This window comes from Pseudomonas taetrolens, assembly GCF_900475285.1.
In the GTDB taxonomy this organism is placed as follows: Bacteria; Pseudomonadota; Gammaproteobacteria; order Pseudomonadales; family Pseudomonadaceae; genus Aquipseudomonas; species Aquipseudomonas taetrolens.
In genome coordinates this window covers 3,037,704-3,092,672 of record NZ_LS483370.1, presented here as the reverse complement: position 1 = coordinate 3,092,672, position 54,969 = coordinate 3,037,704, and the positions used below count along the sequence as shown (strand labels likewise).

The window sequence follows — 54,969 nt, the reverse complement described above, 5'->3', positions numbered from 1 at the left end:
GTCACGAATTTCCTGTAACTCGATTTCCATGAAGCCTCGCGGAACGTTCAGTAAAAAACAACTAGCTGCAGCAGCAAGACAATAATTCATGCGGCCATGAAATGTGGGGCGAATTTCGCCGAACGGAGGTATTCATCTTTTTTGCAGTGTGATCAGGTGCGAAGGACGTGTTGTTGCTCCCTCTGATCGACTCGGGCCGGATCGATCAGAAGGCTGTATCAGAACACCCAGTCCGCAGCCTGGACGAGCTGGCAAAATGGCCCTGCGAGTGTTGCGTTGTGGTGGGCGATCACGGCTTCGGCCTTCAATACCGGGGTATCGGAACAGGTGTGTCCGTCGGCGATCAGCACGGCGTCGAAACCCAGGTCGCGCGCAGCTCGGGTCGTGCTGTCAACGCAGTATTGAGTTTTCATGCCGGTAATCACCACGCCCTGACAGCCGCGCTGTTTTAACTGATCTGCCAAGCCGGTGAGGCTAAATGCGTTAGGTCGGGTTTTCTCGAAGACCACTTCGTCACCCTTCAATTCCAGCTCCTGGACGATCTCCGTCAGCGGGCTGCCCGGGTCGATGGGCGAGCCCGCAGGCCCTGTGTGGCGAGCAAGGAAGATCGGGGCTCCCGCCTCACGGGCTTTGGTCATCAAGTGTTGCAAGGTGCCAATGAGCGCTTCGCCGCGCCAAGGTTGGTCGGGGCCGTGCATAAGACCCACCTGCATATCGAGAATCAGCAGTGCATACATGGGACGTTTCCTTACGTTGAGCCAGTAACGCAGGGCCAAAAAAAAAGACCCTGCCATTACTGGCGGGTCTTTGGGTTTGTGGGGTAATTCAGCTCACGAAACCTGTCACGACCCGCCGTTGGCAGTCGTGGTTGTGGTGGTCGGTTCGGTGCGGAAATTAGCCATGAGCCTGAGATTAGGCATGCCTGGCAGGGAATACAAGTCCTGATGCGGAGCAAGCCGGGGCGATCCCGATTTCAGCGGCCGTCGCAGTTAGAGATGGAGTGGAGCCAGCGGTGCGAGGCCCAACACCAGATCGGCACCCTTGTCGCCAATCACTACGCTCGTGGCATTGGTGTTGCCGCAGATCAGATTGGGCATGACCGAGGCATCGATGACCCGCAAGCCTTGTACCCCGCGCACACGCAGATCAGGCGTGCAGACGGCCATTGGGTCATCTGCATGCCCCATGCGGCAAGTCCCTACAGGATGATAGGCGGTGGTCAGTAAAGGCTCCATCCAGGCCAGCCATTGTTCATCGGTCTGTACCTGTGGTCCGGGTCGTATTTCGGCGTCGATCAACCCGACTAGCGCCGGTTGTTTCGCCAGGTCCCGCAACCAGCGCAAGGACCAGATCAGCGCACGACGATCACGCGGGTCGTGAAGATAGTTCATGGTAATTGCGGGATGTTGCTCCATGTCGCGGCTTTTGAGTCGCACATGGCCTCGTGAGAACGGTCGTCCTTGAAAGGGGCCCAGCGTCATGCCCTCGAAACTGTCCGGTTGTGGAGCCTTGTCGCTGCTGCTGTCGTCGGTCTGGCCGGTCATCGGCAGGCCGAAAACCTGAATATCGTTATACGCCAGTTCGGGATCGCTCTTGAGGTAGCAGCCGAACTCTGCAGGCGGGCTGACCATGGGCCCGGCGCGGCTGGTCAGGTAGCGCAGTACCGAGCCCGCGAGTTTCAAGCCCCGGAACGTACTGTTCATCCCGCGCACACCTGTTTTCAACCGCCAGCACAAGGGTGCACTCACGTGATCCTGCAGGTTTTCTCCCACGCCGGGCAGATCCGCAACCAGCGCAATCCCCAGTGCTTGTAGCTGCGAAGCCGGGCCGATCCCCGAGACCATCAGCAACTGGGGTGACTGTATGGCCCCGGCGCATACCAGTACCTCGTGGCTGGCCGTGGCGAGGTGGCGGCTGCCATCGGGCATGCTGTATTCCACGCCCGTTGCGCGGCGCCCTTCAAAGACAATCCGCTGCACCATGGCGCGCATCACCAATTTCAAATTGGGTCGGCGCAGGGCCGGTTCGATTGCATTGCTGGCAATTGAAGAGCGCCGGCCATTACGGAAGTTGACCTGAAACACACCCGCGCCCTTGGCCTGGCCATCATTGAAATCGTCCACCCGATCCAGGCCCGCTTGTGCGGCGGCGTCAATCATTGCGTGCGTCAACGGGTGTACAACCGGCAGGTCACTTGCTGCAAGCGGGCCGCCCCGGCCATGCCAGGCATTACGAATGCGCGCCTGATCTTCGGTCCGCACAAAATGTGGCAACAGTTCCGGCCAGCTCCAGCCCGTGGCACCAGCTGTGACCCAATCGGCGTAATCCTGGGCATGCCCGCGGATATAAATCATGCCGTTGATCGAGGACGACCCGCCGACGAGCTTGCCCCGGGGCATCTTCATGCGCCGGCCGCCGGCATACTTTTCCGGCTCGGTTTTGTGCATCCAGGAAAACTTGGGGCTGTACGTCATCGCTGCCCAGCCCGCGGGCATACTGACCAAGAGATTCTTGTGGCTGCCGCCGGCCTCCAGTACCAGCACCCGGTGGCGACCGCCTTCGCTGAGGCGCGCCGCCAGGGTACCGCCCGCCGAACCGGAACCCACCACGATGTAGTCAAAGATGCCCGCCAACATAGATCTCCTTGTCATACGTTCAAAATAGCCGCTGAACATCGCCGGCCGGCTGCATGAGCCCGGAGCCGGGGCCTTGTGATCCTTTCACGGCCGCCCATCCGGTACTTACCTCGTTCGGACTAACTCAATCATTTTGCAGTGGCGAAACTGAATGTGTGCGCTTGCAAGCTCGTTTTGATCGATGCGGCCAATTGTTTGATGGCGGGTGTTGGGTGTTCACCACTGCTGTGAAGCACGTAGCCAAGGCTGGGGACGGGAGGCAAGCCGGAGATAACCCGCAGATGAGCCGGCAGCCCGATGCGGGTCCGCAGCGTCAGGCCCAAACCGGCTGCGACGGCCGCCCAGATACCACCGACGCTGGGGCTGGTCAGGGCTATACGCCAAGGAATTCGCGCAGTGTCCAGCGCCTGTGTGGCGGCGCTGCGCAGCACGCAAGGCGCGTCGAACAGGATCAATGGCAACGTTGAGCCATCAAGGCGGGCAGGCGACGGTGTGTCACGCGCTCCGATCCAGTGCATGTGCGTTTCGCCCAGCCGTGTGGCATGGGGCGATGTGTGACCCGTATCCCACGTCAGGGCCAGATCCAGGCCAGCGTTTTCTACCAGGGAAAGCAGTTCAGTGTTGCGCGCGATCCTGATCTCAAGCGTCATCATCGGGTAAACCTGGACGAAGCGCCGGAGGATTTCGCTCAGTAAGTGCTCCCCAAAGTCCTCTTGAAGGCCGAGGCGGATGGTCCCGGCCGTTTGGCTTTCATGCAGGGTCTGGAAAATACCGTCATTCAGCTCCAGCAGTCGGCGGGCATGGCTGAGCAGTGATTCACCGACGGGCGTCAACACCAGCCCTCGACCGGACTTGACCAGCACCGGGGTGCCCACCTGCTCTTCGAGTTTTTTCAATTGCGCGCTTACGGCCGAAGTGGATCGGTCGAGACGATCCGCCGCTTTGGCAAAACTGTTGAGCTCCACACCGGTCACGAAAGTACGCAGGACATCAAGATCGAAGGTCGGACGGCGCATTGAATAGTCCATTTATTTGGAATGAATACCTCTATTAAATCTGATATTCGGAACGATCACGACTTGATAGTGTCCTCGCTCGATTAGCGGATCCGAGGGGGAAATGTCATGACGCATCAGGGGCTTGATTCAGAGTGGCAGTCGGGCGCTACGGTGCTGAGCGGGTTACGGGCTGACTTCATCTTTCTCCAGGAGTAACGGACATGCCGTTTTCACGTATTTCACTGCACCGGGGGAAGTCGGCCGAGTATTTACAGGCATTGTCGCAGGGGCTGCACGATGCCCTGGTTGATAGCTTCGAGGTGCCGAAAGCAGATCGCTTTCAGGTCATTCACCAGCATGAAGAAGGCGAGCTGATATTTGATCCCGGTTACCTGGGCGGGCCGCGTAGTCATGACTTCGTGCTGATTGCGATTACGGCTGGCCGTCCCCGCAGCGTCGAGACGAAACAGCGTTTCTATCGCGATCTGGTCGAGAAGCTGAGGCGGGCGACGGGTCTCAATGCGGAGGATGTCATGGTGGTCATCACCACCACGGCCAGCGATGAATGGTCGTTTGGCGGGGGGCGTGGCAACGAGCCTTTTGCGTATGGCCGATCGCAAAGCACGGAATGAATCGGCTGTAAAAGTAGGGTCATGCAGGTGTATCGCCAGCCGGGTGTTTGGTCAGTGCGTGTCAGGCGAAAGTGCCATTCCAGGCTAAGTCCTTGATTTATAAAAGCGCACTTGTATCAATATATTTCCGGTGTTTTTGCGGTCAAAATCGTCGTGTTCGCTACCTATCTCTCGTGAGATCCATCTTTCTCCTGTTTTTTAACCATATTTTGCTGTGTATATGGTGAAAATGACTGGTCAACAGTTCCTATACTGCGGTCGGCGTCCGCAGGCCTGCACAGTTCAACAAATCAGCGTGTTTTGTTGTGCTGTTACGGAGAGAGTCGCTCTACGGAAATGAGAGGCTGCAGGTTGCCTCTCTGCACCGTGCACCTAATAAGTCTAAGAACGAGTAATAGTGCAATGAATAAACAATCCATCCAGATTGCCCTTGCTTACATGTCCGTCGTGATTGGTGGCGGTTTTGCCTCAGGGCAGGAGGTGCTTCAGTTTTTCACCGGCTATGGGCTGATAGGTGTCGTCGGCACTCTGGTGAGCGGCCTGATGTTTGCTTTCCTGGGTATGCAGATCGCCCGCATAAGTTCGAAGATGCAAGCGAGCTCGCACAAGGAAGTTCTTTACATCCTGTTCGGTGCACGCATCGGTCTGGTCGTCGACGTAGTGCTGTCCTTCTTCCTTTACGGTGTTGGCGTGGTGATGCTGGCCGGTAGCGGCTCGATCTTTGCCCAGCAATACGACCTGCCGCCGCTGTTTGGCGGTGTGTTGATGACCGTGCTGGTGATCGCCACCCTGTGCATGAACGTCAAGCGCATCATCGATTTGATCAGTGCGGTGATGCCTTTCCTGCTGGCTATGGTTCTGGTCATCACGACCTACTCGATCTTCAGCTACAACGCCCCGATCGAGACGCTCGACGCGGTGGCCCGCGAGAACAACGAGACGGTCACTGGCAACTGGTTCGTCGGTGCCTTGCTGTACGCATCGTTCAATATCGCCGTTGGCTTCCCGATGCTGGCTGTCATTGGTGGCATGACCAAGCAACCCAAGGCAGCAGCCCTCGGCGGTGTACTCGGTGGACTCGGTCTGGGTGCCCTGATCCTGCTGCTGAACATCGGTCTGTTCGCCAACATCAACCAGCTGCAGGGCATTGAAATGCCGTCGCTGGCACTTGCAGGTCGCATCTCGCCGATTCTCTCGGTAGTGATGTCGCTGGCGCTGGTATGTATGGTCTACAGCACTGCGGTAGGGATGTTCTTTGCTTTCAGCGCGCGCTTTGCCAAGCCTGAAACCAGCCGTTTCAAGCTCATCAGTGCAGTGACCGTGTGCGTAGGTCTGGGTTTGAGCCTGGGCGGCTTCAGCAAATTGGTCGGCACCGTCTACCCGCTGCTGGGCTACGTCGGTTTCGCCCTGATCCTCGCCATCGCCTTCAACTGGGTGCGCACTCGCTCCAGTGCCAAAGCGCTAAAAGCCGAGCTGGACGCAGCCTCCTGATCCAGCTGGCGCCGAGCGTCAGTTCGGCGCCAGCTTGGGAGGGATAAGAATCCTGAATCAGCGCTGTATGGAACCCCGCCTCGAGCGGGGTTTTTATTGCGCGCAGGTATATGAGGGTGAGGAGGGCTGCGGCGAATGTAGTCAGGTGCCTGAGCGATCAGTCCTGGCAGAACCGCAGCCGGTTACCGAAAGGATCGTAGACTTCCAGGACTCGCCCCCAGCCTTGCTGGACAATCTCCGGGCGGCCGTAGCCATAACGTTTGGCAAGCAGTTCGTCGCGCAGTTGTTCGATATTGTGCATGGGGATGAACACCGTCGCCCCGGGGCTCGCATCGCCATGGTGCTCGGACAGGTGCAACTGCAAGCCGTTGCGCTGGATCCCCAGGTACAGCGGCAGGTCAGCCTCGAACCGGTGCTCGAACTCCACGCTGAAGCCCAGGAACGTCAGGTAGAACTCGCGCGCCTTGGCTTCGTCGAACATGCGCAGGATGGGGATGGGTTTGTCGAAGGTGATGGTTGATGGGCCGGGTTCCTGGAGCAGCAGCGCCGAGGCGGTGTTCCAGTCCTTGTAACCCAACTGCTGCGCTACCAGCTCCAGCGCTGTGGAATGGGACACGGGTTGATGACGCGTGTCCAATGAAGCGCGCAGCTTTTTGGCCATGAGCTTGGCTTGTTCGATCGATATCATGATGACTCCCGGGCGTCGATGCTATGGGCGCTCGCGTTGCCAAACCTCGACTCTCAAGAGTATTGAAACAGGGTCTGGAGTACAGATGCTTTCACCTTTCCCTAGGGGAGCGAGCGGCAGGCAGCATCGGCCTGCGCTGATAGTACACAGCCACTTTCGAGCGTGGAAGCGTTCGCGGCATTTTGCGCCAAACCGGTTAACCTGAAGGGAGCAGGCTGCCTGCTTTTTCTCATCCGATCAGAGCCTATCGCCATGATTCAATGCAAACGTGCTTACACTCCCGCGTCCCCGGATGACGGCACCCGGGTGCTGGTTGACCGTCTGTGGCCGCGCAACTGCCGGAAGGAAGATCTGCCACTGACAGCCTGGTTGCCTGACGCCGCTCCTTCGACCGAGTTACGCAAAACGTTCAAACGCGGTGAAAAGAGTTTCCCGCAGTTTGCAGCGGCGTATCGAAAAGAACTGGCCGCCAGCCCGCAGCACTGGTGGGCGCTGCTGCAATATGCCGAAAAGGGGACGTTGACCCTGATTTATTCCGCCCACGACCCTGAGGCGAACAATGCAATCGTATTGGCGCAGTGGCTGGAAGACGAGCTGGAGCGTTGCGCAGACGCCAGCTCTCCCGCGTGCTATCAGTCCCGATTCCCTGATTATTAGGCCAGCATCTATCGAGCGAATTTTTTAGCTGCCACCACGCACAGAATCACCGCGCCGGTGACGGCAAACATGCCGAGGCTGACAGTCTCGTGGAGCAGGCTGGCGGCCAGGGCCAACCCCATAAAAGGCTGCAACAACTGAAGCTGACCCACGGCCGCAATACCTCCCTGGGCAAGCCCGCGGTACCAGAACACAAAACCGATCAACATGCTGAACAGCGACACGTACCCCAGGCTAAGCCAGGCGGGCGGGCTGATCCCGGCGAATGAGGCGGGTGCGCAGAACCAGGCCAGCACGGCCATCACCGGCAGCGAAAGCACCAGCGCCCATGAAATCACCTGCCAGCCGCCCAGTGTCCGGGAGAGCCTGGCGCCCTCTGCGTAACCGAGGCCACAGGCCAGAATGGCAAGGAACATCAGGATGTCGCCTTCAGGGGAGGCCGTCAGTCCCTGAGACACCGCAAACCCCACCACCAGTGCGCTGCCCAGAATCGAGAACAGCCAGAATGCAGGTCGGGGATGTTCGCCTCCGCGCAGCACGCCGAAAGCGGCGGTGGCCAGCGGCAACATGCCGAGGAAGACGATGGAGTGGGCCGAGGTCACATGCTGCAGCGCCAGTGCCGTCAGCAGGGGAAACCCGACCACCACGCCCAGGGCAACAATGAGCAGCGGTAACAGCTGGCGGCGTTCTGGACGTTTGGCCTTGAGCAGCCCGAGCATGGCCACCGCAATCAACCCGGCGATAGCCGCGCGCGCCACGGTCAAGAACACCGGGTCGAACTCCAGCACCGCGACCCGTGTGGCCGGCAGCGAACCACTGAAAATGACCACCCCGATAAATCCGTTAATCCAGCCACTGAGGTTTCTTTCAGGCGTCAGGCCTTGCAGATTACGGGTACGTTCCATCGGAGCCTCACGCTGAATCGGGTTCGGGTGACTGAAATAAAGGGCCCCACGGGTGTGGAGCCTCGGCGGTTGCATGAGTGCATTTTGCGGTTGAAGATGGATGACAATCAAAAAATTGTCATGGATACAGCACCGATGCCTCGCTCTCGCTATAAGTCGCTGGTTGATGCCTTCGCCACGGATATTCGTTCCGGGCGTTTGCCACCGGGTATGCGTTTACCCACTCATCGCCAACTGGCGGCGACACATGGACTGGCGCTGGTGACTGCCAGCCGCGTTTATGCAGAGCTTGAAGCGATGGGGCTGGTCAGCGGGGAAGCCGGGCGGGGTACTTTCGTCAGGGAAACAGCGTTGCCACCGGGGCACGGAATCGATCAGCCCGAAGTCCCTGCGGGCGTGCTGGACCTCAATTACAATTACCCCTCGGTGCCGGGGCAGGCCGATTTATTGCGCCAAGCCTTGCGTCAGCTCGCGTTATCCGGTGACCTCGAGTCGTTGCTGCGCTACCAGCCCCATGGCGGACGCCTGCACGAGCGGGTGTCCGTGGCCCGGCATCTGAGACGGCGCGGGCTCAACGTCCCCGCCGAACAGGTGCTGATCGTCAACGGCGCGCAGCATGGGCTGGCCGTGACCTTGATGGCGCTGTTGCAGCCTGGCGACGTGATTGCTGCCGATGCACTGACCTACCCGGGCTTCAAAGTGCTGGCGAACACCCTGCACCTTGAAGTACTTCCGGTTCCCGTCACAGAGGCCGGCCCGGATCTGGAAGCCCTCGAACAGCTCTGCCGCAGCCGATCAGTGCGCGCGGTCTACACCATGCCTACTCTGCACAACCCATTGGGCTGGGTGATGAGCCTTGAACAGCGTCAGCGCCTGGTAGCGCTCTCCCGCAGGCATGACCTGCACATCATTGAGGATGCGGCCTACGCTTTCCTGGTCGAGGACGCACCGCCGCCTTTGGCAGCGCTGGCGCCAGAAAGAACAGTCTACGTCTCTGGATTATCCAAAAGTGTCGCCACCGGACTGCGCGTCGGCTTTATTGCTGCACCGGCTTCAGGCGTCAGCGCGCTGGAACGCATCATCAGGGTTACGGCCTGGAATACCCCCGGGGTCATGACCGCGATCACCAGCGGCTGGCTGGAAGACGGCACGGTCGACAGCCTTGAAGCGCAAAAGCGCACAGACGCACAAGTCAGACAAAAACTGGCGGGCGAGATACTGGCGGGGCTGCCGTGTATGGGTCACCCGTCTTCCTACTTCATCTGGTTGCCCCTGCCCGAAGACGCCAGAGCCGACCAGGTCGTCATGGCTTTGATGCGAGAGCAGGTCTCAGTCTCGACAGCCCAACCCTTTGCCACATCAGCCCACGTCCCCCACGCCATCCGACTGGCATTGGGTTCGGTAGACATGCCTTCACTGCGTGAGGCGCTGGAGAAGGTCAAGTGGGTGATCGGGGCGTGTCGGTAGTCGTGAGACCTGACCACGGCATGCCCCTCACGCCGTCCTCACCCTCGAGGAGGGCCAGTGCGGGGGCGTTGAAGTGGCATGCGCAGCGATGTGACTGGTTTAAATCCCTGACCGCGTCATCGGACTGAGCGTTCGGCTCCCCAGGCTCAATGCTTGTGCCATCAGCGCCCTGAGTTCTGCCGTGTGTTGATCCTTGATGCAGTGCGACAGCTTGTCGCCGAGGGTGGGGCCGGTGTCTGAGCCTTCAGGGAAGGCGCGCAGGGTCAGCAGGCCGTTACTCGTCAGGACCACTTCATAAAACGCCACGCCGGACATGCCGTCGAAATGGATGTAGCCGACGTCGGCCAGCCATTTAATGGTTGCCATGAACAGGGTTTCTTCTTTTTCCAGGGCCTCGCGATTGCTGGCGCCGAGTGTGGTGTAGTCGATAAAACGCTCGGCAGTGAGGGTGACGGGCAGCGGGAAGTTGCGGTACAGGTGGCCCAGGGTCAAGCCAGCGTAGCAGTCGAACAGTTCGATATTGTTGGACGGCAGGGCGTTGATCGAGTGGACGTTTTTGTCTTTGAGGTGACTGGCTAATCCTTTGAACATGCGAACCTCTGTCAGTGGAGTCTATGTGTCGTGACTGATCAAGCGTACTAATGGGTATAGCACAGCATGGCTCAATGCCACGGCCCGTCGTCAGGTCATTGATCGTCGCGGGAGCTCAGGGGGAGGTGCCAAATGAGGGTGAAAAACAGTAAAAAAATCAGATGGATAACTGGCTATTTAGAATGAGAATGCTATTACTGATGTGCCCGGTAACGGGTGCACAGTGTTTTGGAGTTCACCCCGGCGCCGGTATTTATTTTCAGGAGGATGGATGTCAAAGCCTGCATGGATGCGAAATACCCTGATAGCTGCCGCTTTAATGAGTGTGCTGGTAGCCCCTGCGTCGTCATCGCCGGCGCGTACGTTGCAATTGGCCATTGGTGATGAGCCCACGGAGGGATTTGACCCCATGTTGGGCTGGAGTCACGGCAGTTACCTGCTGCTGCACAGCCCTCTGCTCAAGCAAAATGAAGACTTGTCCTGGCATGGCTTTTTGCTCAGTGATTATCAGGTCAGCGCCGATGGTAAAAGCTGGACCCTGAGCCTCAAGCCCGATCTGAAGTTCTCCGACGGTTCCGCGTTGACGGCCAAGGACGTGGCGTACACCTACAACAACGCCGCGGCCAGTGGCGGCAAGGTCGATATGGGGAACTTCCTCAAGGCCGAGGTGGTTGATCCGCTCACTGTGCGTATTGAGCTTAAGGCTCCGCAAAGCACCTTCGTCAACGTGCTCGGCTCGTTGGGTATCGTCTCGGCCGACCAGTACGACCCCAAGACCTATGCACAAAAACCGATCGGGGCCGGGCCATACCGATTGGTCAGCTATCAACCAGGGCAACAGCTGATTGTTGAGGCTAACCCGTACTACGCAGGCCAGAAAAACGATTTCGACAAGCTGGTGTTTGTCTTTCTCGATGAAGACAGCGCATTTGCCGCTGCGCAAAGCCAGCAATTGGGTATTGTCAGAATTGCTCCGTCACTGGCAGTGACGCCTGCGGCGGGCATGAAGCTGTGGGTTCGCCCCAGCGTTGAAAACCGGGGGGTCGTGCTGCCCACCCTCGCTTCCGGCAAAAAAGATGCCCATGGTTACCCCATAGGTAACGATGTGACAGCCGATGTGGCCATCCGCAGGGCGATAAACTACGCGATCAATCGGCAATTACTGGCGGATCAGATCCTGGAAGGCCACGCGATTCCGGCGTATTCCGGCGTGCAGGGTTTGCCGTGGGCCAACCCCGACGCGGCTTTCAAGGACGGCGATACCGACAGGGCCAAACAGATTCTGGATGAAGCCGGTTGGCTGGAAACCGCCAGCGGCGTCCGCGAAAAAAATGGCCTGCCGGCCAAGATTACCCTGTGGTACGCCAGTGGCGATGCCACGCGCCGCGATCTGGCCCAGGCGGTGCGGTCGATGCTCAAGCCCATTGGTATCGATGTGGATTTGAAGTCGGGCAGTTGGGAGACGGTTGAACGCAACATGCACGCCAACCCGACGCTATTTGGCTGGGGCAGTCTCGATCCGATGGAGCTTTACCATCACTACAGCAGCAAGGCGGCCGGCGTTGAATATTACAACCCGGGTTATTACCAGAATCCACGGGTCGACCAGCATTTGCAGCAAGCGCTGGATGCCCCGACCTGGCAGCAAGCGGTACCGTTCTGGCAGCAAGTGGAGTGGGACGGTGTGACGGGGGCCGGGGTCAAGGGCGATGCTGCGTGGGCCTGGTTGCTGAATGTTCAGCACACCTACCTGGCGGATGAGTGCATCGATTTGGGCAAGGGAGCGCCGGAAATCCATGGTTCCTGGTCATTGCTCAATAGCCTTGAAGGCTGGAAGTGGACCTGCCAGTGATTCGCGGGCTCTGGTTCTTTGTGGTGCGATTGATGTGCCTGCTGCTGGTGACAGCGGCAGGCACGTTTACCTTGCTCAGCTTTTCCCCGGTGGACCCTATACGGGCCTACATCGGCAACGATCTACTGCACGTACCGCCTGAACAATACCCGATGATTGCCGCACGCTGGGGGCTTGATCTGCCGTTGTGGGAGCGCTTCATGCACTGGTTCAGCCAAGTGCTGCAAGGCGACCTGGGCTATTCGATGCTCTATAACGCGCCGGTGTCCGAGGTCATCGGGGAACGTTTCAGTACCTCTTTTGCGCTGCTGCTTTCGGCGTGGCTGTTTTCCGGCATCGTCGGACTGGCCTTGGGATTGACGGCCGGGCGCTACCTCCATCGTTGGCCCGACCGGCTGATCTCAACCTTGTCCTATGTGCTGGCGTCCTTGCCGACGTTTTGGGTCGGTTTATTGCTGTTGTCCCTGTTTGCCGTGACCCTCAACTGGGCACCGATCTGTTGCGCCTGGACGCCTGGCAGCAATGCCGAGACGGCCACTTGGGGCGACAAACTCAGGCATTTGATCTTACCCATGCTGGCGCTGGGCGTTCTGGGGGTAGGCAACATCGCGCTGCATACCCGCTCCCGGGTGGCCGAGGTGATGAACAGTGAATTTATCCGTTATGCCCATGCCCAGGGTGACAAGGGTTGGCCGTTGATCAACTTTCACATCCTGCGTCACGCGGTGACCCCGGCTCTGTGCCTGCAATTTGCCTCTGTCGGTGAGCTGATCGGCGGCTCATTGCTGGCCGAAAAAGTCTTCGCTTATCCCGGGCTGGGGCAGGCCACGATCGATGCCGGGTTGCGCGGGGATATCCCGTTATTGATGGGGATTGTGCTGGTGTGCGCGGTATTGGTGTTCACCGGTAATAGCATTGCCAATGCGCTGTTGCGGCGCCTCAACCGCGGGGCAGCGCGCCAGTCATGACTTACGACCCGAATCGTGCGCTGCTCAGGCTTTGCCTGTCGTTGTTGATGCTGCTGGCGCTGGTTGCCTATGGCTTGTCGATCACCCATGTCGATGTGCCGATGGATTTGCTGGCGCGACGTCAGCCGCCGTCGGCGCAGTACTGGTTTGGCACCGACAGCCTGGGGCGGGATTTATGGCTCAGGTGTTTCCAGGGGATGACCACCAGCCTGCAAATAGGCCTTACCGCGGCCTTGAGCAGCGGCTTCCTGGCGATGTTCACCGCCAGCCTGTGTTCGCTCAATAAAACCCTGGATTACCTGATCCGCGGCTTGATCGACAGCATGCTGGCGTTACCGCACTTGTTATTGCTGGTGTTGATCTGTTTCACCTTGGGCGGAGGCAAGCAGGGTGTGATTCTGGCCGTGGCCCTGACTCACTGGCCGCGCCTGGCATTGATCCTGCGTGCAGAAATCCTGCGTATTCGCGAGACCGACTTTGTGATGCTGTCACATCGCTTGGGTAACAGCAGTTTCTATCGCTGGCGCCATCACCTGCTACCGTTGCTACTACCGCAGTGGATGATCGGCACCTTGCTGATGTTTCCCCACGCGGTATTGCACTCTGCGGCGCTGAGCTTCCTGGGCTTTGGTCTGGCGCCCCATGATCCATCATTGGGTTTATTGCTGGCCGATGCGCTACGGTACTTGAGCAGTGGTGCCTGGTGGCTGGCGTTCTTTCCGGGATTTATTCTGGTGGGACTGGTGCTGGTTTTTGACCAGTTTGCGCGGGCTTTGCAGCAGCTATGGATAAGGATTACCTGATGCTGAAATTCGACCAGTTTGCGATCGATATTGCCCATTTTCACTGGCTGGGCCACAGAACCTGGCACCCGCTGCTGAGTGATATTTCGCTCGAGGTCCAGCCCGGTGAGCTGGTGGCGCTGGTGGGGTCCAGCGGTGAAGGCAAAAGCCTGCTCTTGCAAAGCACCCTGGGCCTGCTGCCCGATACGATGCGTTGCCGTGGTGATATCTGGCTTGACGGACAACTGTTGGGCGAAGCCGGTAAGGTCGATCAGCGCGGTAAATCGGTGTGCTACGTGCCACAAGGCGTCAGTGCCCTGAATCCGCTGATCAAGGTCGGCCCGCAATTGCGACGCGCCGCACAGTTGAGCGGCGTCCGTCTGGACCTGGCCGATGTGGCGGAGCAACTGACGCATTACAACTTGCAGCCGGAGCTGGTCGAGCAGTTTCCGCGCACGCTGTCGGGCGGGATGGCCAAACGGGTACTGGCCAGTTGCGCGGCCCTGACCCATGCGCGCTACATCCTGGCTGACGAGATCACTTCATGGCTGGATGACGAGCATGCCAGCCAGTTGCTGACCCACCTCAAGGGCTTTTGCCAGCAGGGAAGGGGGATCTTGTGGGTTACCCATGATCTGGCGCTGGCGGCGAAGTTTGCCGACCGGATCGCGGTGCTGCACCAAGGTGCGCTGCACGAGACCCTCAGCGCCCGGGAACTGCGCGAAAACGGCGGCAGTCCGTGGCTGCAATCCTTATGGGCTGCACTGCCCGAGCAGCAGTTCTTTGCGCGGCGGGTACCGGAAGGCGAGTCTCAGTCCTATGCTTGAAGTCCACCAGCTCAGCATTGTGCAAAACGGTCATCGGCTTTGGGACTCGGTGTCCTTCCAGGTCAAGGCGGGGGAGCGCCAGGGGATTTCCGCCCCCAGCGGCTTTGGCAAAACCACCCTGGGCCGGGTGTTGGCGCAATGGCAAACGGCGACCTCGGGCAGCGTCAGCGTGGGAGGCCAGCCCCTGCCGAAAAAAGGCTACTGTCCAATCCAGCTGGTACCGCAACATCCTGAGCAGACGTTCAATCCCTATCGCACCACCGGCGAAAGCCTGCGCGATGCCTGGTCACCGGATGCCGCCTGGCTGGAGCGTCTGGCGGTCAGTCCGGCCTGGCTGACGCGTCGCCCGGACGAACTATCGGGTGGCGAGCTGGCGCGCATCGCCTTGCTCAGAGCGCTGGACCCGCGAACCCGATACCTGATTGCCGATGAGGTGACGGCGCAACTGGACGCACACGTTCAGGCGCAGGTATGGCAAGTCTTGCTGGAAGAGGTCAAGCGTCGGGAGTTGGGGCTTATCGTGTTCAGTCACAACCAGGCACTGCTGGAAAAAGTCTGTACCCGCATCTGGTCACCGCAGCGGTAATCCTGTCGGGGGTCGCTGCGCAAAGCCAGGACGCAGCCTCGTTGCACTCGCCAACTGCTACGGTTCGGGGGGTGGTTGTAGCAGCGGTCGAGCGGAGCGAGGCCGCGTCCGGCGGGGTAGCCGTCGCAAGGGTTTACGAGCCCTGCTTCAGGTCATACAGCTCGCAGTATTCGGTCCAGCTCATGCCTGCCATTTGTGCAACTTCGCGGTGCACTTCGAGGCGCTGGGCTTCGTAGGCTTCAGTGCTTTCGCTGATCAGTTGCAGCGTCAGCTCCCAGGCAAACAATCCTTGTCGTTCGGCCTCGGCTTCAAAGGCTTCGTTCAAGCGTTCCTGACGGTATTGCTTTATTGATTGGCCTACCGCCCGGGCTTCCAGCGGGTTCAGCGTGTCGAGCTGTTCAGCCAGTTCGGGGCGTTCACTGAGAAAACGGTCCAGGGCTTTTTGGTGGTGAGTACCAGGTTCGGTCACGCAGCGCTCCAGTATTGAAAGGACATGTGCAGAGCTTAGACCCCGTCAGAAGACCTGTAGCGGGTTTTCGGTGTTGTCTTGAACTCGCCATCGGTGTCTGATCGGGTGACGGGGGAGCCAATCTTCAGGCTGTGACGGCCTGTGATGATGTACAGCACATCAACGCCAAGCAACGCGAGCGCTGCCAGATAGGGCGCGAAGGGCAGGCTGACATCGCGCTCATACATGCTCTGGCTTTGACGGCTCACGCCGCCGATCCGGCCCAGCTGTTTTTGTGTGAGGCACAGGCGCAGGCGCTCTTGCTTCAGGCGTCTACCGTAAGTGCTCATGTTCGTACCCCACTGAATGTGGTGGATGCAGGAAAAGAGTAAATCAGACAGTGAAAGAGGGGAAGTAACACGCGGCAGGAGTTTGATGTGCTTTCACGGCAATATCAATCAGGCAGGATGCCGTGAGGCGATCCTGCCTTGCAGCACTGTTTACAGGGGCCGGGCTTTTTCCGTTTCGGGCAGGAACCAGTTCAGCAGCAGGGCGCAAATGCCGCCTGTGGCGACACCAGATTCCAGCACGTTGCGCAGTGCCGCGGGCATATGCGCCAGGAATTCGGGTACCTGCGAAACGCCAAGGCCCAGAGCCAGCGATACCGCGATAATCAGCAGGGCACGACGATCAAGGGTGATGCTGGCCAGAATATTGATCCCCGAGGCCGCGACGGCGCCGAACATCACCATTGCCGCCCCCCCCAGCACCGGCTCAGGTACGGCCTGGATAGCGCCGGCCACGCTCGGGAACAGTCCCAGCAAGATCAACATGCCGGCAATCCACACGCCGATATGGCGGCTGGCGATGCCAGTGAGCTGAATGACACCGTTGTTCTGGGCAAAGATCGAGCTGGGGAACGTGTTGAATATACCGGCCAGCAGCGAGTTGGCGCCGTTTACCAATACACCGCCCTTGATGCGTTGCATCCACACCGGGCCTTCAACCGGCTGGCGCGATACTTTACTGGTGGCGGTAACGTCACCAATGGCTTCCAGCGAGGTCACCAGGTAAATCACCAGCATCGGAATAAACAGCGACCACGAGAACCCCAGACCGAAATGCAACGGCACCGGAACCTGGAACAGCTCGGCCTGATGCATGCCGGTGAAGTCCAGGCGGCCCAGATAGCCCGCCAGTGCGTAGCCCACGGCCAGGGCAATGACGATGGCACAACTGCGCATCCAGACCAGCGGGATGCGGTTAAGGATGACGATGATCGCCAGTACCACCCCTGACAGCATCAGGTTTTCACCGTTGGCGAAGGTCCCGTTGCCCATGGCGGTAAAGCCGCCGCCCATGCTGATCAGGCCGACTTTAATCAGCGTCAGGCCGATCATCAGCACCACGATGCCGGTCACCAGCGGGGTGATCATGCGTTTCACAAAGGGCAGAACCCGTGAGATGCCCATTTCGACAAACGAGCCGGCAATCACCACCCCGAAAATCGCCGCCATGACGCCTTCCACCGGCGTGCCTTGCTTGACCATCAAGGCGCCCCCGGCAATCAACGGGCCGACAAAGTTGAAACTGGTGCCTTGCACGATCAGCAGCCCGGCGCCGAACGGTCCGAAGCGTTTGCACTGAACAAACGTCGCAATCCCGGAGATGACCAGCGACATGGAAACAATCAGGTTGGTATCACGGCTGGAAACCCCCAATGCCTGACAAATCAACAGGCCCGGCGTGACGATGGGCACGATGATCGCCAGCAAATGTTGCAGGGCTGCAAGAAAACCGATCCACGGCTTGGGGCGGTCTTCAAGACCAAAGACCAGATCACTGGCCTGGGACTCGGCTTCATGGGGTGTTTTAAGAGAGGTCATGGCGAGCGCCCTGGAAAAAAGAGCGCGATTCTACTGGTGTTGAGCCATTACGCCCAGTGTTGGATTGCCACCTGACACGAACTCCCCCGTAGCAACTGCCGAACGCAGCCTCGTTCAGTCGGCAGTTGCTACGGTGAGCTTACCCATGTGGCTAGAGATGCAATGCGTGCCCCAAAGCGCGCAGCGCGGCTTCCTGTACGGCTTCGCCCAAGGTCGGGTGGGCGTGGATGGTACCGGCGATGTCTTCCAGGCAGGCGCCCATTTCCAGCGACTGCCCAAAAGCAGTCGACAATTCCGATACGCCAATGCCCACCGCTTGCCAACCGACAATCAGATGATTGTCACGCCGTGCCACGACGCGGACAAATCCGCTTTTGGATTCCAGGGTCATGGCCCGGCCATTGGCGGAAAAGGGGAAGCTAGCGCTCAAACAGTCCAGGCCTGCGGCCTCGGCATCGGCCGGGGTTTTACCCACCACCACGATTTCAGGGTCGGTAAAGCACACGGCAGCGATCGCCGTGGGGCTGAACTCACGTTGTTTGCCGGCAATCAGCTCAGCCACCATTTCGCCTTGGGCCATGGCCCGGTGTGCAAGCATCGGCTCACCGGTCAGGTCACCAATCGCCCAGACATTGCGCATGCTGGTCAGGCAGCGGTTGTCCACTGCAATGGCCGAGCCGTTCATGGTCAGGCCCAGGGTTTCAAGGTTGAAACCCTGGGTACGCGGACGTCGACCGACCGCGACCAATACCTGATCGGTTTCCAGGGTTTGGCTTTCGCCCATGCGATTGCGCATCGAGAGGGTTTTGGTGCTGGCCTGGAAACCTTCGACGCTGTGCTCCAGATACACAATGATGCCCAGCGCCTTGAGGGATTCAGCCACCGGTTGCGTCAGTTCTTTGTCGTAGGTTGGCAGAATCCGGTCGCGTGCTTCGACCACGGTCACTTCGGCGCCGAGCTTGCGATAAGCGATGCCCAGCTCCAGCCCGATGTAACCGGCACCCACCACCGTCAGACGTTTGGGAATGGCCGTGGGTGCCAGCGCTTCGGTGGACGAAACGATTGGCCCGCCAATCGGCAGGACCGGCAGCTCGACGGTTTGTGAGCCGGTGGCCAGCAACAGGTGTTCGCATTCAATGCGCTGACCGTCAACTTCTACCGCCTTGCCATCGAGGATCTTCGCCCAGCCATGAATGACCTTGACCCCGTGTTTTTTCATCAGCGCGCCGACGCCTGTGGTCAGGCGGTCGACGATACCGTTCTTCCACTGCACGCTTTGGCCGATGTCCAGAGTGGGCGCCTGAACCTTGATCCCTAGCGGCGAGTGCTGGCCGCTGTAGCGCTGTGTGGTATGAAACTGTTCGGCGACATGAATCAATGCCTTGGACGGTATGCAGCCGACGTTCAGGCAGGTGCCGCCCAGCGACTGGCCTTCGATCAAGACCGTTGGGATTCCCAGCTGGCCGGCGCGAATCGCCGCCACGTAACCGCCAGGGCCGCCACCGATAATCAGCAGCGTGGTGTGTTGAGTTGGCTGCATGTTCACTCCAGAAACAGGGTGGCAGGTTGTTCGAGCAAGCCACGCATGGCCTGAATAAATTGTGCCGCGTCCATGCCATCCACCACGCGATGGTCGAAGGAGCTGGAGAGGTTCATCATTTTGCGGATCACGATCTGGCCTTTGACCACCACCGGACGCTCAACGATGCGGTTAACCCCGATAATCGCGACTTCGGGAAGATTGACCACGGGGGTACTGACGATGCCACCGAGCGCGCCGAGGCTGGTCAGGGTGATGGTCGAACCGCTGAGTTCTTCGCGGGTGGCTTTGCCGGTACGCACGGCGTTGGCCAGACGGGCGATCTCATCGGCTGCGCCCCACAGGGTCAGGCTTTCGGCATGACGAACCACCGGCACCATCAGGCCGCCATCGCTCTGTGCGGCAACCCCGATGTGGGCGGCACCAAAACGGGTGATGATTTGTGCTTCGTCGTCGTAACGTACGTTGATCTGCGGGAAATCACGCAAGGCCACGACCATTGCCCGCACCAGGAACGGCAGCAAGGTCAACTTGCCACGGCTGTCGCCCCATTTCTGGTTGAGCTGGGCCCGCAGTTCTTCGAGGGCCGTGACGTCCACTTCTTCAACGTAGCTGAAGTGCGCGGCGCGGCGTTTGGCATCCTGCATGCGCTGTGCGATCTTGCGACGCAGGCCGATGACCGGGATTTGCTGTTCATCGGTGCGCTTGGCAAAACCACTGGCCGGTGCCGGCGCGGTGGTGTCTTGCGCGAGATAGGCTTCCAGGTCGTCATGCAGCACGCGGCCAGCCGGGCCGGTGCCGTGGACGAAGCGCAGCTCGATGCCGGCATCCCAGGCGCGTTTGCGTACCGCTGGCGAGGCCAGCGGCCGTTCGTTGGCTTCACGGGCAACCGGTGCCGGGCGGGTGGTCGGGGCGCAGCTTGGCGCTGTCCTGGCCACCGGCGCCGAAACCGCGGCGACTTCAACGCGGGCTTGTGGTGCGGCTTTCGGCGCGGCAGCGACCGGGGCAACCGGTTGTGCGCTTTCACGCAGGTTGCCGGCCCCTTCGACCTCAATGCGGATCAGCTCGCTGCCCACGGCCATCACTTCGCCGGGCTGTCCACCCAGCGCCAGTACTTTGCCTGCGACCGGGGAGGGGATGTCCACGGTGGCCTTGTCGGTCATCACATCGGCGACGATCTGATCTTCGCTGACCATGTCGCCGACTTTGACAAACCATTCCACCAGTTCAACTTGAGCAATGCCTTCGCCAATGTCCGGCATCTTGATAACGTGCGTACCCATTCAGACCTCCATAACCCGTTGCAAAGCTGCACCCACCCGCGCCGGGCCTGGGAAGTAGGCCCATTCCTGAGCATGCGGATAAGGCGTATCCCAGCCTGTCACGCGCTCGATTGGCGCTTCCAGATAGTGGAAGCAGTGCTCTTGAACCAGTGCAATCAGCTCGGCACCAAACCCGCAGGTACGGGTGGCTTCGTGCACGACGACACAGCGGCGGGTTTTTTTCACGGAGGTAACGATGGCATCCAGGTCCAGTGGCCACAGGCTGCGCAGGTCGATGACTTCGGCATCGATGCCGGTTTCTTCGGCGGCCACCTGAGCGACGTACACGGTGGTGCCGTAAGTCAGGATGGTGACTTCAGTGCCCGGCCGGACGATGGCGGCACAGTCCAGCGGGACGGTGTAATAACCATCCGGCACGGCGCTGGCAGGGTGTTTCGACCACGGAGTGACCGGACGATCGTGGTGCCCGTCGAACGGGCCGTTGTACAGGCGTTTGGGCTCGAGGAAGATCACTGGGTCATCGTTTTCGATGGCTGCGATCAACAAGCCTTTGGCGTCGTACGGGTTGGACGGCATGACGGTCCGCAGACCACAGACCTGGGTAAACATGGCTTCGGGGCTCTGGCTGTGAGTTTGGCCGCCGTAGATCCCGCCGCCGCAGGGCATGCGCAGGGTCATCGGGGCAATGAACTCCCCGGCCGAGCGATAACGCAGGCGGGCTGCCTCGGAGACAATCTGGTCGGAGGCCGGATAGAAATAGTCGGCAAACTGGATTTCAGCCACCGGCCGCAGGCCATAAGCGCCCATGCCCACTGCCGCGCCGACGATCCCGCTTTCGGAGATCGGAGCATCGAACACGCGCGAGCTGCCGTATTTGGCCTGCAGGCCTTCGGTGCAGCGGAACACGCCGCCGAAGTAACCCACGTCCTGGCCAAACACCACGACGTTGTCATCGCGTTCAAGCATCACGTCCATGGCCGAACGCAGGGCCTGGATCATCGTCAGGGTGCTGGTGCTCACGGCGTTCTCCATCTGAATTTTATTGTTGTCGTTCATCTGGTTATAACCCCAATTGCTGACGTTGCCGACGCAGGTGGTCGGGCATGTCCTTGTACACGTCCTCAAAGATCGTCGCGGCGCTCGGTATCTGCCCGCCCGCCAGGGTGCCGAAGCGCTCGGCTTCCTTTTGTGCGCCGATGATTTCGGCTTCAAGTTCGGCGCTGACAGCAGCATGTTCTTCTTCTGACCAGTTGCCGGTAGCAATCAGGTGCTGCTTGAGGCGAACAATCGGATCACCGAGCGGGAAGTGGCTCCAGTCATCGGCCGGGCGGTACTTGGAAGGGTCGTCGGAAGTGGAGTGCGGACCTGCGCGATAGGTCACCCACTCGATCAGCGTCGGGCCCAGATTGCGTCGGGCACGTTCAGCGGCCCAGGCCGAGGCGGCGTACACCGCGATAAAGTCATTGCCGTCGACCCGCAGCGAAGCGATGCCGCAGCCAACGCCACGTCCGGCGAAGGTGGTGGACTCGCCGCCGGCGATTGCCTGGAACGTCGAGATCGCCCACTGGTTGTTCACCACGTTGAGGATGACCGGGGCGCGGTAGACGTGAGCGAAGGTGAGGGCGGTATGGAAGTCGGACTCAGCGGTCGCGCCGTCACCAATCCAGGCCGATGCAATTTTGGTGTCACCCTTGATGGCCGACGCCATGCCCCAGCCCACCGCTTGCATGAACTGGGTCGCAAGGTTGCCGGAAATACTGAAGAAGCCGTAGTCACGCACCGAGTACATGATCGGCAATTGCCGGCCCTTCAAGGGGTCGCGTTCGTTGGACAGCAACTGGCAAATCAGGTCGACCAGAGGCACATCGCGGGCCATCAAAATGCTTTGCTGGCGGTAGGTCGGGAAGCACATGTCGTCGATGTTCAAGGCCAGTGCCTGAGCGCTGCCGATGGCTTCTTCACCAAGGCTTTGCATATAGAACGACATTTTTTTCTGGCGCTGGGCGACCACCATGCGGGTGTCGAATATCCGGGTCTTGAGCATGGCGCGCATGCCAGCGCGCAGGATCTCGGTTGATACGCCTTCAGCCCACGGGCCTAGCGCCTGGCCTTGATCGTCGAGCACGCGAATCAAGCCTTTGGCCAAATCGGCAGTGTCGGCGGGTTCGATGTCGATAGGGGGTTTGCGTACCAGACCGGCATCGGTCAGGCGCAGGTAGCTGAAGTCGGTCCTGCAGCCTGGACGGCCAGAGGGTTCAGGAACGTGCAGGCGCAGCGGTGCATATTCATTCATGGCTTTCTCTACGCTCGATCTTGTCGTGTTTTATTAGGGCGCGGGAGCTAGGTGTTAAAGATCTGGCTGAAGAAACAGCCAAATCTTGTCCTACAACCATCATATTCCTGACAGTGAAGAATATTTCTCTGTAGTTCGTTGTGCTTTGAAGCGTTTAAGGATAAGAATTCTTTATAAACATAAAAAACAGGTGCTTTTGTCTCATGCGCAAGCTAGATCGAACGGATATCGGGATTCTCAACCGCCTTCAGCAGAATGCGCGCATCACCAACGCGGACCTTGCGCGCTCGGTCAACCTGTCGCCCACCCCGTGTTTCAACCGGGTCAAGGCGATGGAAGAACGTGGGCTGATTCGCGAGCAGGTCACCTTGCTCGACGCCGACATGCTGGGGCTGCACGTCAATGTGTTCATCCATGTCAGCCTGGAGAAACAGGTCGAAGAAGCGTTGCAGCACTTTGAAGCGGCGATTTCTGATCGCCATGAAGTGATGGAGTGCTATTTGATGGCCGGTGATCCGGATTACCTGATCCGGGTGCTGGTGCCGAGCATTCAGGCGCTGGAGCGTTTCATGATGGACTTTCTGACCAAGGTCCCGGGCGTGGCCAATATTCGTTCCAGCTTTGCTCTCAAACAGGTGCGTTACAAAACAGCACTGCCCTTGCCGCCGGGCGGGTTAATGCTGGAAGAGTGACTCACAGCCTCAGTCGCCAGCATTGGTTAAACCGCAAATCGACCCTCGACAGCGGTTCGACATCGATCAGATTGAACGCGTGCAGGCTGGCGCCCAGAACATGCAGGACGGCGGCGCGGATAATGAACGGGTGAGTGACCACGACAAAATGTCCCTCTTCGCGAAATCCGTCGAGCCAGGTGCTGACTCGCAGGCAGAGGTCTTGCACTGACTCGCCATTGTGCGGTGCCGCAAAGGGGTTGCTGGTCCAGTCGAGGAGCACTTGAGGAATACGTGCTTGCAGGTCGGACAAGCGCTGCCCTTGCCAGTCCCCGGCGTCGTAGTCGCCGAGCGCGGGAACGATTTCAATCTCACTGCCCAGCGCCTGGGCGGTTTGCAGGGTCCGAATTTCGGGAGCGCAGAGAATGCGCACCGGCTTTTTCAGGGCGGGGGCCATTTGCGCGGCTTTGAGCAGGCCGGCGGGTTCTGCCGGTTCATCCGCAGCAAAGTACCCCAAGCGCTGAGCTTCGGTTCGGGCATGGCAGATAAAGCTCAGACGTGTGGGCATGACGCGCTCCTTGAGGGGGACTCAGCGGCCCCCCACAGTCGGGGAGGCGTTTCAGATCAGAAGAAACAGGCCCAGCAGGCCCGCGAAAATCGCCCACTTCTCTAAATAATAGCGGGTGCGATTGCGCTTTTTGAGCTCTTTTCCGCGCAGGCGAATTTTATACAGCCTGGTAAAGGCGCGGTTCAGGTTGCCGGTTTTATCATTGGCGTCATTGGGTGAGCTGGCGGAGGCCATGACTGTCCGGCTAAACCACTGATTGAAGGCGGCCGCCCAGCGGTATTGCATCGGGCGTTCGACATCGCAAAACAGGATGATGCGGTTTTTATCGGTGGTGTTTTCGGCATAGTGGATGAACGTCTCATCAAACATGACGCCTTCACCGTCACGCCACGAGTAGTTTTGCCCATCGACATTGATATAGCAGCCCGGATCATTCGGTGTGTCGAGACCCAAGTGATAACGCAGGGAGCCGGCGTACGGATCGCGATGGCGTACCAGCTTGGAACCGGGTGGCAATTCGGCAAACATGGCGGCCTTGATGGTGCCAATGCCGTTAAGCAGCTCAATCGTACGAGGGCACAGTTCGACCGCGGAAGGGTGATTATCGCCATACCACTTCAGGTAGAAACGCTTCCAGCCGGTTTTGAAGAACGAGTTGAACCCCACATCATTGGGCTGTTCGGAGCGTTTGATCTCTCCGGCGCGCATCAGTTGTCGGGCTTCCTCGCGGATCTCCTGCCAGTGCTCCTGCAGGGGCTGCAGCTCAGGGAAGTCCGCCGGCTTCAAGTACGGTTGGCTGGGCACCTTGGAAAACAGGTAAAGAAAGCAGTTGATCGGTGCAAGAAAGGTCGAATGGTCGCTCAGTTGACGACTCAATTTATGTCGCACCTTGCCCCGCAAGTGGACATGCGCGATGGACAAAACGTAGACAGCAATAATGATGAGTTTCAAGAGTATCGTCACAAGTCGAGTGTAAATGCAGCCCTGCCACCACGCAGCTTGCTCGGCATCCTGTAGGAATTGCCGAGCGATGGTGCGGCTTTAGGTACGCCAAAGAGTAAGGTTAAAACAGCCCATGGGGCCTTTTCCAGCTTTTCATGGGCGTTTTGTACATCTTTGCTTACAGTCTTTGGTCGGGTTGCGTGCAGCTTTTTACGTGATCAAACGTTGAGATGCGTCTCAAACCGGCTGCCACAGATTCAGCTGCAGGCCTTCAGGTTGACCGGGCCTACAAACTCGTTGCCACGGCCCATGACGCAGGCAACTGTCTGGTTGCGCTGGCGCTCCCAGGCCTGTACCGGGTAGGTCTTGTTCCAGGCTTCATACAGTTGACGGTCTTGTTTCGACAGACGCAGGTTGTAGCGCTTGCTCATGTAAAAGTAGGTGCGCGCGATCATTCCGCGAATAGACGGGCGCGGCATGACCTTTTTGGACTTGAAGTCGACCTGGGTCAGGCATGAGCCGTACTGCCCCTGTTGCGTGGGCAACCAGCCGAAACTGAAGTTGCTCCGGTCACCGTTGACTTCGCCAATGCTGGGTACCAGGTTGTGCAGGTCGGCTTCAGCAACTTTGAATACCGGGTCGTTACGGGTGCAGTTTTTGCGTCCTCCACTTTGCCAGCATTGGCGCTGATGGCCGATCTGCCAGGCGGGCACGATATGTTCCCATTCGATACGTGCTGCGCGGTTGGCATTTTTGCGTGGGATATAACCGCAGGCTGCGAGGTTGACGCGGTTCCCGGTGTATTTGCAGCCACAGTAAAACTCGGTGGACTGGGGGGCGTAGAGTTTCCAGGCGATTTTTTTGGCTTCACTGAAGGTTTGGGGTGCACCCGCGTGTGCGCTGGTGACGATGCAGAGGCTGGCCAGTGCCAGTAAACGAACCCACATTGACTCAATCTTCCTCAGGTACGGTCCAGAAAACATTCACGCCGCCATCATCGCGATGAGCGATGGTGACGTTGTCGTTTTCGGAGATTTCTTCCAGCAAGCGTTCCCAAAATTCCGGGTTGTCACCTTCTTGTCGTTCAAGCACCGCCATCTTTTCTTTTTGGGCTTTGGGCGAACTGATGATCTTCTGGATACGCATTCCGAAAATTTCGTAGGGGGTCGGAGGGCTTGGCGGTGTCGCCGCTTTTTTACTCATGATGCAATCCTTGGGTTGCTGTATGCGCATACAGTATTTAACTGTGCGATTTTTCGCAACTGTTAGGTGCGCGGGTAGCGGGTCAGGGGTGTTTATGTGGCCCATAAAAAAGGCCGCCTCCCGGGGGAGGCGGCCTTTTTGTGTTCAAGCCGTCAACCGTATGCGACGACTCAGTATTCCCAGAACATCCGCTGCAGCTCTTTGCTGTCCTGGGTCTTGGTCAGGGCGACCATGGCCAGGATGCGGGCTTTTTGAGGGTTGAGGTCATGGGCTACAACCCAGTCGTTCTTGTCGTCTGGCTGCTCTGCGTTACGCAGTACGAACCCGCCGTTGTTGACGTGTGAAGAACGAATGATCTGGATGCCATCTTTACGCAGATCCTGCAGGGTCGGAACCACGCGGGACGACACGGAACCGTTACCGGTACCTACGTGGATGATGGCTTTGGCGCCGGCTTGTGCAAATGCCTTGTAGGCGGTGTCGTCTACGTTGCCGTACGAGTAGGCGATGCCTACGTTGGGCAGGGAAGTGATGTTTTTGATGTCGAACTCGGAATCCATGGTGTGGCGCTTGGCAGGCAAGCGGAACCAGTAGGATTTGCCCTCGACCACCATGCCCAATGCGCCCCAAGGGCTTTTGAAGGCTTCGGTCTTGATGTTCATCGTTTTGCTGACGTCACGGCCGGACTGGATCTCGTCGTTCATGGTGACCAGCACGCCTTTGCCGCGAGCATCTTTGCTCCCGGCTACAGCTACCGCGTTGTACAGGTTGAGCATGCCATCAGCCGACATGGCAGTGCCCGGGCGCATGGAGCCGACCACGATGATGGGCTTGTCGGTTTTTTCAACGAGATTGAGGAAGTAGGCGGTTTCTTCCAGGGTGTCGGTACCGTGGGTGATCACGATGCCATCGACATCTTTGCTGTCAGCGAGCTCTGCAACGCGGCGGCCCAGCTGCAGCAAGTTGTCGTTGGAAATGCTCTCGGAGGCGATTTGCATGACCTGCTCGCCACGGACGTTGGCCAGCTTGCTCAGTTCTGGGACTGCGGCGATCAGTTGGTCGACGCCAACTTTGGCTGCGGTGTAGGTCGCGCTGTTGGCCGCGCTGGCACCGGCGCCGGCGATGGTGCCGCCGGTTGCCAGAATGACCACGTTAGGCTTGGTGACGGTCTCTTGAGCTTGAACGACCGGCAGTGACAGAAGAAGGGCCAAGGCGCCCGGGACAATTGTTTTCAACACAGCTGTTTTCATTATTTTCTCTCTTATAGGTAAACGTGCTGACGTACGTACATCCCGCACGGCTCGCGCCATCCCCTGGTCGCGAGCCGAGGACAAGGCAGCAGTATTTATGCCAACGTTCAGGTCTGTTGATTTTTAGCGTAACTTATTGATTATTAAGTATTTTATTTTTGTTCTGATTTGACTTTTTTCTGTGTGGTACGGAATTCCGAACAAATAGGGGTTTCTCTGTTCGGAGACTCGGCCTTTGATCCGTGTCGAGCGGCCTTATTTCACGTTGACAAATAATCGGCGGCTTTCCATAGTGAGGTTCAAGCAAACGTTTGCGCGATGTTGCCGGGTCGGACTCGGCGGTGGGGTTCCACCCGGGTCGGCTGCCATTTAAAGCGTGGTTGGCAGGCAAGGCGCGAGCAGGACGTTGCTCACAATAATCATAAGATCGGAGTTACTTCCATGAAGCTGCCCTTTGCTGGACGCCTTCTCGCTGTGGCCATAATGGCCGCAACCTCCTTATCCCTCCCGGCAGCTTATGCCGACACCCCTGAAAAACCCAAAGTCGGCCTGGTGATGAAATCGCTGGCCAACGAGTTCTTTGTCACCATGCAGAAGGGTGGCGAAGATTATCAAAAAGCCCATTCAGCGGACTTCGACCTGATCTCCAACGGGATCAAGAACGAAACCGACACCGCAGGCCAGATCGACATCATTCAGCAGATGATCATCGCTAAAGTCGATGCGCTGGTGATTGCCCCGGCAGACTCCAAAGCGCTGGTATCGACCATTAAAAAAGCCAAAGATCGTGGCATCGTCGTGGTCAATATCGATAACCGGCTGGATCCCGATGTCCTGAAAAGCAAAGGCCTCGAAGTGCCATTTGTAGGGCCTAACAACAGGCAGGGCGCGCGCGAGGTCGGTGACTACCTGGCGAAAACGCTCAAGGCGGGCGATCAGGTCGGGATTATCGAGGGTGTATCGACCACCACCAATGCGCAGATGCGCACTGCAGGGTTCAAGGATGCAATGAGTGCCGCCGGCATGAAGGTGGTCTCGGTGCAGTCCGGAGACTGGGAAATCGACGGTGGCAACAAGGTTGCGTCGGGCATGCTCAGCGAATACCCCGAAATCAAGGCCATCCTGGCCGGCAATGACAGCATGGCCATAGGGGCGGTTTCGGCCATCCGTGCGGCAGGCAAAACCGGCAAGGTGCAAGTTGTGGGTTACGACAACATCAACGCTATCAAACCGATGCTTGAAGATGGTCGTGTACTTGCCACTGCCGATCAGGCAGCTGCACAACAGGCGGTTTTTGGCATTGAGACGGCACTCAAACTGGTCAAAAAAGAGCCGGTCGAAAACCTGAAGGATGGCGTCATCGACACGCCGGTCGAGCTGGTTATCAAGCCATAGTCCAATTCGCTGCCACAGGCGCCTGCTCGGTTGAGCGGGCGCCCGGAGAAGTTTTATGTCTGCTTCTAATGCCAGCGTGGTGCTTTCGGTCGGCGGGATCGGCAAAACCTACACTCAACCGGTTCTGGCGGGCATCGACCTGACGCTGCACCGCGGCGAAGTCCTGGCGTTGACCGGTGAAAACGGTGCCGGGAAAAGTACACTGTCGAAAATCATCGCAGGCCTGGAAGTGCCGACGCTCGGGCACATGCACTTCAGGGGGCAAGCCTATGCTCCCGGCAGTCGTACACAGGCGGAGCGCCTGGGCATTCGCATGGTCATGCAGGAGCTCAACCTGTTGCCCACGCTGACCGTGGCCGAGAATCTTTTTCTGGATAATCTGCCCAGCCATTTTGGCTGGGTCAGTCGCAAGCAACTGCGCAAGGCAGCCATCGAGGCAATGGCCCAGGTGGGGCTGGAGGCCATTGACCCCGACACCCTGGTCGCCGACCTGGGGGTAGGGCACCAGCAAATGGTCGAAATCGCCCGCAACTTGATCGGTGACTGCCATGTGCTGATCCTGGATGAGCCGACTGCGATGCTCACGGCCCGCGAAGTCGACATGCTGTTTGCCCAGATCGAACGGCTCCAGGCGCGCGGGGTGGCGATTGTCTACATCTCGCACCGGCTCGAAGAGTTGGCGCGTGTTGCGCAACGCATTGCCGTGTTGCGTGACGGCCGCCTGGTGTGTGTCGAGCCCATCGCCAATTACAGCAGTGAACAACTGGTCAATTTGATGGTGGGGCGAGAGCTGGGCGACGCTCTGGACATGGGCATCCGCACCTTGGGCGAAACAGCACTCAAGGTCTCGGGGCTGGGGCGTTCGGACAAAGTCCGGGAGGTGTCGTTCGAGGTTCGCCAAGGCGAGATATTTGGTATTTCCGGCCTGATCGGGGCTGGGCGTACCGAGCTTTTACGCTTGATCTATGGTGCCGACGTGCCGGACAGCGGCACGGTTGCGCTCGGCTCCCCGGCGCAGGTGGTGAGTATCCGCTCGCCCGTGGAAGCGGTCAGGCACGGCATTGCCTTGATTACCGAGGACCGCAAGGGTGAAGGGTTGCTGTTGACCCAGTCGATCAGTGCCAATATCGGTCTGGGCAACATGGACCGGGTCTCCCGGGCAGGCATATTGAATGCTCCCGACGAGTCTGCCTTGGCGCAGCGTCAGATCGATGCAATGGGCATACGCAGTTCCGGACCCAGGCAAATCGTCTCGCAACTGTCGGGGGGCAACCAGCAGAAGGTGGTCATCGGCCGCTGGTTGGAGCGCGACTGTTCAGTCCTGCTGTTTGACGAGCCCACCCGCGGTATCGACATCGGTGCCAAGTTCGACATCTACCGTTTGCTCGGCAACCTGACACGCCAGGGCAAGGCACTGGTTGTCGTGTCGAGCGACCTGCGCGAGTTGATGTTGATCTGTGATCGTATCGGCGTGCTGTCGGCCGGGCGTCTGATCGACACCTTCGAGCGGGACAGCTGGAGTCAGGAGCAGTTGCTGGCAGCAGCGTTTGCCGGTTATCAAAAACGAGATGCGTTGCTCGCTGAAGCCACGCCAAAGGATGCCTCATGAAAACCACTCCCGTGGTGCAAAAAAGTGCGCACAACTATTACGGCATGGGTACTTATCTGGGGCTGGCGGGTGCCTTGCTGGCCATGATCATCCTGTTCTCCAGCCTGAGTGATCATTTCTTTTCATATGACACGTTGAGCACCCTGGCCAACCAGATCCCGGACCTGATGGTGCTGGCGGTCGGGATGACGTTTGTGCTGATCATCGGTGGCATTGACCTGTCAGTCGGCTCGGTACTGGCTTTGGCGGCATCAGCGGTCAGTGTGGCAATTCTGGGCTGGGGCTGGAGCGTCCTGCCGGCGGCCTTGCTGGGAATGGGCTGCGCTGCGCTGGCCGGCACGGTTACGGGGTCGATCACCGTTGCGTGGCGAATTCCTTCTTTTATTGTGTCGTTGGGCGTTCTGGAAATGGCCCGGGGTGCGGCCTATCAAATGACAGGGTCGCGCACCGCTTACATTGGCGATGCCTTTGCCTGGCTGTCCAATCCGATTGTCTTCGGGATTTCGCCGTCTTTTATCATCGCGCTGCTGGTCATTGTCGTGGCTCAGGCGGTACTGACGCGCACGGTGTTTGGTCGTTATCTGATCGGGATCGGCACCAACGAAGAGGCGGTTCGCCTCGCGGGGATCAATCCAAAGCCTTATAAAATCCTGGTCTTCAGCCTGATGGGTTTGCTGGCGGGGGTTGCCGCGTTGTTTCAGATATCGCGCCTGGAGGCGGCAGATCCCAATGCCGGTTCAGGCCTTGAGTTGCAGGTGATTGCGGCGGTGGTGATTGGCGGCACGAGCTTGATGGGTGGGCGGGGTTCCGTCATCAGCACGTTTTTCGGCGTGTTGATTATCTCGGTGCTGGCCGCAGGGCTGGCGCAAATCGGTGCGACCGAGCCGACCAAGCGTATCATTACCGGTGCTGTCATTGTGATAGCAGTGGTATTGGACACATACCGCAGTCAGCGGGCACGGCGACGGAATTGAACAATGGCAACTATTAAAGATGTCGCGGCAATGGCAGGTATCTCGTATACGACGGTTTCTCATGTCCTGAACAAAACGCGTCCGGTGAGTGAGCCGGTGCGTTTGAAGGTGGAAGAGGCCATTGCACGTCTTGATTATGTACCCAGTGCGGTGGCGCGTTCCTTGAAGGCCAAGTCCACCGCCACCATCGGGCTGCTGGTCGCGAACAGCCTGAACCCCTATTTCGCGGAGCTGGCGCGAGGCATCGAAGACTGCTGCGAGCGCAACAACTATTGCGTCATCCTGTGCAATTGCGACGACGACCCGGTCAAGCAGCGCAATTACCTGCGCGTACTCCTCGAAAAGCGGGTTGACGGGCTGGTAGTCGCCTCAGCAGGGGGAGACCTCGGGTTGGCAGGCGGTCTGGCCGGTGTCAAAACCCCCATGGTGATTGTCGACCGCAACCTTGACGGGATTGAAGCGGATCTGGTGCGCATCGATCATGAGTTGGGGGCTTATCTGGCCACGCGGCATTTGCTCAACCTCGGGCATCGCGATATCGCCTGCATTGGCGGTCCTGGCATTACCCGTGTTGCCCAATTGCGCATGGCCGGCTATTTGCGGGCACTTGATGAAGCTGAAGTTTCAGTGCCTGAGCACTGGAAGGTTGAGAGCGATTTCAGCAGTGTCGGTGGTTATGAGGCGGCAGTCCGCTTGCTGGCGCATAACCCGCCCTCGGCCATTTTTGCGTGCAACGACATGATGGGGATCGGTGTGCTGCGTGCGGCTGCGGAGCGCAATATCCGGGTGCCGGACCAGCTTTCGGTGATCGGTTTTGATGATGTGCAGATGAGCCGTTATGTCTACCCGGCGCTGACGACAGTCGGGCAGTCGATTTTGCAACTGGGTGAAATGGCTGCACAGCTGTTGTTGCGCCGTATCGCGACACCAGACCGTGCCGTCGAGCAGCACATCGTGACCCCGAGCATTGTGTTGCGCGAGTCCACTTCCGCCCGCGTAGAAGGGCGGTTGTCAGCCCCTCAGAAAATCAATGGATGAGTGCCGAGACATGCAAGCAAGCGTAGTAGTGGTGGGCAGCCTGAACATGGACCTGGTCACGCGCACGGAGCGATTGCCGCGGCCCGGAGAAACAATCTTCGGCCAGTCCCTCGACACGGTACCGGGCGGCAAGGGGGCTAATCAGGCTGTGGCGGCGGCCCGCCTGGGGGTGCAGGTGGCCATGGTTGGTTGCCTCGGCAGTGATGCCTACGGCACGCAACTGCGCGAGGGGATGCTGGCGGAGCACATCGATTGTCGGGCATTACGTACCGTGCCGGAGGGGGTGAGCGGTGTGGCCCTGATCGTGGTCGACGCCAACAGCCAGAACACCATTGTGGTGGTGCCCGGCACCAACGCGTGCCTTGTGCCACAGGACATACAGGCCTTTGACGAGGTCTTGCAGGCAGCCAGGGTGATCATCTGCCAGCTCGAGGTCCCGATGGACACGGTTGGCTACACCCTGCGCCGTGGGCGTGAGCTGGATAAAACCGTGATTCTCAATCCGGCGCCGGCCAGCGGTCCGCTGCCTGCGCAGTGGTATGCGGCGATTGATTATGTGATTCCTAATGAAAGCGAGGCATGGGCGCTCAGCGGTGTGGCAGTCAACTCGCTCGAGACGGCAGAAGATGCGGCACGCCGGCTGATCGAACTGGGTGCGCGCAAGGTCATTGTTACCTTGGGGGCCCAAGGTGCGTTGCTGGTCAGTCCGCAGCGTGTCGTGCATTTTGCGGCGCCCAGGGTTGAAGCGGTAGATGCCACCGCTGCAGGCGACACATTTGTCGGGGCGTTTTCAGCCGCACTGGCGGCGGGCAAAGACGAAGACGACGCCGTCCGGTTCGCTCAGATTGCCGCAGCCTTGTCCGTGACCCGTGAAGGTGCCCAGCCTTCCATTCCTCGATTGAACGACGTTCAGGGGTTTGTCATTCCATGAAAAAAACACCTTTGCTTAATATTGCCCTCTCCAGGCTTGTCGCCTCGCTGGGGCATGGTGATGTCGTCGTGATTGCGGATGCTGGCTTGCCAGTGCCCAAAGGTGTTGAGCTGATTGATCTGGCCCTCACTCAAGGTATTCCCGATCTGGCCAGCACGCTGGAGGTACTGCTCAGTGAAATGCAGGTGCAGAGCCATGTCCTGGCCCATGAGCTGCTGCCGCTTCCGTGTCCGGCATTGCTGAGTATTGATCGGCATGCCGACGCAGGGAACCTGGGAGAGAGAAGCGTGATGTCCCACAACGCCTTCAAAGAGCTGTGCCAGCAGGCAAAAGTGATTATTCGTACCGGTGAGTGCAAACCGTACTGCAACATAGCCTTGATTGCAGGCGTGACCTTTTAAAAACACGACAAGGAGTCGCCCATGGCGCGTTTCACGCAGACTTTCCAACCATTGATCAGGAGTATCCTGCTTTTGTCCGTACTCTCTATCTCAAGCGTTCAGGCTGCAGACAAGGTCGATCTGATTATCGACACCGACCCGGGGGCAGATGATGTCGTGGCGTTGCTGCTGGCATTTGCTTCGCCGGAAGAACTCAATGTGCGGGCGATTACCACGGTAGCGGGCAACGTTCGTCTGGATAAAACCTCACGCAATGCCCGCCTGGCGCGTGAATGGGGAGGGCGCGAAGACATTCCGGTGTATGCCGGGGCACCGAGGCCGCTGATTCGCACGCCGATCTACGCTGAGAACATTCATGGCGAGGAAGGCGTAACCGGCGTTCCGGTCCACGAGCCTGCAAAAGGTCTTGAGCAGACCCATGCGGTTAACTACCTGATTGATACCTTGCGCTCGGTCAAGCCCGGCAGCGTGACCATTGCCATGCTCGGCCCGCAAACAAACCTGGCCCTGGCCTTGATTCAGGCCCCTGATATCAAACAGGGCATCAAGGAAGTGGTCGTCATGGGCGGAGCTCATTTCAATGGCGGCAATATCACCCCGGTAGCGGAATTCAACCTCTACGCGGACCCGCATGCGGCCGATGTCGTCTTGAAAAGCGGGGTGAAACTGGTTTACATCCCCCTTGATGTGACGCACAAAATACTGACCAGCGAAGAGCGCCTCAAACACATCGCTGCGCTGGGCAACACGGCCGGAAAATTGGTCAGCGATATTCTGAACGGGTATGTGAAGGCCGATATGGAGCACTACGGGCTGCCAGGCGGTCCTGTGCACGACGCCGGCGTGATTGCCTATCTGCTGAAACCGAGCCTGTTCACCGGGCGTGAGATCAACATGGTCGTGGACACTCGTGAAGGGCCGACGTTTGGTCAGACCATTGCTGACTGGTACGGCACGCTCAAGCAGCCAAACACTGTGTTTTGGGTTGAGGATGGAGATGCTCAGGGCTTTTTTGACTTGCTGACGGCGCGATTGAGCCGATTGAAGTGATTTGAATAGGCGCAGACCACTGTCTGCGCAGATTCACGCCGGTTTAATGGCTTCAGGGCTTTTGTATTTTTCGAAGATTTGGCTGACGAATGCGTGCGCGGCTTCTGTGCCAAGCTCTTTGACCAGCAGATCAATACCGATGATAGCCAGCTCTTCCGGGCTGCCGGGGCTGTATGAACATTGCCCTTGGGGCCACTTGGCTTTGATGTCTGCATCGATTGCGACGGTTGTCATGGGTATCTCATGGGAGGCTTTGGGGGCGCGATTTTAGCAAAATGTCGTCCTGAAGCTATCAGGAGATTAAAGTTAATCACAGTCAGCAGTGGTTGGCGCTTCAACTTTCACAAGATGCTTACGTTGCGTGCCACACTTGCGCTTTTCAAGGGGGAGGGCAGCGATGCACATTGATTTAAACCAGCCAGAGAGGCTCACCATCGCAGCAGTGCGTCAGTTATTGGCCTCGGCCAGTGACGATGTGCATACTCAGTTGCGTGTGACGAAGGCCGGCATTGCGTACATTTCTGCAGGTGTTGTAGGAGGCGTGGATATCGAAAACTTGCTCTTCAGGCTCGAAACCTGGGCGGCCGGTTCCGGGTATGTCGGAAAGATTGCGGCCAGCGATGAAGTCTGGGTCATGCAGATTTACAACGCGATCAACGATAATTGGCCGAACCCGCCGTTTGATTACATCGATATCTACTGACTGCCTGCACACATTTCGTCACGATTAGGCGCGCGTATAGAACGGGTATCCGGGCAAAAATCCGTTTTGTCCCGATTAAACAGGTGTTGTGAACAGGGGCAGTGCAACCTATTTGCGCAAACGCTGTCGCAAAGATACTGATTATTTATCTTAAAGGAGGCTTCATGCCTTGGAAGCTAGTGTCACTGGGTTCGTTGCTGGCGGTTTTGGCGCTGTCTGGATGCAGCACGCCAGATTCGGCGCAGGAGCCAGCCGGGGAGGCAGGGCATGGCCGTTGCGATGCTCAGTCTGCAGGGTTTGCCATCGGCAAGAAAGCCTCATCAGAGCTTCTGGAGCAGGCGCGTGCCAAGTCTGGTGCGCAGACTGCACGTATCTTGATGCCGAACGATGTTATGACGCTTGAATACCGTTCAGATCGTTTGAACCTGAACGCGGATAACAGCGGGATCATTACCCGGGTCAACTGCGGTTAAGCGCGTATAGCGTTGTTTCAGGCATAAAAAACCCCGTCACATGGACGGGGTTTTTTTGTTCGCGGGAGATTTACTCCGGACGAACCTGTGCAGCTTGCATACCCTTTTGGCCTTTCTCAGCCACGAAGGAAACAGTCTGGCCTTCTTTCAGGCTTTTGAAACCGTCGCTTTCGATAGCTTTGAAGTGTACGAACAGGTCGTCACCGCCACCTTGAGGAGTGATGAAGCCGAAGCCTTTTTCATCGTTGAACCATTTTACGGTGCCGGTTTGGCGATTAGACATGGTGTATCTCCAAGAAACTTATATTTTCAGTAGTACTGTGCTGCTCAGGCCAACTGGGCACACTTGGCTATTATAGTCGAAATGTGCGCTTTGGAACCCCCCCTGAGTGGCAGTTTGCATCATTGTTAGCTTTTGTCTGTCGCCGGGAATGCTTGAAACCCCCATTTCATGGGGGTTTCAAGGCTTAAATCGCTTCAAAAAAAAGCGTCGGCCGATGCATCTTTTTTAAGCAATTGAGGTTTTTTGGCCGTTTTTGCTCGGATGGATGCTCAAATTGTTGCGCTGCGAGCGATCTATTTCTTCACCACGCAGCCTTGAATTGCATTCATTGCCTTGGTTCTAAGCTCGGCACTCGGTTGTTTTGTCTTGCTCATCAGTGCTTCGATCTCAGCGCTGGTGAAGTTTTCATTCAGCTTGTTTGCGCCGCACTCGCAATGCTGAGTGGCGGTTTTCTGATCAATGCTTTTGCTGGCTGCAGCCACGCAATCCTTCATGTACTCGTTCTTGGTGCCTGCCGGCCAATTATCGGCATGGGCAGTCAGTGGCAGCAGCAGAGCCAGAGGTGCTGCGAAAGCGAACAGGTGAGTCATGCGCATGTGATGCTCCTTCTTAAGCGTTAAAACCGAGAGTGTTTCACTGAGTATATGAGGGGGTAAGTGCAGCTCAAGTTCACCATTTTGCAAAAAACCGTCGGTTTTTCTGGATGAGGCGCCGGCGGCGGGGCAGGGGGGCTACATCTGTGATAGCATGCCGCCCTTGGCATTTTTCTGTCGATTCGCGGTGTGAGTCGCGAGGCAGAGCCATTAACCTTTTTGAATTGAACTCCAGTCACTCTGGTTCGGTTTCCGGTTGGCCGCAAGGCTCCTGCCACTGTGAGGCAGGCGTACCACCGAATCACGTACTGGCTCATCCCAACCCACGTGACCTTTGGTAGGGGTCACCACTAGGAGAGGAGGCGCCATGCCAACTATTACTCTTCCCGACGGCAGTCAACGCTCATTCGATCACCCGGTATCCGTTGCCGAGGTCGCCGCATCCATTGGTGCAGGTCTGGCCAAGGCCACTGTGGCCGGCAAGGTCAACGGCAAGCTGGTTGATGCCTGTGACCTGATCGAAAATGACGCCACGCTGCAAATCATCACGCCCAAGGATGAAGAGGGGCTGGAAATCATTCGTCACTCTTGTGCCCACTTGGTCGGTCATGCGGTCAAGCAGTTGTATCCAACTGCCAAGATGGTGATCGGCCCTGTCATTGATGAAGGCTTTTATTACGATATAGCCTACGAGCGTCCGTTTACTCCGGATGACATGGCGGCTATCGAACAGCGCATGCAACAGTTGATCGAAAAAGACTACGACGTCATCAAGAAGGTGACGCCGCGTGCTGAAGTAATTGAGCTGTTTGCTGCTCGGGGCGAAGACTACAAGCTGCGCCTGGTCGAAGACATGCCGAACGAACAGGCCATGGGCCTGTACTTCCATGAAGAATACGTCGACATGTGCCGCGGGCCTCACGTCCCGAATACGCGTTTCCTGAAATCGTTCAAGCTGACCAAGCTGTCGGGCGCCTACTGGCGTGGCGATGCCAAGAACGAGCAATTGCAGCGTATCTATGGCACGGCCTGGGCTGATAAGAAGCAGCTGGCAGCTTATGTCCTGCGTATTGAAGAAGCCGAGAAGCGTGATCACCGTAAAATCGGCAAGCGACTTGGCCTGTTCCACACCCAGGAAGAAGCGCCGGGCATGGTGTTCTGGCATCCGAATGGCTGGACGCTTTACCAGGTTCTTGAGCAATACATGCGCAAGATCCAGCGCGAGAACGGCTATCTTGAGATCAAGACCCCTCAAGTCGTCGACCGCAGCCTGTGGGAAAAGTCCGGGCACTGGGCCAACTACGCTGAAAACATGTTCACCACTGAGTCGGAGAGCCGCGATTACGCGATCAAGCCGATGAACTGCCCTTGCCACGTGCAAGTGTTCAATCAGGGGCTGAAAAGCTACCGTGAACTGCCGATGCGCCTGGCCGAGTTTGGTGCCTGTCACCGTAATGAGCCGTCGGGTGCTCTGCACGGCATCATGCGTGTGCGTGCCTTTACCCAGGATGACGCCCATATCTTCTGTACTGAAGAGCAGATGCAGGCCGAGTCCGCAGCGTTCATCAAGCTGACCCTGGATGTCTATGCAGACTTCGGTTTCAAGGATATCGAGCTCAAGCTGTCGACGCGTCCCGAGAAGCGTGTGGGTTCCGATGAATTGTGGGATCGCGCCGAAAGTGCGCTTGCCTCAGCCCTTGATAGCGCGGGTCTGGCCTATGACCTGCAGCCGGGTGAAGGTGCCTTTTACGGGCCCAAGATTGAATTTTCTCTGAAAGATTGTCTGGGTCGAGTGTGGCAATGTGGTACCTTACAGCTCGATTTCAACCTGCCGATCCGTCTTGGCGCAGAATATGTGTCCGAAGACAACAGCCGCAAGCATCCCGTTATGCTGCACCGTGCGATCCTCGGATCGTTCGAGCGCTTTGTCGGTATTCTGATCGAGCACTATGAAGGTGCATTCCCTGCGTGGCTGGCGCCAACCCAGGCAGTGATCATGAATATCACTGACAAACAGGCAGATTTTGCCCTTGAAGTTGAAAAAACTCTCAATCAGAGCGGATTTCGTGCCAAGTCTGACTTGAGAAATGAAAAGATCGGCTTTAAAATCCGCGAGCATACTTTGCTCAAGGTTCCTTATCTCTTGGTTATCGGAGATCGGGAAGTCGAGATGCAGACTGTCGCTGTGCGTACACGTGAAGGTGCTGACTTGGGCTCGATGCCCGTCGCGCAATTCGCTGAATTCCTCGCACAAGCGGTTTCCCGGCGTGGTCGCCATGATTCGGAGTAATTATTATTAAGCGTGAAATGAGACAAGATAAACGAGCTGCACCGAAGGCCCCGATCAACGAGAATATCTCGGCACGCGAGGTTCGGTTAATTGGAGCTGAAGGCGAGCAGCTTGGGATTGTGTCAATTGAAGACGCGCTTCTTAAAGCTGAAGAGGCCAAACTGGATTTGGTGGAAATTTCCGCTGATGCAGTACCCCCAGTTTGTAAGCTGATGGACTACGGCAAATCGATCTTCGAAAAGAAGAAGCAGATTGCTGCTGCAAAGAAAAACCAGAAACAGATTCAAGTTAAAGAAATCAAGTTTCGTCCAGGGACGGAGGAAGGGGATTACCAGGTAAAACTGCGCAACCTGGTACGTTTCCTGAGTGATGGGGACAGGGCCAAGGTATCGTTAAGATTCCGCGGTCGTGAGATGGCCCACCAGGAGCTGGGTATGGAACTGTTGAAGCGGGTTGAAGGTGACCTGGTTGAATACGGAACCGTCGAACAGCATCCTAAGATGGAAGGACGCCAACTGATTATGGTCATCGCCCCGAAAAAGAAGAAGTAATCACCAGGGCACGGCAGGCCTTGTGGTTATGTTTATCAACTGAATGCGGAGTATCCGAACATGCCAAAGATGAAGACTAAAAGTGGTGCTGCTAAGCGGTTTCTGAAAACTGCTAACGGTATCAAGCACAAACACGCTTTCAAGAGCCACATCCTGACCAAAATGTCGACCAAGCGTAAGCGTCAACTGCGCGGTAGCAGCTTGCTGCATCCGTCTGACGTGGCAAAAGTCGAGCGCATGCTGCGCCTTCGTTAATTTTTGGTTAAGAATAGAGGAAGTAACTCATGGCTCGTGTAAAGCGTGGCGTTGTCGCCCGTAAACGTCACAAAAAAATTCTGAAACTGGCTAAAGGCTACTACGGCGCACGCTCACGCGTATTCCGTGTTGCCAAGCAAGCGGTAATCAAGGCAGGCCAATACGCCTACCGTGACCGTCGTCAGAAAAAACGTCAGTTCCGCGCTCTGTGGATCGCTCGTATCAACGCTGGTGCACGTATCAACGGTCTGTCCTACAGCCGTTTCATCGCCGGCCTGAAAAAAGCTTCCATCGAGATCGACCGTAAGGTTCTGTCTGATCTGGCAGTGAACGAAAAAGCGGCGTTTGCTGCGATTGTCGAGAAAGCTAAAGCCACTCTGGCTTAAGTACCCCCGACAGTTACTTGGGTTCACTTGTGTGGACCTGGGTGCTAAACGTCATAAATAGGGGAAGAGCCTTCAAGCTCTTCCCCTATTTTGTATCTGGAGTCTGTACATGGAAAACCTGGATGCGCTGGTCTCTCAAGCACTAGAGGCTGTGCAAAGCGCTGAAGATATCAATGCCCTGGAGCAAATCCGGGTTCAATACCTTGGCAAAAAGGGTGAATTGACTCAGGTGATGAAGACCCTGGGGAATTTGCCGGCTGAGGAGCGCCCGCAAGTGGGTGCTCTGATCAACGTTGCCAAGGAGCGTGTTACAGAGGTTCTCAATGCGCGCAAGGCGTTGTTTGAAGAGGCCGACCTGGCCGCCAAACTGTCCGCCGAGTCCATTGACGTGACCCTGCCTGGCCGTGGCCAGACCTCAGGTGGTCTGCATCCGGTTACGCGCACTCTGGAACGTATCGAGCAATTCTTCACCCACATCGGCTACGGCATTGCCGAAGGCCCTGAGGTTGAAGACGATTACCATAACTTTGAAGCGCTCAACATCCCTGGCCATCACCCGGCCCGCTCGATGCATGACACCTTCTACTTCAATGCAAACATGCTGTTGCGCACCCATACCTCGCCGGTACAGGTCCGCACCATGGAATCCAAACAACCTCCGATCCGCATTGTCTGTCCAGGCCGTGTGTACCGTAGTGACTCCGATATTACCCACTCGCCAATGTTTCACCAGGTTGAAGGCTTGTTGGTCGATCGTGATATCAACTTCGCTGACCTGAAAGGGACCATTGAAGAGTTTCTGCGCGTGTTCTTCGAAAAAGAACTGGCAGTGCGTTTCCGTCCTTCGTACTTCCCGTTCACCGAGCCATCCGCTGAAGTGGATATGGAATGCGTGATGTGCAGTGGCAAAGGCTGTCGTGTCTGCAAACAGACCGGCTGGCTGGAAGTCATGGGCTGCGGGATGGTTCATCCAAACGTGTTGCGGATGTCCGGGATCGATCCGGAAGAATTCTCGGGCTTTGCCTTCGGCATGGGTGTTGAGCGTCTGGCCATGCTGCGTTACGGCGTGAACGACTTGCGTCTGTTCTTCGACAACGACTTGCGGTTCCTCGCGCAATTTCGCTAGTCGTAACGAATTCTTAGGAGAGCAGGATGAAATTCAGTGAACAATGGCTGCGTGGTTGGGTTAACCCGCAGGTAGGACGTGACGAGCTGGTTGCCCGTCTGTCGATGGCCGGCCTTGAGGTCGATAGCGTTGCACCGGTCGCCGGTGTGTTCAGTGGCGTGGTGGTTGGCGAGGTGTTGAGCACCGAGCAGCATCCCGATGCCGACAAGCTTCGTGTATGCCAGGTCAGCAATGGCTCGGAGACTTTTCAGGTTGTGTGCGGTGCGCCTAACGTGCGTCCCGGCCTGAAGATCCCGTTTGCGATGATTGGTGCCGAGCTGCCGGGCGACTTCAAGATCAAGAAGGCCAAACTGCGTGGCGTCGAGTCCAATGGCATGCTCTGCTCTCAAGCCGAGTTGCAGGTTGGCGAGGGCAATGACGGCCTGATGGAACTGCCGGCAGATGCACCGGTGGGTGAAGACATCCGCGTTTACCTGGCACTTGAAGATGCCAGCATCGAAGTGGATCTGACGCCTAACCGTGGCGACTGCTTGTCGCTGGCGGGCCTGGCGCGTGAAGTCGGTGCGCTCTACGCAGCAGAAGTGACGCGTCCTGTCGTGGCTGCTGTGCCGGCCGTGCATGACGAAGTTCGCGCTGTTGAGGTGCTTGCGCCTGCGGCCTGTCCTCGTTATCTGGGGCGCGTGATCCGCAACGTCGACCTGTCCCGTCCAACACCGATGTGGATGGTTGAGCGTCTGCGCCGTGCCGATGTCCGGAGCATTGATGCCGCCGTCGACATCACCAACTACGTGATGCTGGAACTGGGTCAGCCGTTGCACGCGTTTGATCTCGCCGAGATCAATGGCGGCATCCGGGTGCGTATGGCCGAAGAGGGCGAAAAGCTGGTATTGCTGGATGGTCAGGAAGTCACTCTGCGTAGCGATACGCTGGTGATTGCCGACCATTCGCGTGCTCTGGCCATTGCGGGCGTGATGGGCGGTGAGCACAGCGGCGTGACCGCGACCACTCGCGACATCTTCCTGGAAAGCGCATTCTTCGACCAGATTGTGGTGGCAGGCAAGGCGCGTTCCTATGGCTTGCACACCGATGCTTCGCACCGCTACGAGCGTGGCGTGGACTGGCAATTAGCCCGTGAAGCCATGGAGCGTGCCACTGGTCTGCTGCTGGAAATCACCGGTGGTGAAGCGGGTCCTGTCATTGAGACCGTCAGCGAGCAGTACCTGCCCTCGATCGAACCGATCACTTTGCGTGCCGCGCGTATCAGCCAAATGCTGGGCATGGACATGGACCCGGTTGAAGTTGAGCGCCTGCTCAGCGCTTTGGGCCTGACCATCAATGCCTCCGGGGAAGGGCAGTGGCGCGTAGAGGTGCCTAGCCATCGCTTCGATATCAGCCTTGAAGTTGATCTGATCGAAGAGCTGGCTCGCCTGTACGGCTACAACCGCTTGCCGGTTCGCTACCCGCAAGCTCGCCTGGCCCCCCAGGCCAAAGCCGAAGCGCGCAGCGACTTGCCTGAGCTGCGACGTCTGCTGGTAGCGCGTGGTTATCAGGAAGCGATTACTTATAGCTTCATCGATCCCAAGCAGTTCGAACTGTTCAGCCCGGGCGTGGAACCTTTGTTGCTGGCCAACCCGATCTCCAGCGACATGGCGGCCATGCGTGCCTCTTTGTGGCCAGGCTTGATCAAATCGCTGCAGCACAACCTTAATCGTCAGCAAGACCGTGTTCGTCTGTTCGAAAGCGGTTTGCGCTTTGTCGGTCAGCTGGAAGGCTTGAAGCAAGAGCCGATGCTGGCAGGTGTGGTATGCGGTACCCGTTTGGCTGAAGGCTGGGCGCAAGGTCGCGAAGTGGTCGACTTCTTTGACGTCAAGGCTGATGTTGAAGCCGTGCTGGGCTTTGCCGGTGCGCTGGATGCGTTCACGTTCGTACCAGGAAAGCACCCGGCGCTGCATCCGGGCCAAACCGCACGTATTGAACGTGATGGTCGCGAAGTGGGTTACGTAGGTGCGATTCACCCTGAGCTGTCAAAAACATTGGGTCTGGATCGTCCCGTGTTTGTGTTCGAGCTGGTTCTGGCGGAAGTCGCGCTCGGAAAAATGCCTAAATTCCACGAGTTATCGCGCTTTCCTGAAGTTCGTCGTGACTTGGCGCTGCTGGTTGATCGCGACGTTGCGGCCAGTGCCGTACTGGATGTTATTCGTGAAAATGCAGGTGAATGGCTCACTGACCTCAGGTTATTTGACGTTTACCAGGGTAAAGGCATTGATCCGCAAAGAAAAAGCCTTGCAGTTGGCTTGACCTGGCAGCATCCATCGCGCACTCTTAATGACGATGAGGTGAATACCACGACACAAAATATCCTCACCTCGCTCGAAAACAGGTTGAACGCCACGTTAAGGAAGTGACGTATGGGGGCTCTGACGAAAGCTGAAATGGCGGAACGTCTTTATGAAGAGCTGGGCCTGAATAAACGCGAAGCCAAAGAACTGGTGGAGTTGTTTTTCGAAGAAATCAGGCACGCTCTGGAAGACAATGAACAGGTCAAATTGTCAGGTTTTGGCAACTTTGATCTGCGTGACAAGCGACAGCGGCCTGGCCGCAATCCGAAAACGGGAGAGGAAATCCCGATCACGGCTCGCCGTGTGGTCACCTTTCGTCCAGGGCAGAAGTTGAAGGCCCGAGTAGAGGCTTATGCTGGAACCAAGTCATAACGACGAGCTCCCGCCGATCCCAGGCAAACGCTACTTCGCCATTGGCGAAGTCAGCGAGCTATGTGGGGTAAAACCTCACGTGCTGCGCTATTGGGAGCAAGAGTTTCCTCAGCTCAACCCCGTAAAACGTCGCGGAAACCGCCGGTATTATCAGCGCCAGGATGTGCTGATGATCCGGCAGATACGCGCACTTCTTTATGATCAAGGTTTCACCATCGGAGGAGCGCGCCTGCGGCTTTCCGGTGACGAAGCCAAAGACGACACCACGCAATACAAGCAACTGATCCGTCAAACGATCTCCGAGCTTGAAGACGTCTTGCTGGTTCTTCGGAAATAATTTTAAGCTAAAAATACTTTCGTATTTCAAATGCTTAGAGTATATTTCTCGACGTCTCAGCAAGTTGTCTTGCAGAGGTAACGCCTAGTCGGGGCGTAGCGCAGTCCGGTAGCGCACTAGCATGGGGTGCTAGGGGTCGAGTGTTCGAATCACTCCGTCCCGACCATATTCTGTGAGGGAATCAAGGGTTTAGGCCTTTGATTCCCTTTCTCGTTTCTGCCTTGCGCAAAACTGGCGCAAAATGGGCGCAAAACTAACCGGTAATTTCGCTGATATTCAGGTCTGGAATCGCATCCGACCAGATCACATCGGCGTGGTCTTTCTGGTAGTTCTTGGTCATGGTCTCGCTGGCATGCCCCGCAATGGTCTGGCCATCTTTACCCGCTCTTTTGTTCAGGTGCAGCGACAGCGCGCGCACTTCGTGAAAGCCCGGCATTTCCTCTTCTTTCCAGTCCGCATAACAGCCAGCAAGTTCCCGCGCCTCTTTAAAAGAACGCGTTAGAAAGCGATCCTCGACCTTCGTCCAGTGCTCTTTGGTTTGCGCCTGCTTCTGCAGCAATCGTTGCGGCTTGCGATGAATCAGGAAGGGTGAGGCGACGTTGTCTCGGCAGCGGGTAATGACTGACTGCAGCTCGTCAGTCACCTTGAAACGAATCCACGCAGTATCACTGGCCTTGGCTGTTTTCTCTTGTACCAGGAACAGGAAACCATCCCGAACGCCATCAAATCGCATGTCCAGAATGTCTGAGCGCCGCTGAGCAGTGATCAGCGCCAAATCGATGGCGTTGCGCAGCCAGGGTGCGGCCACCTCCCTGATCGCCTTCAGGCCTTCCACGGTATGGCGTTTGCGTTGCTTCTTCTCGATACGGTTGATGGTGCTCGATGCCGGGTTGTCCGGGCATAAGCCCTTGGACGCTGCGTGATTGAAAATATCTACCAGCAGAGCACGACTTTGATTGGCGCTCCTTGGGGTCAGTGTGTCCAGCAACTCGGCAACCATACGAATGGTTATTTGATCGACGGCTTTGCCCTCAAAATGCTTTCGGAAGCGTCTGAAGTGAACGGCGTACAGTCCGAGCGTACCCTTGGCCAACTCGCGGGGAGGCAAGATCTCGGCTTCGTATTTATCCAGAAAACCCGCAAACGAGCCCGATGGATTGCCCATGACGGAGCGGACCAGATCGGCGCCTTGCATAAAGGCCAGGTTCAGCTGTTTTGCGGCATCGATTGCCCTGATCCGATCGGTACCGAACTGAAACCACTTACCGTCGCTGGGGCGACGGTAGCGGTAGGTCGAGCGCCGTGGATCAAAGTACAGGTTCTGAGGTAGGTGCTTGTTCGCACTATTGCGTGGCCGTGGTGCCATCAGGCAACTCCTCTTAGCACCATAGCGACCAGGTCGTTGCCGTTAGCTATGTTCAGTGCGTTCCAGTCCACGCCACCCGCGCCGCCGCGCAGATCGAGCAGCGTCTGGAGGTGTTTGGCGAGCAGGCAACCCGGGCCAAAAACGCGATTAACCAGATTGCCGGCAAGATCAATCCCGCGCTGGGTAACATTCTGCCGACCAGCATTTTTGCGACGGATACCACCCCCGCAGTGGAGGCGGTGAAGCCGTTCCCCCACTTGCTAATCATGCAGCCGCATAAGCATGAGGCGCCGCCGTACTACTTCAACCTAGACACGGCGGCCTTCGATGAGTTGAGTCGACAGAGCAGCTTTCGTTGGGCTTCTCAGGAGCGCCTGACGCGTCGGTCGGCGCAGCAGTCGGTGGGCATGGGTGAGGAAAAAATGCCCCTCAAGGGCCGATTTTTCCGGGCCACCGGGGCGGCTTAAAGCTACTGGACACCCTGCGTAGAATTGGTGGCTTGTTGCTGCCGATTGGGCTGACCACAGGTTATGGCCACGTCCTGGGGGACTGGTGTCTGACCTCGATCAGCGAGGATCGAAGCGCCTTACTGCAGGGCGGTATCCCGCGCAAGCAGGGCTTTAGTTTGGAGTTTGTCCGTTATGGCGAAGACCTGCAGAACACTTGATGGCGACAAACTCTACACCATTTGCCACAACGCCTATGGGCACCTCAACGGCAGCGTGGAGGCGGTGCTGGAAGCCAACCCGGGGCTGTCCTCTGAACCCGAGCCGTATCGCGGTGGTGTGCTTATCTTGTTGCCTGACCTGGTGCAAGCCAGCGACAAGCAGGAGGTAACGGATGATCAACGCACAGGGTTCAAGGACGGGCTCGATGGCGAGTACCTGGTGGATTCCCGGGAGCAGGTATTCACCCAGTCAGGTTGGTCGACCACCATCGAGTGCAATGCCGGCAAGAAGGGCAAAGCTAAGGTGCGCGAACTGGGCAACGACCAGTACCTGAGTAAGTACGACACCGGCTTACTCGCCAAGCGTTTGGGGAACACACCAGAGGCTGATGGTGACGGTCAGAAGTATCGCGGACGTGGCCTGATCCAGATCACCGGCCGGGCCAACTACGCCGAGTGTGGCGAAGCCCTGGGCCTTGACCTGGTTAATCACCCCGGGCTGTTGGAGAAACCACAACACGCCAGTATGTCCGCTGCGTGGTTCTGGTTGAGCCGAGGCCTGAGCACCTTGGCCGATGCGGGCAAATTCGACACGATCACTCGGCGCATCAATGGCGGTCAGAACGGCGCAGCGGATCGTCAGGCGCTGTACGCCCGAGCGCTGAAGGTGTTGCCGTGAAGATCGATGCGGTGAAGTGGGGCAGGGTGCTGTTGATCATCCTGGCCCTGATGGCGGGCAGTGCGTCGGCCGCATGGGAGTGGGAGGCCAACGCCTATGGTCAGCAGTTGGCCACCAAGGAAGCTGCCCACCAAACCGAGCGCACCAATCTGGCCAATGCCAACTCTGCACAAATTCTGGCGGAGCAGGGTAAGCGCCTTGCCCTAGAGCAGTGGCTGGCAGCCTGCGACCAATCCCATTATCGAGCCCTGACCGATGAGAGAACGAAACAGACCCGCCTGCGTGATTGCCTTGCTACTGCTGATCTGTGGCTGTCAGGCCAACTCGATACCGCCGGCGCAACTGGTTGTGACGGAGTGCAAGCCACCACCAGCACCGGCGGCGTGGTTCATGATTCCCATAGAGCCCAACTTGACCCAGCGCATGCTCAACGAATTATTGGCGACGGCGATCAAGGACTGATCGCGCTGCAGGCCTGTCAGACCTACGCAAAAGAAGTATCTGACACGAAGTAAAAGGAGCGGCCGAAGCTGGATGCGTCAACATCCAGCCCGGCCACCAAACCCGCAGATCAGTACTACAAGATCCGAAGGGCGAAGGTGGTCGTCCGGTGTATCCGCGGATGGTGATGCTGCGGGCATCATCTGATGCAGAGCTGGTTTGGTTACAGCGATCCGGCGATGGAAGAAGCCCTTTACGTGACCACGATCCTGCGCCAGTTTTCCGGGCGCATCTGGATCGGATTCCCGATGAAACGACGATCCTCAATTTCCACCGTCTGTTGGAAAAACATGAGCTGGCCGGCGGAGTTTTGCAGGTCATCAACGGCTATTTGGGTAACCGTGGCTTGATACTGCGCCAAGGCACCGTGGTCGATGTGACGCCTTGGGCACGGGCTGGTCAGTAGGATGATTTCATTATTACCTGTCCAGACGTGCCTAAATTTGGATTTTTGGCCATGGTTTTGTGAAAAATGCTTTTTTACTGATCCAGATCAATTTTCCTGGTCGTTCAATCAGGCTTAATCGTTTCAGCACTTTTGAAAGTCAGCGAGTTATAGAAGGGTCTTGATGGATGTCCATGATAAGTACCCACATAAAAATGGAATTTATTTTAATCCGATGCTCATAAAAATTGCGCTTAAAAGCAATATCTCCCTTTACTCATGGCGAGTTAAGGAGTTCATCTAAACGTTACATAGGATCTACATCATGAAGCGGACTGTTCTCGTTCTTGCTACTTTCTTCCCAGTAATGGCTTTCGCCGCCTCTCAAAACACCATCACCTTTACAGGTCAGGTTTCAGACCAAACCTGCGAAGTATCCGTTAATGGTAACGCTGCCAATCCGGTCATTCTGATGCCTACCGTCAGCGCCGCCGCGTTGAACGCCGTCGGCAGTACGGCAGGAGAAACCCCGTTCACTATCAGCGTCAGCAACTGTGCTGCGCCCACCTCGACTTTGGCGATCAAAACCGCATTCCTGGGTAATAACGTAACTAGCGCAGGCAACCTCGGGAATGCGGGTACTGCCACGAGTGTACAAGTTCAACTGCTCGATGCTGCTGGTGGTGCCCCAGTTGTACTCAACGGTACTACATCTGTTGCCGGTCTAAGCCTGGACTCTGGCGCCACCAGTGCCAGCCACGACTTCGCCGTTCGCTACATCAGCGAAGCGGGTGCAGCAACCGCCGGTACCGTCTCCGCTACCGCTCAGTACGCTTTGGATTACCTGTAAGTCAATAGCTATCCTGCCGGGCGATACGCCCGGTAGTTCCCCCTCGCAACTTCCATACCCTCTACACATTGTGTGCGGATACCTATGTCTCGCCTTAAAAAAGTCACCCTGGCTCTAGCCCTGACTGTCTGTAGCCTTTTGGCCCATAACGCGATAGCCAGCGTTGTAATGACCGGTACCCGTGTCATCTACCCAGCTCAAGCCCAAGAGAAAATGGTGCAACTGACCAATCAGGATACCCATCCGTACCTGGTTCAGATGTGGGTTGACAGCGACCCCCTCAACACCACGGCGCAATCAGCCAGCGCGCCGTTTATTGCAAATCCTCAGGTTTTTCGCGTAAACCCCAATTCCGGGCAGGTGGTACGCCTGGTATTTACCGGAAAAGACTTGCCGAAAGACCGAGAAACTCTGTTTTACCTCAGCTTTTTGCAGATGCCTGCTATAAAAGCCAGCGAGCTGCAAGCCAACAAATTACTGCTCAGCGTCAATAGCCGAATGAAGCTGTTTTACCGGCCACAAGCGCTGGCCGGTAATCCCGATGAGCTGAGCAAGTCGCTAAGTTTCAAAGCGCAGAACAAGACGCTTGTCGTTAGTAATAACAGTGGCTACTTCGCCACTGTGCGCAGCGCCCAAGTCGTCCGCAACGGAAAATCCTTCCCTCTTAAACAGGCCGTGATGATCCCCCCGCTGAGCCAGCTCGACTGGGCACTGCCCGCCGGTTTTTCGGTGAACGGAGGAGACATTCTGCGCCTGACTCTAGTCAACGATTTCGGTGCTGATGTCACTACCGACTTGCCCCTTTAGTGATCGTTCAGAGTGAGCGTCATGCTTGTGTATCGCATATCAATACTTCAGAAGGATTTTAGAATTTCGACTTTGCTTTGGTTGCGCGATTTCATACGAGTATCTTCGCTCAGCACTATTAGCCTGCTATGTCCTGGCTTTGCTCTGGCTGCCACCTCCGCTTCAATGTCAAACGATCCCTATGTGTTCGATGACAATATGATGTTCGGTAAGGGTTCGCTGTCGCGCTTCAACCGGGTCAACGCCATTGAGCCTGGGCAATACAAAGTTGACCTGTTCATCAATAACCGCTTCGTGGATCGTGTTGACCTGCGCTTTATCGACTTGGGTGACGGTGATGTACAGCCCTGCCTGCCTGCGACTTTGCTTGAAAGCTCCGGCGTACTCAAAAGTGCCATTCATGACAACGACAATAGCCAATGCCTGATCCTGTCAAAAGCTGTAGAAGGGGCATCCACCGCGTTTGATTTTTCTTTATTAAGGCTGGATTTAAGCGTTCCACAAAGCCTGATGCTGAATACCCCACGCGGTTACGTGGCTCCGCAAAATCTGGACGCCGGCAGCACCATCGGTTTCGTCAACTACAGCGCCAGCCAGTACCATGTGACTCGCACTGGAAGCTACAGCAGTAGTTCAGACTCCAGTTATCTGGCTCTCAACAGCGGTTTGAACGTTGGTCTCTGGCGCCTGCGCCAACAAGGTAACCTGCGCTACGACAATGACAACGGTAAACACTGGAACACCACCCGTACCTACGCCCAGCGGGCGTTGCCCGGACTAAAAGGTGACTTGACCGTAGGTCAGGGCTTTACTTCAGGGCGTTTTTTCTCGGGGTTGAGCTACACGGGGATGGAGCTCGCGTCCGATGACCGCATGCTGCCCGAATCAATGCGTGGTTATGCACCGACCGTGCGAGGAATCGCTACAACCAACGCGCAGGTAATCGTCCGCCAGAACGGCAATGATATTTATCAGACCACCGTGGCGCCGGGCCCTTTCGAAATCAACGACCTCTACTCGACCAGTTACAACGGCGACCTGGAAGTGTCTGTGATCGAAGCTGATGGCAGCATCAGCAGTTTCACCGTACCGTTCTCGGCGATTCCGGAGTCGTTGCGGCCGGGCATATCACGTTACAGCGTAGCTCTGGGGCAAAGCCGGGACTTGGGCGACCACGACCCGTTCAGCGAGATAACTTACCAACGCGGCCTGACCAACAGCGTCACCGCCAACAGCGGTTTGCGCATCGCTGAAGGGTATCAAGCGTTCGTGATTGGCGGAGTGTATGCCAGTACTTTCGGCGCGTTCGGTCTGGACACTACCTATTCTCGGGCCGACTTGCCGACTGAAGGTCAGTTGGATGGCTGGATGGCTCGCCTGTCTTATAGCCAGACTTTCCAGCCGACCAACACCACGCTGTCGATCGCCGGTTACCGCTATTCCACCGAAGGTTATCGCGACTTGGGGGATGTGTTCGGAGTGCGTGAGTCGATCCGCAATCACGAAACCTGGGAGTCGACGAGCTTTATGCAACGCTCGCGCTTCGAGGTATCGGTCAACCAAAGCCTTGATGACTTAGGTAGCGTGTTTTTGTCCGGTTCCACTCAGGATTACCGTAATGGCCGCGAGCGCGATACACAGTTACAGTTTGGCTGGGCCAACACCCTGCGCAACAACGTCAGCCTCAACCTTTCGGTATCCCGGCAAAGCACCGGCAGCTATCTCAATCGCCGAAGTGGCAACTACGACGACCAGCTCGGCAATAATGTGCCGAACAACGGCGTGGGCACTACTCGCACGGCTGGCAGTAACGAAACCGTCACCCTACTGTCCGTGTCTTTCCCGCTCGGCAGCCCAGCCCAGCCTAATGTGCCATCACTGAGCAGCTCGGTAACGCATAGCTCGGTCTCCGGCAGCATGTACCAGACATCATTATCCGGGACTCAAGGCACGGACCAATCGTTGAGTTACAGCATGGACGTGTCCCGTGACGCGCAACAAAAACGGAACGTGTGGAGCGGAAGTCTTCAAAAGTACCTTCCCAACGCATCAGTCAGTGCCAGCGCCTCCAAAGGCCAGGACTATTGGCAGGCTTCAGGCAGTGCCCGCGGTGCCCTGGCCATACATGGCGGCGGCGTAACGTTGGGGCCGTACTTGGGCGACACCTTTGCTCTGGTCGAAGCCAAGGGTGCCAGTGGTGCGAAAGTCATGAATGGCATGGGTGCCGAAATCGATAGCCATGGCTATGCCCTGGTGCCGTCACTGACGCCTTACCGTTACAACACCGTGGCCATCAACCCGGAAGGCATGAATGAAAAAACTGAGCTCGATAACGGTCAGCTCCGCGTGGCACCTTATGCCGGAGCGGCAGTCAAGGTGGCGTTCAAAACTCGCGTCGGCAACGCAATTTTGGTCAAGGCCCTGCGCAGTGACGGCGAAGCCGTGCCCATGGGTGCCGACGTACTGGACGACAGCAACAGCATCATAGGCATGGTTGGTCAGGGTAGTCAGGCCTACCTGCGCACCGACAAGCTCAAAGGCACTCTGCGCGTACGCTGGGGTGAAAACCCTAGTGAACAGTGCTCGATGAATTTCGACCTGGCTCACCTGGATGTTAGCCAAGCGTTGATCAAGCTCGACAGCGAGTGCCGTATTCCGTGATCCCTTTTCAGACGACGAGCTACCTATGACTTTCTCTCGGCCATTACTCACTCTGCTGCTGGCCTTCGGCGCGGTTGTTGTTTCTGACGCTCAGGCAACGTGTAAGCGAATCTACAGGGGGACTCAGGTGTTGGACAATAATTCGGCGCAGTTGACCTTCGGCCGGATCAACCTGTCATCCACCTACTTACAACCTGTCGGCACTCCCTTGGGTTCAGTCGTGGTTTCGCCAGCCGCGGCAACCGGGCTGACCAGTGAAACCGTCATGTGGGAGTGCGATCTCAGTGATGCAGACAGCATCTACGAAGTGTTCGCCACCAATGGCGACGACCGTGTGGGGGGGTACTGGGAAATTGGTAATGGCTCTGGTGCAACTATCAATGATGGTCTGCCCGGTTACTATGCCACCTGGTTCCCTTATGTCGGGATCAAGCTGACTCATCTGAATTCGGGGCTGGTGTATTCCCGCTACTGGCAGCAAGCTAAAATTACCGCGTACGACACCGTGGGTACCAAAATCCAGATCAAGGCCAAGCACCTGAGCATGGTTCAAGCCGATCTGGCCCGAGTGTCCAGCCTTCCACCCAGAACCGGCTCGGGCAGTAACTGGTGTACCACCGCCATGGCCCCCTCTGAGGGAGCTGGTACTTATAACTACACTTGCACCCAGCCCAACGGTTATATCCAGTTCCGCGGCGGCGGTATCGCTTCTGATCCGGTAGGCTCTGACTCCAATAAAGCCATCGCTTTCTGGGGGCAGCTTAACGGTGTTGCCTTCGGGATGCGCTCGGCGGCCTCCATCAGCTATACCGCCACTTGCGTGGCTCGTAATGTCACGCCGGTAGTGACCTTTATGCCAATAACCGCCTCGGAGCTTAACCAGGGCATGACTCGCAGTAGTGACTTCACCATAGACCTTGAATGCAGCAACACTACCAGTTCAGGTACCGCCACCAATCAGACTGCGCTGGGTATTCAAGTTGCTCAGAGCGCCTATACACAAGCTCAATCTATGGGCCTCGTTACCAGTGGTGGCGGAGTCACTCATCTGCTATCCAACGGCTATGGTACCGACTCCTCAGTGGCTACCGGGGTCGGTATCAGTCTGCAAAACGCCAGTAACGGCACTGCCATGAACTTTTTGGGGTGGTCGAGCACTGGCACGGGTGCCTCAGGTGGATGGTACCCGGTACTGGCGGGCGCCAGCAGCAGCGGTAGCAATATGTCGGGATACACCACTTACTCGCAAACCATCACTGCAACCCTCAGTGCGCTGCCCGGTTTGACGGCTAAGCCGGGGAAAGTTAACGCGACAGCCTATGTATTGGTGAAAGTGCAATGATCAGGCACAAACTCGCCCCACTGCTGATCTGGGCATTTCTCACTGTGAGTGTGGCTCAAACCGCTCAGGCGGGAGTTATGCCCGAAAAAACCCGTCTGATTTTCGATGAAGGACAATCCCAACGCTCACTGATGCTCGCCAATACCAATGCCTACCCGGTGGTTGTACAAACCTGGGTCGATAACGGCGAGGGTAATCAAGCCCCGGAAAATACCGTATCAACAATGGTCGCCTTACCCTCTGTGTTCCGCCTGCAGCCAGGGGCCTTGCAAGGTTTGCGCATTGTTTATGATGGCAGCTCGTTGCCAAAAGACCGAGAGTCTGTCAGTTGGTTAAACATTTACGAGATTCCGCCTGCCAAAGCCAGCGCGCCTCTGATCGCCACTCAAGTCGCGGTGGCCATGAACACGCAAATGAAAGTTTTTTACCGCCCGGCCAACTTGCCTAGCACGCCTGAACAGATGGCCGCCACGCTGACCTTTAGCCTAAAGCAGCAGAGCGATGGATGGGTACTGATATGTCACAACCCAACGCCGTATCACGCATCGTTCTCTTCACTACGCTTAGTGGCTCAAGGGCACGATCAACCAGTGGCCAAGACACCCGACATGATGACCCCACCTCTCAGTGACAAGGCTTACTCACTGGAAGCATTCCACCTCGGCGGCTCAATCGGACTGGCGGTAAATTACACGCTGATTGATGATAACGGTCACTATCATGATGGTAGCGCAACAGTGCAGGCGCCATAAACCTCGGATCTAGATCCAAACTCCAGTTGTAAACATGTAACTTTGGGTGTTGTTGGTATTCAATGTATGGGTAATTAATTCAAGGCTACTTTTTAATGGGGTCGGTAATCGTTGATACATACCTGCTTATGTAGAACCATCTTATGATGGCTAAAGATTTATTTGTATTTGAAAGTTCGTTCGAGCTACTTAATATACGTACCAAGACCACGTGGTACAGTTTGCTGCTAAATATCCAGCGCGCGCGCAGTGATGCGTTAGCCCATACACATCTTCACACAGGGAAAGGCTTTCTCCAGGCCCTTCGTGACGCAGAGCTGATTGATAATATGAGTGAAGGAGTTATGGGGTTTTACCTGCACCGTGCTTGGATGGGAGCACTCGAGCGCTTGAAAAGTGTGGAGGTCTAATTTTCTCAGGGCATCATGAATTTGATCCAAAACTGCGCGGCTGAATGGACATAATCCATATGCCTATTTGCAGGACGTTCTCACGCGACTCCCAATGTCTGCGGGTTTTTTAATGCCTGCGATTTGATGATCGCTTTCGCAAGTAGCTTCTTTGATCCGTAAATTGGGGGTTCGTTGCGTGGGGGGAGTGCTTCGACTGACCTCATAGGTCAGGTTCCCTGCTTTCGGAAGTGGTCGTTCATGAGCGACTGCTTTTGGCCGAAAGCTGTCCTTTAACGA

Annotated in this window: 59 protein-coding genes, 1 tRNA gene and 2 pseudogenes (1 of these 62 cut by a window edge); 39 read left to right on the top strand and 23 right to left on the bottom strand. The window is 57.3% G+C overall.

Annotated elements, in window-relative coordinates:
* From DQN55_RS14185 to DQN55_RS14170, 4 genes are all read right to left on the bottom strand, one after another.
* A protein-coding gene (locus tag DQN55_RS14185) for a DUF294 nucleotidyltransferase-like domain-containing protein (RefSeq protein WP_048383121.1) crosses the window boundary here: on the bottom strand, positions 1 to 30 show its beginning. It extends 1,854 nt beyond the left edge of the window; only the first 30 of its 1,884 coding nucleotides appear in the window; the start codon lies at positions 28 to 30; its stop codon lies off the left edge, out of view.
* A gap of 188 nt (positions 31 to 218) precedes the next feature.
* On the bottom strand, positions 219 to 737 hold the full coding sequence (locus DQN55_RS14180) for a cysteine hydrolase family protein (protein WP_048383122.1): 519 nt from the start codon (positions 735 to 737) through the stop codon (positions 219 to 221).
* A 252-nt stretch (positions 738 to 989) separates the two neighbouring features.
* The gene (locus DQN55_RS14175; protein WP_048383123.1) at positions 990 to 2,636 is read right to left on the bottom strand and encodes a GMC family oxidoreductase; all 1,647 of its coding nucleotides are present in this window, start codon (positions 2,634 to 2,636) and stop codon (positions 990 to 992) included.
* A 128-nt stretch (positions 2,637 to 2,764) separates the two neighbouring features.
* On the bottom strand, positions 2,765 to 3,652 hold the full coding sequence (locus DQN55_RS14170) for a LysR substrate-binding domain-containing protein (RefSeq protein ID WP_048383124.1): 888 nt from the start codon (positions 3,650 to 3,652) through the stop codon (positions 2,765 to 2,767).
* Between the two features lie 203 nt (positions 3,653 to 3,855).
* Here DQN55_RS14170 and DQN55_RS14165 point away from each other — a divergent pair, with 203 nt between their 5' ends.
* Complete coding sequence (locus DQN55_RS14165; RefSeq protein ID WP_048383125.1) at positions 3,856 to 4,266, top strand: tautomerase family protein; 411 nt, start codon at positions 3,856 to 3,858, stop codon at positions 4,264 to 4,266.
* A 402-nt stretch (positions 4,267 to 4,668) separates the two neighbouring features.
* Entirely contained in the window at positions 4,669 to 5,757 is a 1,089-nt protein-coding gene (locus DQN55_RS14160; RefSeq protein WP_048383126.1) for a YkvI family membrane protein, read from the top strand.
* A gap of 157 nt (positions 5,758 to 5,914) precedes the next feature.
* On the opposite strand, the gene DQN55_RS14155 is transcribed toward DQN55_RS14160, so the two are convergent.
* Positions 5,915 to 6,445 carry a glyoxalase superfamily protein gene (locus DQN55_RS14155; RefSeq protein WP_048383127.1) on the bottom strand — a complete coding sequence of 177 codons (531 nt, stop codon included), beginning with the start codon at positions 6,443 to 6,445 and terminating at the stop codon, positions 5,915 to 5,917.
* A gap of 252 nt (positions 6,446 to 6,697) precedes the next feature.
* On the opposite strand from DQN55_RS14155, the gene DQN55_RS14150 reads away from it, so the two are divergent.
* Positions 6,698 to 7,102: a DUF488 domain-containing protein gene (locus DQN55_RS14150; protein WP_048383128.1), complete on the top strand. Its 405-nt coding sequence runs from the start codon at positions 6,698 to 6,700 to the stop codon at positions 7,100 to 7,102.
* 8 nt (positions 7,103 to 7,110) lie between these two features.
* On the opposite strand, the gene DQN55_RS14145 is transcribed toward DQN55_RS14150, so the two are convergent.
* The gene (locus DQN55_RS14145) at positions 7,111 to 8,007 is read right to left on the bottom strand and encodes a DMT family transporter (protein ID WP_048383129.1); all 897 of its coding nucleotides are present in this window, start codon (positions 8,005 to 8,007) and stop codon (positions 7,111 to 7,113) included.
* Positions 8,008 to 8,142: 135 nt separating this feature from the next.
* Here DQN55_RS14145 and DQN55_RS14140 point away from each other — a divergent pair, with 135 nt between their 5' ends.
* Positions 8,143 to 9,474, top strand: coding sequence for an aminotransferase-like domain-containing protein (locus DQN55_RS14140; protein WP_048383226.1), 1,332 nt, complete (start codon positions 8,143 to 8,145; stop codon positions 9,472 to 9,474).
* A gap of 99 nt (positions 9,475 to 9,573) precedes the next feature.
* On the opposite strand, the gene DQN55_RS14135 is transcribed toward DQN55_RS14140, so the two are convergent.
* Positions 9,574 to 10,065: a hypothetical protein gene (locus tag DQN55_RS14135; protein ID WP_048383130.1), complete on the bottom strand. Its 492-nt coding sequence runs from the start codon at positions 10,063 to 10,065 to the stop codon at positions 9,574 to 9,576.
* 271 nt (positions 10,066 to 10,336) lie between these two features.
* On the opposite strand from DQN55_RS14135, the gene DQN55_RS14130 reads away from it, so the two are divergent.
* The 5 genes from DQN55_RS14130 to DQN55_RS14110 are packed head-to-tail and all read left to right on the top strand — an operon-like array spanning position 10,337 to position 15,080.
* The gene (locus DQN55_RS14130; protein WP_048383131.1) at positions 10,337 to 11,917 is read left to right on the top strand and encodes an ABC transporter substrate-binding protein; all 1,581 of its coding nucleotides are present in this window, start codon (positions 10,337 to 10,339) and stop codon (positions 11,915 to 11,917) included.
* Positions 11,902 to 12,885, top strand: a complete 984-nt coding sequence (locus DQN55_RS14125; protein ID WP_048383132.1) for an ABC transporter permease — start codon at positions 11,902 to 11,904, stop codon at positions 12,883 to 12,885. Before DQN55_RS14130 ends, DQN55_RS14125 begins: the two co-directional genes overlap by 16 nt.
* Positions 12,882 to 13,688 carry an ABC transporter permease gene (locus tag DQN55_RS14120; protein WP_048383133.1) on the top strand — a complete coding sequence of 269 codons (807 nt, stop codon included), beginning with the start codon at positions 12,882 to 12,884 and terminating at the stop codon, positions 13,686 to 13,688. Before DQN55_RS14125 ends, DQN55_RS14120 begins: the two co-directional genes overlap by 4 nt.
* Positions 13,688 to 14,494: an ATP-binding cassette domain-containing protein gene (locus DQN55_RS14115; protein WP_048383134.1), complete on the top strand. Its 807-nt coding sequence runs from the start codon at positions 13,688 to 13,690 to the stop codon at positions 14,492 to 14,494. Before DQN55_RS14120 ends, DQN55_RS14115 begins: the two co-directional genes overlap by 1 nt.
* Complete coding sequence (locus DQN55_RS14110; protein ID WP_048383135.1) at positions 14,487 to 15,080, top strand: ATP-binding cassette domain-containing protein; 594 nt, start codon at positions 14,487 to 14,489, stop codon at positions 15,078 to 15,080. Before DQN55_RS14115 ends, DQN55_RS14110 begins: the two co-directional genes overlap by 8 nt.
* A 133-nt stretch (positions 15,081 to 15,213) precedes the next feature.
* On the opposite strand, the gene DQN55_RS14105 is transcribed toward DQN55_RS14110, so the two are convergent.
* The 7 genes from DQN55_RS14105 to DQN55_RS14075 all read right to left on the bottom strand — a co-directional run bounded on the left by DQN55_RS14105 (position 15,214) and on the right by DQN55_RS14075 (position 22,530).
* Positions 15,214 to 15,549 (bottom strand): DUF6388 family protein, encoded by a 336-nt coding sequence (locus DQN55_RS14105; RefSeq protein ID WP_048383136.1) that lies wholly within the window; start codon positions 15,547 to 15,549, stop codon positions 15,214 to 15,216.
* Positions 15,550 to 15,584: 35 nt separating this feature from the next.
* On the bottom strand, positions 15,585 to 15,878 hold the full coding sequence (locus DQN55_RS14100; protein WP_048383137.1) for a helix-turn-helix domain-containing protein: 294 nt from the start codon (positions 15,876 to 15,878) through the stop codon (positions 15,585 to 15,587).
* Between the two features lie 150 nt (positions 15,879 to 16,028).
* Positions 16,029 to 17,414: a nucleobase:cation symporter-2 family protein gene (locus tag DQN55_RS14095; protein ID WP_048383138.1), complete on the bottom strand. Its 1,386-nt coding sequence runs from the start codon at positions 17,412 to 17,414 to the stop codon at positions 16,029 to 16,031.
* Positions 17,415 to 17,565: 151 nt separating this feature from the next.
* Entirely contained in the window at positions 17,566 to 18,954 is a 1,389-nt protein-coding gene (lpdA, locus tag DQN55_RS14090) for a dihydrolipoyl dehydrogenase (RefSeq protein WP_048383139.1), read from the bottom strand.
* A 2-nt stretch (positions 18,955 to 18,956) separates the two neighbouring features.
* Positions 18,957 to 20,237 carry a dihydrolipoamide acetyltransferase family protein gene (locus tag DQN55_RS14085; protein WP_048383140.1) on the bottom strand — a complete coding sequence of 427 codons (1,281 nt, stop codon included), beginning with the start codon at positions 20,235 to 20,237 and terminating at the stop codon, positions 18,957 to 18,959.
* Complete coding sequence (locus DQN55_RS14080; RefSeq protein WP_048383141.1) at positions 20,238 to 21,293, bottom strand: alpha-ketoacid dehydrogenase subunit beta; 1,056 nt, start codon at positions 21,291 to 21,293, stop codon at positions 20,238 to 20,240.
* A 4-nt stretch (positions 21,294 to 21,297) separates the two neighbouring features.
* On the bottom strand, positions 21,298 to 22,530 hold the full coding sequence (locus DQN55_RS14075; protein WP_048383142.1) for a 3-methyl-2-oxobutanoate dehydrogenase (2-methylpropanoyl-transferring) subunit alpha: 1,233 nt from the start codon (positions 22,528 to 22,530) through the stop codon (positions 21,298 to 21,300).
* 203 nt (positions 22,531 to 22,733) lie between these two features.
* Here DQN55_RS14075 and DQN55_RS14070 point away from each other — a divergent pair, with 203 nt between their 5' ends.
* Positions 22,734 to 23,222 carry an Lrp/AsnC family transcriptional regulator gene (locus tag DQN55_RS14070; RefSeq protein ID WP_048383143.1) on the top strand — a complete coding sequence of 163 codons (489 nt, stop codon included), beginning with the start codon at positions 22,734 to 22,736 and terminating at the stop codon, positions 23,220 to 23,222.
* Between the two features lies 1 nt (position 23,223).
* Here the strand turns inward: DQN55_RS14070 and DQN55_RS14065 are convergent, their stop codons facing one another.
* The 5 genes from DQN55_RS14065 to DQN55_RS14045 all read right to left on the bottom strand — a co-directional run bounded on the left by DQN55_RS14065 (position 23,224) and on the right by DQN55_RS14045 (position 27,164).
* Positions 23,224 to 23,769, bottom strand: coding sequence for a histidine phosphatase family protein (locus DQN55_RS14065; RefSeq protein WP_048383144.1), 546 nt, complete (start codon positions 23,767 to 23,769; stop codon positions 23,224 to 23,226).
* Positions 23,770 to 23,820: 51 nt separating this feature from the next.
* Positions 23,821 to 24,720, bottom strand: coding sequence for a lipid A hydroxylase LpxO (gene lpxO / locus DQN55_RS14060; protein ID WP_048383145.1), 900 nt, complete (start codon positions 24,718 to 24,720; stop codon positions 23,821 to 23,823).
* 248 nt (positions 24,721 to 24,968) lie between these two features.
* Positions 24,969 to 25,658, bottom strand: coding sequence for an endonuclease (locus tag DQN55_RS14055; protein ID WP_048383146.1), 690 nt, complete (start codon positions 25,656 to 25,658; stop codon positions 24,969 to 24,971).
* Between the two features lie 4 nt (positions 25,659 to 25,662).
* Complete coding sequence (locus DQN55_RS14050; protein ID WP_048383147.1) at positions 25,663 to 25,914, bottom strand: DUF1654 domain-containing protein; 252 nt, start codon at positions 25,912 to 25,914, stop codon at positions 25,663 to 25,665.
* A 170-nt stretch (positions 25,915 to 26,084) separates the two neighbouring features.
* Positions 26,085 to 27,164: an asparaginase gene (locus DQN55_RS14045; RefSeq protein WP_048383148.1), complete on the bottom strand. Its 1,080-nt coding sequence runs from the start codon at positions 27,162 to 27,164 to the stop codon at positions 26,085 to 26,087.
* A gap of 441 nt (positions 27,165 to 27,605) precedes the next feature.
* On the opposite strand from DQN55_RS14045, the gene DQN55_RS14040 reads away from it, so the two are divergent.
* From DQN55_RS14040 to DQN55_RS14010, 7 genes are read left to right on the top strand one after another with little or no spacing between them, the layout of a single operon-like run.
* Positions 27,606 to 28,559 carry a sugar ABC transporter substrate-binding protein gene (locus tag DQN55_RS14040; RefSeq protein ID WP_048383149.1) on the top strand — a complete coding sequence of 318 codons (954 nt, stop codon included), beginning with the start codon at positions 27,606 to 27,608 and terminating at the stop codon, positions 28,557 to 28,559.
* 55 nt (positions 28,560 to 28,614) lie between these two features.
* Complete coding sequence (locus tag DQN55_RS14035) at positions 28,615 to 30,168, top strand: sugar ABC transporter ATP-binding protein (protein WP_048383150.1); 1,554 nt, start codon at positions 28,615 to 28,617, stop codon at positions 30,166 to 30,168.
* Positions 30,165 to 31,142, top strand: a complete 978-nt coding sequence (locus tag DQN55_RS14030) for an ABC transporter permease (RefSeq protein ID WP_048383151.1) — start codon at positions 30,165 to 30,167, stop codon at positions 31,140 to 31,142. The genes DQN55_RS14035 and DQN55_RS14030 overlap by 4 nt, the downstream gene beginning before the upstream one ends.
* Before the next feature lie 3 nt (positions 31,143 to 31,145).
* Complete coding sequence (locus DQN55_RS14025; protein ID WP_048383152.1) at positions 31,146 to 32,180, top strand: LacI family DNA-binding transcriptional regulator; 1,035 nt, start codon at positions 31,146 to 31,148, stop codon at positions 32,178 to 32,180.
* Positions 32,181 to 32,190: 10 nt separating this feature from the next.
* Positions 32,191 to 33,111 (top strand): ribokinase, encoded by a 921-nt coding sequence (gene rbsK / locus DQN55_RS14020; RefSeq protein ID WP_048383153.1) that lies wholly within the window; start codon positions 32,191 to 32,193, stop codon positions 33,109 to 33,111.
* A complete protein-coding gene (gene rbsD / locus DQN55_RS14015) occupies positions 33,108 to 33,512 on the top strand; it encodes a D-ribose pyranase (protein ID WP_048383154.1) in 405 nt (134 codons plus the stop codon). The genes rbsK and rbsD overlap by 4 nt, the downstream gene beginning before the upstream one ends.
* Positions 33,513 to 33,533: 21 nt before the next feature.
* The gene (locus DQN55_RS14010) at positions 33,534 to 34,562 is read left to right on the top strand and encodes a nucleoside hydrolase (protein ID WP_048383155.1); all 1,029 of its coding nucleotides are present in this window, start codon (positions 33,534 to 33,536) and stop codon (positions 34,560 to 34,562) included.
* A 33-nt stretch (positions 34,563 to 34,595) separates the two neighbouring features.
* Here DQN55_RS14010 and DQN55_RS14005 read toward each other — a convergent pair whose 3' ends face one another.
* A complete protein-coding gene (locus DQN55_RS14005) occupies positions 34,596 to 34,796 on the bottom strand; it encodes a hypothetical protein (protein WP_048383156.1) in 201 nt (66 codons plus the stop codon).
* A gap of 163 nt (positions 34,797 to 34,959) precedes the next feature.
* Here DQN55_RS14005 and DQN55_RS14000 point away from each other — a divergent pair, with 163 nt between their 5' ends.
* Both DQN55_RS14000 and DQN55_RS13995 read left to right on the top strand, forming a co-directional pair.
* Positions 34,960 to 35,265, top strand: a complete 306-nt coding sequence (locus tag DQN55_RS14000; RefSeq protein WP_048383157.1) for a hypothetical protein — start codon at positions 34,960 to 34,962, stop codon at positions 35,263 to 35,265.
* 164 nt (positions 35,266 to 35,429) lie between these two features.
* Positions 35,430 to 35,738 (top strand): I78 family peptidase inhibitor, encoded by a 309-nt coding sequence (locus DQN55_RS13995; RefSeq protein WP_048383158.1) that lies wholly within the window; start codon positions 35,430 to 35,432, stop codon positions 35,736 to 35,738.
* Between the two features lie 70 nt (positions 35,739 to 35,808).
* Here DQN55_RS13995 and DQN55_RS13990 read toward each other — a convergent pair whose 3' ends face one another.
* Positions 35,809 to 36,021, bottom strand: coding sequence for a cold-shock protein (locus DQN55_RS13990; protein ID WP_003179963.1), 213 nt, complete (start codon positions 36,019 to 36,021; stop codon positions 35,809 to 35,811).
* A 293-nt stretch (positions 36,022 to 36,314) separates the two neighbouring features.
* A complete protein-coding gene (locus DQN55_RS13985; protein WP_048383159.1) occupies positions 36,315 to 36,617 on the bottom strand; it encodes a hypothetical protein in 303 nt (100 codons plus the stop codon).
* Between the two features lie 364 nt (positions 36,618 to 36,981).
* Between DQN55_RS13985 and thrS the strand changes: the two genes are divergently transcribed.
* From thrS to DQN55_RS13940, 9 genes are all read left to right on the top strand, one after another.
* Positions 36,982 to 38,904 carry a threonine--tRNA ligase gene (gene thrS, locus DQN55_RS13980; protein WP_048383160.1) on the top strand — a complete coding sequence of 641 codons (1,923 nt, stop codon included), beginning with the start codon at positions 36,982 to 36,984 and terminating at the stop codon, positions 38,902 to 38,904.
* On the top strand, positions 38,904 to 39,455 hold the full coding sequence (infC, locus tag DQN55_RS13975) for a translation initiation factor IF-3 (protein ID WP_172601058.1): 552 nt from the start codon (positions 38,904 to 38,906) through the stop codon (positions 39,453 to 39,455). Before thrS ends, infC begins: the two co-directional genes overlap by 1 nt.
* Before the next feature lie 60 nt (positions 39,456 to 39,515).
* A complete protein-coding gene (gene rpmI / locus DQN55_RS13970; protein ID WP_002553160.1) occupies positions 39,516 to 39,710 on the top strand; it encodes a 50S ribosomal protein L35 in 195 nt (64 codons plus the stop codon).
* 29 nt (positions 39,711 to 39,739) lie between these two features.
* Positions 39,740 to 40,096, top strand: a complete 357-nt coding sequence (gene rplT, locus DQN55_RS13965; protein WP_003442184.1) for a 50S ribosomal protein L20 — start codon at positions 39,740 to 39,742, stop codon at positions 40,094 to 40,096.
* A gap of 109 nt (positions 40,097 to 40,205) precedes the next feature.
* A complete protein-coding gene (gene pheS, locus DQN55_RS13960; RefSeq protein WP_048383162.1) occupies positions 40,206 to 41,222 on the top strand; it encodes a phenylalanine--tRNA ligase subunit alpha in 1,017 nt (338 codons plus the stop codon).
* A gap of 26 nt (positions 41,223 to 41,248) precedes the next feature.
* Positions 41,249 to 43,627 (top strand): phenylalanine--tRNA ligase subunit beta, encoded by a 2,379-nt coding sequence (gene pheT / locus DQN55_RS13955; protein WP_048383163.1) that lies wholly within the window; start codon positions 41,249 to 41,251, stop codon positions 43,625 to 43,627.
* Positions 43,628 to 43,630: 3 nt separating this feature from the next.
* Positions 43,631 to 43,933 carry an integration host factor subunit alpha gene (gene ihfA, locus DQN55_RS13950; protein WP_002553164.1) on the top strand — a complete coding sequence of 101 codons (303 nt, stop codon included), beginning with the start codon at positions 43,631 to 43,633 and terminating at the stop codon, positions 43,931 to 43,933.
* Positions 43,914 to 44,270, top strand: a complete 357-nt coding sequence (locus DQN55_RS13945) for a MerR family transcriptional regulator (RefSeq protein ID WP_048383164.1) — start codon at positions 43,914 to 43,916, stop codon at positions 44,268 to 44,270. The genes ihfA and DQN55_RS13945 overlap by 20 nt, the downstream gene beginning before the upstream one ends.
* 89 nt (positions 44,271 to 44,359) lie before the next feature.
* A tRNA-Pro gene (locus tag DQN55_RS13940) sits at positions 44,360 to 44,436 on the top strand.
* A gap of 87 nt (positions 44,437 to 44,523) precedes the next feature.
* On the opposite strand, the gene DQN55_RS13935 is transcribed toward DQN55_RS13940, so the two are convergent.
* A complete protein-coding gene (locus DQN55_RS13935) occupies positions 44,524 to 45,636 on the bottom strand; it encodes a phage integrase Arm DNA-binding domain-containing protein (protein WP_048381834.1) in 1,113 nt (370 codons plus the stop codon).
* A 71-nt stretch (positions 45,637 to 45,707) separates the two neighbouring features.
* Between DQN55_RS13935 and DQN55_RS13930 the strand changes: the two are divergent.
* The 11 genes and pseudogenes from DQN55_RS13930 to DQN55_RS22660 all read left to right on the top strand — a co-directional run.
* Positions 45,708 to 46,303: pseudogene (locus DQN55_RS13930) on the top strand (phage tail protein); the annotation flags it as partial.
* Positions 46,278 to 46,982 (top strand): tail protein X, encoded by a 705-nt coding sequence (locus DQN55_RS13925; protein WP_082150746.1) that lies wholly within the window; start codon positions 46,278 to 46,280, stop codon positions 46,980 to 46,982. The pseudogene DQN55_RS13930 and the gene DQN55_RS13925, both read left to right, overlap by 26 nt.
* Entirely contained in the window at positions 46,979 to 47,497 is a 519-nt protein-coding gene (locus tag DQN55_RS13920; protein ID WP_048381836.1) for a lysozyme, read from the top strand. Before DQN55_RS13925 ends, DQN55_RS13920 begins: the two co-directional genes overlap by 4 nt.
* A 71-nt stretch (positions 47,498 to 47,568) precedes the next feature.
* Positions 47,569 to 47,865: pseudogene (locus tag DQN55_RS13915) on the top strand (transposase); the annotation flags it as partial.
* Between the two features lie 328 nt (positions 47,866 to 48,193).
* Positions 48,194 to 48,718, top strand: coding sequence for a fimbrial protein (locus tag DQN55_RS13910; RefSeq protein ID WP_048381838.1), 525 nt, complete (start codon positions 48,194 to 48,196; stop codon positions 48,716 to 48,718).
* A gap of 213 nt (positions 48,719 to 48,931) precedes the next feature.
* Positions 48,932 to 49,525 (top strand): fimbrial biogenesis chaperone, encoded by a 594-nt coding sequence (locus tag DQN55_RS13905; protein WP_231995602.1) that lies wholly within the window; start codon positions 48,932 to 48,934, stop codon positions 49,523 to 49,525.
* Between the two features lie 183 nt (positions 49,526 to 49,708).
* Positions 49,709 to 52,186, top strand: coding sequence for a fimbria/pilus outer membrane usher protein (locus DQN55_RS13900; protein ID WP_231995600.1), 2,478 nt, complete (start codon positions 49,709 to 49,711; stop codon positions 52,184 to 52,186).
* Positions 52,187 to 52,313: 127 nt separating this feature from the next.
* Positions 52,314 to 53,528: a fimbrial protein gene (locus DQN55_RS13895; RefSeq protein WP_231995598.1), complete on the top strand. Its 1,215-nt coding sequence runs from the start codon at positions 52,314 to 52,316 to the stop codon at positions 53,526 to 53,528.
* Positions 53,529 to 53,605: 77 nt separating this feature from the next.
* Entirely contained in the window at positions 53,606 to 54,280 is a 675-nt protein-coding gene (locus DQN55_RS13890; RefSeq protein WP_231995596.1) for a fimbrial biogenesis chaperone, read from the top strand.
* Positions 54,281 to 54,423: 143 nt separating this feature from the next.
* Entirely contained in the window at positions 54,424 to 54,690 is a 267-nt protein-coding gene (locus tag DQN55_RS13885) for a hypothetical protein (protein WP_048381843.1), read from the top strand.
* A gap of 40 nt (positions 54,691 to 54,730) precedes the next feature.
* The gene (locus DQN55_RS22660; protein ID WP_074703018.1) at positions 54,731 to 54,817 is read left to right on the top strand and encodes a transposase domain-containing protein; all 87 of its coding nucleotides are present in this window, start codon (positions 54,731 to 54,733) and stop codon (positions 54,815 to 54,817) included.
* Positions 54,818 to 54,969 lie beyond the last annotated feature (152 nt).

What these genes read in the sequence shown, in the direction of transcription:
- DQN55_RS13945 (WP_048383164.1), top strand. Translation starts at nt 43,914, where the DNA reads ATGCTGGAACCAAGTCATAACGACGAGCTCCCGCCGATCCCAGGCAAA.
- DQN55_RS14030 (WP_048383151.1), top strand. Translation starts at nt 30,165, where the DNA reads ATGAAAACCACTCCCGTGGTGCAAAAAAGTGCGCACAACTATTACGGC.
- rplT (WP_003442184.1), top strand. Translation starts at nt 39,740, where the DNA reads ATGGCTCGTGTAAAGCGTGGCGTTGTCGCCCGTAAACGTCACAAAAAA.
- DQN55_RS14050 (WP_048383147.1), bottom strand. Translation starts at nt 25,914, where the DNA reads ATGAGTAAAAAAGCGGCGACACCGCCAAGCCCTCCGACCCCCTACGAA.
- DQN55_RS13995 (WP_048383158.1), top strand. Translation starts at nt 35,430, where the DNA reads ATGCCTTGGAAGCTAGTGTCACTGGGTTCGTTGCTGGCGGTTTTGGCG.
- DQN55_RS14145 (WP_048383129.1), bottom strand. Translation starts at nt 8,007, where the DNA reads ATGGAACGTACCCGTAATCTGCAAGGCCTGACGCCTGAAAGAAACCTC.
- DQN55_RS14095 (WP_048383138.1), bottom strand. Translation starts at nt 17,414, where the DNA reads ATGACCTCTCTTAAAACACCCCATGAAGCCGAGTCCCAGGCCAGTGAT.
- DQN55_RS14075 (WP_048383142.1), bottom strand. Translation starts at nt 22,530, where the DNA reads ATGAATGAATATGCACCGCTGCGCCTGCACGTTCCTGAACCCTCTGGC.
- DQN55_RS14000 (WP_048383157.1), top strand. Translation starts at nt 34,960, where the DNA reads ATGCACATTGATTTAAACCAGCCAGAGAGGCTCACCATCGCAGCAGTG.
- DQN55_RS14135 (WP_048383130.1), bottom strand. Translation starts at nt 10,065, where the DNA reads ATGTTCAAAGGATTAGCCAGTCACCTCAAAGACAAAAACGTCCACTCG.
- DQN55_RS14170 (WP_048383124.1), bottom strand. Translation starts at nt 3,652, where the DNA reads ATGCGCCGTCCGACCTTCGATCTTGATGTCCTGCGTACTTTCGTGACC.
- DQN55_RS14110 (WP_048383135.1), top strand. Translation starts at nt 14,487, where the DNA reads ATGCTTGAAGTCCACCAGCTCAGCATTGTGCAAAACGGTCATCGGCTT.
- DQN55_RS14140 (WP_048383226.1), top strand. Translation starts at nt 8,143, where the DNA reads ATGCCTCGCTCTCGCTATAAGTCGCTGGTTGATGCCTTCGCCACGGAT.
- DQN55_RS14165 (WP_048383125.1), top strand. Translation starts at nt 3,856, where the DNA reads ATGCCGTTTTCACGTATTTCACTGCACCGGGGGAAGTCGGCCGAGTAT.
- pheT (WP_048383163.1), top strand. Translation starts at nt 41,249, where the DNA reads ATGAAATTCAGTGAACAATGGCTGCGTGGTTGGGTTAACCCGCAGGTA.
- DQN55_RS14155 (WP_048383127.1), bottom strand. Translation starts at nt 6,445, where the DNA reads ATGATATCGATCGAACAAGCCAAGCTCATGGCCAAAAAGCTGCGCGCT.
- DQN55_RS14005 (WP_048383156.1), bottom strand. Translation starts at nt 34,796, where the DNA reads ATGACAACCGTCGCAATCGATGCAGACATCAAAGCCAAGTGGCCCCAA.
- DQN55_RS14100 (WP_048383137.1), bottom strand. Translation starts at nt 15,878, where the DNA reads ATGAGCACTTACGGTAGACGCCTGAAGCAAGAGCGCCTGCGCCTGTGC.
- ihfA (WP_002553164.1), top strand. Translation starts at nt 43,631, where the DNA reads ATGGGGGCTCTGACGAAAGCTGAAATGGCGGAACGTCTTTATGAAGAG.
- DQN55_RS14150 (WP_048383128.1), top strand. Translation starts at nt 6,698, where the DNA reads ATGATTCAATGCAAACGTGCTTACACTCCCGCGTCCCCGGATGACGGC.
- DQN55_RS14055 (WP_048383146.1), bottom strand. Translation starts at nt 25,658, where the DNA reads ATGTGGGTTCGTTTACTGGCACTGGCCAGCCTCTGCATCGTCACCAGC.
- DQN55_RS14045 (WP_048383148.1), bottom strand. Translation starts at nt 27,164, where the DNA reads ATGAAAACAGCTGTGTTGAAAACAATTGTCCCGGGCGCCTTGGCCCTT.
- DQN55_RS13905 (WP_231995602.1), top strand. Translation starts at nt 48,932, where the DNA reads ATGGTGCAACTGACCAATCAGGATACCCATCCGTACCTGGTTCAGATG.
- DQN55_RS13990 (WP_003179963.1), bottom strand. Translation starts at nt 36,021, where the DNA reads ATGTCTAATCGCCAAACCGGCACCGTAAAATGGTTCAACGATGAAAAA.
- DQN55_RS13925 (WP_082150746.1), top strand. Translation starts at nt 46,278, where the DNA reads ATGGCGAAGACCTGCAGAACACTTGATGGCGACAAACTCTACACCATT.
- DQN55_RS14130 (WP_048383131.1), top strand. Translation starts at nt 10,337, where the DNA reads ATGTCAAAGCCTGCATGGATGCGAAATACCCTGATAGCTGCCGCTTTA.
- DQN55_RS14065 (WP_048383144.1), bottom strand. Translation starts at nt 23,769, where the DNA reads ATGCCCACACGTCTGAGCTTTATCTGCCATGCCCGAACCGAAGCTCAG.
- DQN55_RS14085 (WP_048383140.1), bottom strand. Translation starts at nt 20,237, where the DNA reads ATGGGTACGCACGTTATCAAGATGCCGGACATTGGCGAAGGCATTGCT.
- DQN55_RS14175 (WP_048383123.1), bottom strand. Translation starts at nt 2,636, where the DNA reads ATGTTGGCGGGCATCTTTGACTACATCGTGGTGGGTTCCGGTTCGGCG.
- DQN55_RS13890 (WP_231995596.1), top strand. Translation starts at nt 53,606, where the DNA reads ATGCCCGAAAAAACCCGTCTGATTTTCGATGAAGGACAATCCCAACGC.
- DQN55_RS14035 (WP_048383150.1), top strand. Translation starts at nt 28,615, where the DNA reads ATGTCTGCTTCTAATGCCAGCGTGGTGCTTTCGGTCGGCGGGATCGGC.
- DQN55_RS14160 (WP_048383126.1), top strand. Translation starts at nt 4,669, where the DNA reads ATGAATAAACAATCCATCCAGATTGCCCTTGCTTACATGTCCGTCGTG.
- DQN55_RS13985 (WP_048383159.1), bottom strand. Translation starts at nt 36,617, where the DNA reads ATGCGCATGACTCACCTGTTCGCTTTCGCAGCACCTCTGGCTCTGCTG.
- DQN55_RS14040 (WP_048383149.1), top strand. Translation starts at nt 27,606, where the DNA reads ATGAAGCTGCCCTTTGCTGGACGCCTTCTCGCTGTGGCCATAATGGCC.
- thrS (WP_048383160.1), top strand. Translation starts at nt 36,982, where the DNA reads ATGCCAACTATTACTCTTCCCGACGGCAGTCAACGCTCATTCGATCAC.
- DQN55_RS14010 (WP_048383155.1), top strand. Translation starts at nt 33,534, where the DNA reads ATGGCGCGTTTCACGCAGACTTTCCAACCATTGATCAGGAGTATCCTG.
- rbsK (WP_048383153.1), top strand. Translation starts at nt 32,191, where the DNA reads ATGCAAGCAAGCGTAGTAGTGGTGGGCAGCCTGAACATGGACCTGGTC.
- rpmI (WP_002553160.1), top strand. Translation starts at nt 39,516, where the DNA reads ATGCCAAAGATGAAGACTAAAAGTGGTGCTGCTAAGCGGTTTCTGAAA.
- DQN55_RS14115 (WP_048383134.1), top strand. Translation starts at nt 13,688, where the DNA reads ATGCTGAAATTCGACCAGTTTGCGATCGATATTGCCCATTTTCACTGG.
- DQN55_RS14025 (WP_048383152.1), top strand. Translation starts at nt 31,146, where the DNA reads ATGGCAACTATTAAAGATGTCGCGGCAATGGCAGGTATCTCGTATACG.
- rbsD (WP_048383154.1), top strand. Translation starts at nt 33,108, where the DNA reads ATGAAAAAAACACCTTTGCTTAATATTGCCCTCTCCAGGCTTGTCGCC.
- pheS (WP_048383162.1), top strand. Translation starts at nt 40,206, where the DNA reads ATGGAAAACCTGGATGCGCTGGTCTCTCAAGCACTAGAGGCTGTGCAA.
- DQN55_RS14180 (WP_048383122.1), bottom strand. Translation starts at nt 737, where the DNA reads ATGTATGCACTGCTGATTCTCGATATGCAGGTGGGTCTTATGCACGGC.
- DQN55_RS14070 (WP_048383143.1), top strand. Translation starts at nt 22,734, where the DNA reads ATGCGCAAGCTAGATCGAACGGATATCGGGATTCTCAACCGCCTTCAG.
- DQN55_RS13935 (WP_048381834.1), bottom strand. Translation starts at nt 45,636, where the DNA reads ATGGCACCACGGCCACGCAATAGTGCGAACAAGCACCTACCTCAGAAC.
- DQN55_RS14080 (WP_048383141.1), bottom strand. Translation starts at nt 21,293, where the DNA reads ATGAACGACAACAATAAAATTCAGATGGAGAACGCCGTGAGCACCAGC.
- DQN55_RS13910 (WP_048381838.1), top strand. Translation starts at nt 48,194, where the DNA reads ATGAAGCGGACTGTTCTCGTTCTTGCTACTTTCTTCCCAGTAATGGCT.
- DQN55_RS13885 (WP_048381843.1), top strand. Translation starts at nt 54,424, where the DNA reads ATGATGGCTAAAGATTTATTTGTATTTGAAAGTTCGTTCGAGCTACTT.
- lpdA (WP_048383139.1), bottom strand. Translation starts at nt 18,954, where the DNA reads ATGCAGCCAACTCAACACACCACGCTGCTGATTATCGGTGGCGGCCCT.
- DQN55_RS14120 (WP_048383133.1), top strand. Translation starts at nt 12,882, where the DNA reads ATGACTTACGACCCGAATCGTGCGCTGCTCAGGCTTTGCCTGTCGTTG.